Source organism: uncultured Christiangramia sp., assembly GCF_913046405.1.
GTDB classification, from domain to species: domain Bacteria; phylum Bacteroidota; class Bacteroidia; order Flavobacteriales; family Flavobacteriaceae; genus Christiangramia; species Christiangramia marina.
Genome location: NZ_CAJWRQ010000006.1, coordinates 1 through 54,274, shown reverse-complemented (window position 1 = coordinate 54,274; position 54,274 = coordinate 1). Strand labels below are relative to the sequence as shown.

Sequence of the window (54,274 nt, the reverse complement as noted above, 5' to 3'; positions counted from 1 at the left end):
GGAATTTTGATTATTTCAAAGAGAAAGCAGGAGAGATAATCGTTCCATTGTATGACGGCAAACCTGCCAGCGGTCATTCTAATTCTCATGGTCCTGCTCAAAAAATACCTTTCAAAGACTATATAGATATCCTAGAGAATGGTCCTACAGATCTGCGGATGTTCTTCTTTAATTTACTTCAGAACTGCCCGGAACTTATTGAAGACTTTGAGTATCCGGAACTGGGAATCAAGTTTTTTAAGAAACTCCCGGTATTATTCGTTGGAGGAGAAGGTTCTAAGGTCGTTATGCATTACGATATGGATCTTGCAAATAATTTCCATTTCAATTTTGCAGGCAAAAAGCGTATTATCCTGTATCCACCAGATCAAACAGGTTTTTTATACAAGGTGCCCTATTCTATAGTAAGTATGGAAATCATTGATATTGATGATCCAGATCTACATAAATATCCTGCTTTAGCAAAAGCCCGAGGTTTTGAATGCATTTTAGAACACGGAGATGCTTTGTATATTCCCAGTCACTGGTGGCACTGGGTGAAATATGAAACTCCAAGTTTGTCACTCACGCTTAGATCGCTGCCCACTAAACCATCAGATCTGGGAGAGGTTATATCTAATCTTCTATTTATGCGGAATTATGATAATTTGATGCGTAAATTGAAGGGTCAGAAATGGGTAGACTATAAAAACCGCAAGGCAATTGAGCGTACACATCGCTATGCCGGTATTAAATGAAGGATGAATTTATGAGACTTGAGAACATACCGAAGGTTAAGACCATTTCCAAAGCAGATTTTGTGCGAGATTATGTTCGACCGCAAAAGCCAGTGGTGATCGAACGTTTAATCGAGGATTGGCCTGCTTACGAAAAATGGAATCTGCAGTATATAAGTGATGTTGCCGGGGACAAGGAAGTGCCATTGTATGATGATCGCCCAATTAGTTCAGAATTCAAATTCAACGAGCCGCATACTAAAATGAAAATGCGGGATTATGTAGATCTTTTAAAGTCAGAACCTACGAATTACCGAATATTTCTATATCATTTAATGAAGGAAGTTCCCGCGCTTCAAAAAGATTTCAATTTTCCGGATATGGGTCTGCGTTTTTTAAAGCAGTTACCTATGCTTTTTTTTGGCGGAGAGAACAGTAAGGTGTTTATGCATTATGACATAGACTATGCGAATATTCTCCATTTTCATTTCCACGGAAAAAAGCGTTGTATCTTATTTCCACCTTCTGAAAGTAAATATTTATATAAGGTGCCACACGCTTTGATAAGCCGCGAGGATATAGATTTTACAAATCCGGATTATGACAAATTTCCTGCGCTTAAGGAAGCCACAGGCTTCGTTACAGAACTTAAACACGGAGAGACTTTGTATATGCCTGAAGGTTACTGGCATCATATGACCTATCTTACTGCCGGTTTTTCCATGAGTTTACGGGCAACTCCAAGAACGCTTACAAACTTTTCCAAGGCTATATATAACCTTGTTTTTATGAGGCATTTTGATAATTATATGCGAAAATTACGCGGACAAAAATGGATCGATTACAAGAATGAGCAGGCAATAAGGAATACGCATAGCAAAAATAAGATCGACTAAAGTATTTCCTGGATAGAGTCAAAAACAAGGGAAGACTCATAACCTTTACGCATTAGATGATCTGCCAGCTTACCTTTTCTTTTGTATTCATTTGGTTCGTTGATCTTCTCAAGTTTCTTTTCAGCAAGTTCAAAAAGCGTTGTACGATAATCAGATTCTTTGATTTCGGTAAGTCCCATTTTAATGATAGGCGACGAAATTCCCCTTTTCTTCAATTCCTGAGTGATCTTAATACGGCCCCATTTTTTAATTCTGAATTTTCCTCTTACAAAGCTTCTGGCAAAACGTTCTTCGTTTAGAAAGCCTTCTTGCATGAGTTCTATGATGATCTTTTCCTTTGCGGCGTCGATCATATGCATTTCATTCAATTTGTCTTCTACTTCCTTCTGAGAGCGATCTCTGTAAGCGCAGAAATGCATCAACTTCTGTAAAGCTTCTTCTACACTATAAGATTTGAATTTATGCTTCATTTCGGGACAGGTATCTTTTCAATTGAAACGCCCAGTAAATGATAGTAATTAAAAACCAGATTGAAAATAGCGCAACTTCCGCAGGGATTAGATAATACGTATCACCTAAATTGAAGGTAATAATCTCCCCATAGAAGGCAAACCCCAGGATTAGGGTGACACTGCTTACAATAAGAGGAAATTTTCTCATGTTCCAAATATAGAATTTTGAACTCTAATTGCTAAAAATTAAAAGTTCAAACATAAAAAACCTTCCTGAATGGAAGGTTTTTAAATGCTTATCTGATTGTACTATTTAGCTTTTTTGTTCAGTCGGCCTTCTGCTAGTTTGTCGAGCTTCTCGTCGGCCTTATATTCTTCGTCGAGAGTTTTTTGTAGTTTTTTGGCAATACTATCGTAACCCAGTTCTTTGGCGTAGCGAACTACAGTTCCATATCCTGAGATCTCGTAATGTTCTACTCTTTGAGCATCTGCAATTAAACCGGCATCACGCACTTCTTTTTCAGCATCTGCTTTTAGAAATGCTTCAGCTTCAGCAATTAGTCCTTTCATGGCTTTGCAGGTTTCACCGGTTGGTTTAATTTCCAGTTCCTTGCAAACTTCTTCCAAGCGTTGCTGGTGTTCCCTGGTTTCTTCCAGGTGCGCTTCAAATGCTTTCTTCAGCTTAGCATCGGTAGCATTTTCAGCCATCTTAGGAAGAGCTTTTAATAATTGGGTTTCTGCACTGTAGAGATCCTTCAGTTGGTGTTCGAATAAATCTTTTAAATTTTTCATGATTAATTTTAAATGGTTAATAAGATAAAATTAAGCTGAAGAATAAATGGCTGTAGTTAAACCAATGCCAAAGAATTGTTGCTCAAATGCCAATTGGCAATTTCAGAATAGGGCATAAAAAAACGCCTTCCAATTGCTTGAAAGGCGTTCTTGTTATTGGATCACTTTCCCGTCATTATCGTGAAAGTGGTACTCTAAATACGTGTAAGCATCGCGAGGTAAAATTTTCACCCACCTTTTGTGGTCAACAAACCACTTGGAGCGGGGAGATGGAAAGCCTTTAGTTAAAAAGGCTGCAATAAAGGGATGTGCGCTAAGGGTGATCTTTTTATGATCTTTCTTGATAAGCTTTTCAAGATCGACTTTGATCTTATTCACCAAGCTAATTGGTGCTTCGATCTCGCCGTTTCCGTTTGGATTATCCTCACGGGTCTTGATATTCATTTCAGGCCTTACGCGTTGTCTGGTAATTTGTATCAATCCGAATTTACTCGGAGGTAGAATCTTGTGCTTAGCACGGTCATCACTCATTTCGTTACGCAGGTGATCGTAGAGTTTCTTTCTGTTTTCGGCTTTGTTCATGTCTATAAAGTCCACGACTATGATACCACCCATGTCACGCAAGCGTAACTGCCGGGCAATTTCTGTGGCACTTATCATGTTAACCTCTAACGCAGTGTCTTCCTGGTTTTTGGATTTATTGGAACGGTTACCGGAGTTTACGTCAACGACGTGCATAGCTTCAGTATGTTCAATTACCAGATAGGCGCCTTTACTCATAGATACGGTGCGCCCAAAGGAAGTTTTTATTTGTCTCTCGATACCGTGTTTTTCGAAAATGGGTTGATTGGATTGATGCAACTTTACGATTGATTCTTTTTCTGGAGCGATTTCGCTCACATAATCTTTGATTTGCGTATAAAGTGTTTCATCATCCACGCAAATGGAAGTAAACGAATCATTGAATATATCTCTTAACAATGAAGAGGCTCTGTTCAATTCTCCCAGTACTTTCGACGGGTGATGAGGTTTATACAATTTTTTACACATTCCTGTCCAGCGACCAACTAAATTCTGTAGGTCTCTGTCCAGTTCTGCTACTTTCTTGCCTTCAGCTACGGTTCTAACAATTACACCAAAACCTTTAGGTTTGATGCTTTTTACCAGTCTCTTTAAACGTTCCTTTTCTTCTTTGCTTTCAATTTTTTGAGAAACTGAAACCCTGTTTGAAAAAGGTACGAGAACGATATAACGCCCTGGCAGGGATAGCTCTGAGCTAATCCTGGGGCCTTTCGTGGAGATTGGTTCTTTAACTATTTGAACCAGTAGAGATTGATTGGATTTTAGGACATCGGCAATAGAGCCGTTTTTGTCTATATCCTTTTCAATAGAAAAATTCTTTAAAGAATAATCTTTTAGTTTACCTGTGCTTACACGTTTGATGAACTTTACCAGAGAAGAGATCTGAGGTCCCAGATCATGATAGTGTAAAAAACCATCTTTCTCATAGCCAACATTTACAAATGCGGCATTTAACCCAGGAACAGCTTTTCGAATCTTGGCAATATAAATATCTCCAACATTGAATTTGGTGCTGTCCTCCTCTTTGTTAAGTTCAATAAGTTTTCCATCTTTTAATAAGGCAAAATCTACAGCAGAAGGTTCGGACCGGATAATTAATTCTTTGTCCACACTTCCAGATTTTATATCCATACCTGTAATAATTACAGACATAGATGGATTAAACATTATTTTTTCACAGGTTTTGAATCCTGAAGAAACCTTTTTAGCAAAACTCGTTTGCTGAAGGTTTCAATTTCAAAGAACGATTGTAATTAAATGAAAAAAGTAGTTGTCACACTACTTTTTCTTGTGGCGATTAGCTCTTCTTCTCTTCTTACGCTTGTGCGTAGCCACCTTATGTCTTTTTCTTTTTTTACCACTTGGCATAGTGCAATGTCATTTAAATTAATACTTATTTCTTGGAAAGACCGGGTCGTCCGGTATTTCAATTTACTTTACCTCAACATTTGATTTAACTCCTTCTACAAAAATCTTTGCAGGTTTAAATGCAGGAATGTTGTGAGCAGGAATTTTAATGGTTGTGTTCTTAGAAATGTTTCTTCCAGTTTTTTCAGCTCTGGTCTTTACGACAAAACTTCCAAAACCACGAAGATACACGTTATCTCCACTTTCTAGCGATGTTTTAACCTCATCCATAAAAGATTCTATAGTAGCTTGTACGTCTGCCTTTTCCATTCCCAGTTTTTCTGAAATGTTTGCTACAATATCTGCTTTCGTCATTTTCGTGCTATTTAAATTTAATTATTGGGGTTCAATTTTTCAAGGGGGCAAATATAAGAATTAAATCTGCAATATTTCAAACCTAATTCACTAATAATAACGGAATAAACCTCTATTATTGCGGAGATTCATAATTTACTATGGTTTTTTCCAAAAGACTGAAGCAATGGTATTTGCAAAACAAACGCGACTTACCATGGAGATCTACTCAGGATCCCTATAAAATCTGGCTTAGCGAAATAATAATGCAACAAACACGGGTTGAACAGGGTTTGCCCTATTACCTGCGTTTTACTGAAGCATATCCTAATGTCCATGCCCTGGCCGATGCCCCGGAGCAGGAGGTGTTAAAACTATGGCAGGGATTGGGTTATTATTCGAGAGCTAGAAACCTGCATACTACAGCGATTAGGGTCTCTAAAGAACTGGAGGGGAATTTTCCAGATCATTATAAAGAACTTAAGACATTAAAAGGTGTTGGTGATTATACAGCCAGTGCTATCGCATCCTTTTGTTTCAACGAACCGGTTGCTGTCGTAGATGGGAATGTATACCGGGTTTTATCCAGAATTTTTGGAGTGGAAACTCCTATTAATAGTACACCAGGAATCAAAGAATTTAAAGCATTAGCGCAGGAGCTTATAGATTATAAGGATCCGGCTACTTTTAACCAGGCGATCATGGAATTTGGCGCCATTCAATGCAAGCCTCAAAATCCTTTGTGTGAGACCTGTCCTTTTAATGATGTATGTCTGGCTTTGAAGAATAATCAAATCAAGGAGCTGCCTGTAAAGCTTAAGAAAACAAAGATCAGGCATCGATACTTTAATTATTTGGTTCCTCACTTCAGGGGTGAGCAGACCATTCTTGAAGAACGAAAAGGAAAGGGAATCTGGTCCGGACTTTATCAATTTCCGCTTGTAGAGACGAATAAACCGGTTGGTGAAGCAGAGCTTATAGATACAGAGAATTTTCAGGAACTCGTAGGGGATCAAAATTTTGAGCTAGATATATATAATGAGAAGGAGGTTGTCCATAAACTATCTCATCAACATCTGCACACAACCTTCTGGACTGTGAATATTGATGCTGAAAGCCTCGAATCCATCACTTTCAATGACCTGAAGGATTATCCAGTACCGGTACTTATAGAAAATTTTTTAAATGAGTTCCTTCCGGAGGATTATAAATAGATGCTTGTTTATATCTTTGCTCGTTTTTGCCTTTATGGCGAAAAAAAATTAGTATTTTAGAATAAATTTAGTCTTACTAAGCCTTTGTTGGCTTCAAAATTATACTGAAATGACAGGTACATTGAACAAGGTAATGTTGATTGGGCATACAGGAGATGACGTGAAAATGCATTATTTTGAAGGTGGAGGATCGCTGGGGCGTTTTCCAATTGCTACGAACGAAAGCTACACCAACAAGACAACTGGTGAACGAGTAACTAATACTGAGTGGCACAACGTAGTTGTTAGGAATAAAGCTGCAGAGATCTGTGAAAAATACCTGAAAAAAGGAGACAAGGTTTATATCGAAGGTCGTTTAAAGACCCGTAAATGGCAGGATGATTCTGGAAGCGAGCGATATTCTACAGAAATCCATTGTACAGAATTCACTTTTCTCACTCCTAAAAATGAAAGTTCTGCAGAGCCATCTACTGGAAATCAGCAAATGAGTCAGAATAGACCTGCGCAGCAGCAACAACCGGCGACTCAAAGTCCCGGAAGTAGAAACAAACCTTATAACCAGACAGAAGAAGAGGACGATTTACCCTTCTAAGTTTAACTAAAATTTCAGCCTTTGGATTCGGAACCTCCCAGTTTGCTTTTGTTTCTAGCCTCAATGGGAATTACCCAGCTTATCAGCCTGATAACGTTATTCGTGCTATTATTATGTTCTGCGATGATCTCTGGAGCAGAAGTAGCATTCTTTTCACTTACCCCCGCGAATTTCATTACTGAAGATGGGAAGAGGTCAAAGACACAGAATATAGTCATCAGTCTGCTTGAAAAACCTAAAAAATTACTGGCTACGATTCTTGTGGCTAATAATTTTATCAATATTGCCATTGTTCTGCTATTCGATAGTCTTACCGATGATATCTTCGGAAGGATGAATACCACATATTTTGGCATTGATCTGCGATTTATACTTGAAGTAGGTCTGGTAACATTCCTGATTTTGTTATTTGGAGAGATCCTTCCGAAGGTATATGCGAGTAGAAATAAGGTGCAGTTTTCCAATTTTATGGCTTATCCTATTAATGTTCTGGATACGCTATTTTCGCCTTTAAGCACCCCAATGAGAGCCATAACGCTCTATTTTCATGATAAATTTGGGAAACAACGTTCTTTTATAAGCATTGATCATCTTTCCCAGGCGCTGGAACTTACCAGCGAAGAAGATACAACCCGGGAAGAACAGAAAATCCTGCAAGGTATCGTTAGCTTCGGAAATACAGATACTAAGCAGGTGATGCGTCCAAGAATGGACATTTTCGCCCTGAATGAAGAAAGTCCTTACGACGAAATAATTCCTGAGATCATTGAAAACGGTTATTCCAGGATTCCGGTCTTCCGAGAAAATGTAGATAATGTTATTGGGATTCTGTATATTAAAGATCTGTTGCCTTATTTAAATGACAAGAAATTCGTCTGGACGAGTTTGCTTCGTGAACCTTATTTTGTTCCTGAGAATAAAAAACTCGACGATCTCTTGAATGATTTCAAAAACAAGAAGAATCATCTTGCTATTGTTGTGGATGAGTACGGCGGAACCAGCGGACTTATTTCCCTGGAAGATATAATAGAAGAGATTGTTGGTGATATTAGTGATGAATTTGATGACGAAGACCTTATCTATTCTAAACTCGACGAAAATAACTTCGTCTTTGAAGGGAAAACTCCGCTTAAAGATTTCTACAAAATCACCAAAATCGAAGATCCTACGGTTTTCGAAGATCAAAAAGGAGAGGCAGATACTTTGGCTGGATTCTTACTTGAGATCTCCGGAGGTTTTCCAAAGAAAAATGACGACATCATATTCCTGAATTATACGTTCTCAATTGAAGTGATCGACGATAAAAGGATCAAGCAAATCAAGTTGAACATTGCTCCTGTATGAGAAAATTATTCTTTATAATAAGTCTCTTGTTTTTAGTTGGTTCCTGTCAGGACGAGGTACAACCAAAACCAAAAGCCTTCCTTGCGCTGGAGTATCCCGATGCACACTATGAACAGGTTAATATTGGTTGCCCGTACACATTTGAGAAAAACATTGACGCTCGAATTTCGCCTTCAAGAAATAAAATTCCGTGTTGGATCAACATTAATTATGATGCTATGAATGGGGTGATTTTTCTTACATATCAGCCTGTTCGAAATAATCTGGATTCTTTACTTACCGATGCCCAGAAACTACCATTACAACATACTGTAAAAGCAGATGCTATAGAAGGGGATGTGTACATGAACGACCTGCATAAAACCTACGGCATGTTATATGAGGTAGAAGGTAACGCCGCCTCCCAGGCGCAGTTTTACCTGACAGATAGTACAGATCATTTTATTACTGGTTCTGTGTACTTCGATAGTTTGCCGAATTATGATTCCATTGTTCCTGCGGCTAATTACCTCAAACAGGATATTAGACATTTAATGGAAAGTCTTCAGTGGAATTGATGTTTTATTGATACTTCACCGGTATATTTCTTAATTATTTAGCAAAAAAGGTCTTATTGTTAATGTAACCATAAATTCATTAATTATGAGGCAAATTTATTTGGTATCTCTCAGGTTAATTCTCTTTCTGCTTACCTCAACAATTATGTGTGCACAGGAAGTGCTGGAGGGTAAGACCATTAACGAAGCCACTGGTGAGGTGGTACCTTTCGTTAACGTGATCGAGAAAGGAACCACGAACGGGACCACGAGTGATTTTGATGGTAATTATAGTCTTAGCGTAGAATCTCTGCCTACTACTTTAGTTTTTTCCTACCTTGGATTTGAGACTCAGGAAATCAGGGTAACCTCCAATTCCCCTATGACTATTCAATTTGTTGAATCTTCAGCTACCCTCGACGAAGTGGTCGTTACAGGTTTGGCAACTTCAGTAAAACGTGCGAATGCGGCGAATGCTGTGTCATCCCTCTCTGCAAGTGAAATATCAGGTAGAACGCCCCCTCCCACTCTTGATGGTGCACTATATGGTAAATTCGCAGGAGCAACGGTAAGTGCAAATTCCGGAGCGCCAGGTGGTGGTCTGTCGGTAAAACTTCGTGGAGCGACCTCTATTCAGGGTAATACACAACCACTTTATATTATTGATGGTGTTTATATTGACAATAGTTCTATCGCAGCCGGGCTAAACGTAGTATCTGCAGCAGCTGCAGGTGGTAGTGCATCTAACCAGGATAACCCGTCAAACAGGATCGCAGATATCAACCCTGAAGATATTGCTAATATCGAAATACTTAAAGGTGCATCTGCCGCAGCCATCTATGGTTCCAGAGCCGCCGCCGGGGTGGTCATCATTACTACTAAAAAAGGTAAGGCAGGAGAAACTATTTTCAATTTCTCTCAGGCAACCGGATGGACAGAAGTAAACAATCTTTTAGGTCTTCGTGACTATAACGAGCAGCGTGTGCGCGATAGCTTTGGCGATGAAGCCGCGGCAAGTTTCCTGGAAGCTCAGCAGGAAGGCACACTTGTAGATTATGAAAAAGAAATCTTTGGAGAAAAAGGACTTATTAGTATCACGAACTTCAGTATGAGCGGAGGTAGTGAAAAGACTCGATTTTATACCGGGATTACTCATAATGATGAGGAAGGTATCGTTAAAGGGACAGGTTACAAGAAAACATCCCTGAGATTGAATCTTGACCATAAACCAACCGACTTCATTAAGCTTGGACTAAGTTCCAGTTATGCACATTCATCTGCGAATAGAGGTTTTTTTAATAATGATAACTCAGGAACTACGATTGGGGTGACGCTTACCGGAACTACACCGTGGCTTGAGCTATTCCCTAATGAAGATGGTGTTTATCCAGATAATCCTGCCGGAGCTTCCAATCCTTTACAAACCAGAGATCAGGTTCGAAATAATGAGACCGTGAACAGGTTCATTGTAGGTGGAACCGCTAATGTTGATCTTTATACTGCTGAAAGTTCTAATCTCGAGTTGATCCTTCGTGGAGGTCTTGATTTCTACGGACTCAAAACCAGAGCGATATTTCCAAAATCCTTACAATTTCAGAAGCCATCTAATGGTGGATTGAATGGAGTTGCGGTTCAGGGTGATACTCAAAACAAGAACTACAACTTATCAGCATTCCTGGTCCATAATTATTTCACCGGAAACGATCTCAACTTCCGTACTCAGGCTGGGGTGACCAGAGAGAATTTTGACAGGAATACGCAATTGATCTCTGCTACCGGTCTCGTTGCTTCTGAAACTAACGTAGATCAGGCAGCGAATACTGGTGTGAACCAAACGAGATTGCTGCAGGAAGATTCTGGTTTCTTTGTTCAGGAAGAGGTGAATTTTCAGGATAAAGTAATCGCAACGGTAGGTCTTAGAGGTGATAAATCGTCTAATAATGGTGATGCGAACGAGTTATATTATTATCCAAAAGCATCTGTAGCGGTAAATCTTAACGAATTCGGATTCTGGAATTAAAGCAGTCCGTGGAGTCAGTTTAAATTAAGAGCAGCATACGGTGAGGCTGGAAATTTCCCGCCGTTTGGAGCACTTTTCACTTCATATAATACCTTTTCTACAGATGGATTGCTTGGAATAAGTTTAATTGGAGTGCGTGGAGATCGTAATCTTGAATCTGAAAGACAGAAAGAACTTGAATTTGGTACAGATGTAAGCTTCTTTAAAAACAGGCTTAATTTCTCTGCTACCTATTATATCAAAACCATTGAAGATCTAATTCTTCAGGCCGCATTGGAACCTTCTTCAGGATTTACCAGTGAATTCGTAAATGCCGGGGAGTTACGAAACCGTGGTATAGAATTAACGCTTGATGCAGTTTCTGTGGCTACAGAAGATTTTACTTGGAATCTTGGGGTAAATTTCTATAAGAACACTTCAGAAATTACCAGGCTTGATGTAGATCCTTTTAATATTGGAGCTTTTGGAGCAACCCTGGGAACCTTCAGAATTGAAGAAGGTTCGAGCGCTACCCAAATCGTTGGGATTGGACCTAATCCTGGTGAAAATGGATTTCAGAAGTTTGGAGATGCCGAACCAGATTTTCAAATGGGTTTCAACTCTCAGCTAATTTATAAGAACTTCGATCTATCCTTTGTTTGGCAATGGAAAAACGGTGGAGAAAACGTGAATCTTACAACTTTGTTAACCGACCTTAATGGAACCAGTCACGATTATGATACTGTAGATCTCGATCCAGACGGTCAGGTTGGAAACGGACCTTACAGGGTGAGTCAGTTAGGATCATCTGCAGAGGTTTTTGTAGAAGATGCTTCATATTTAAGAATGCGTGAGCTTGGTTTATACTATAATATTCCTGCGGAAGTTTATGATGATTTCCTGAACGGCACTATAGATAATATCAAACTTGGATTCTCGGGAACCAACCTAATCAACATTTTTGATTATAACAGTTATGATCCTGAAGTGTCCAACTTTGGAGCAAACGGAATTTTTACCGGGGTTGATGTAACTCCATTCCCTTCTTCAAAGAGATTTCTTTTACACTTAGCAGTTAATTTTTAATACGTAGATGATGAAAAATACATTAACTAAAATATTCATACTCTTCTTTTTAATTAGCGGTTTACAGGCTTGCGATGTTGAAGAGTTTTCAGACCTAAATAACCCGGAAGTAGATGCTTTCCGTGACAATCTAACCAGAGGTGATCTTCAGGATCTGGTTGGCGGTGTGCTTTACAGTATGCGCGTAAGCCTCGGGACTTATTATGATGATCTTGGCGTGATAGGCCGTGAATACTGGAGATTTTCCAGTTCAGATCCACGATTTACTGCAGATCTTTTAGGAAAAGAAAACGCGGTGCTGGATAATAATACCTTTTATATTACCAATCCATGGGCGGCCAGGTACAGAACTGTGAAAAATGTGAACTTGATCCTTGAATTTATAGAAGTTCAGGACGTTTCAGCTCAATTTTCAGACTCAGAAATTAGCGTAACTAAAGGTTTTTTAAAGACTGTGAAAGCGCACGAACTGCTGCTTAATTTGAATCTTACTTATCAAAACGGTGTTCGAGTAGAGGCGAGTGATGAAAATAATCTGGGACCATTCTTAGGTTATGATGCAGCGCTTACTGCTATAAGAGTTTTGCTTGATGAGGCGGCGGGAGATCTACAGAATGGAGGCGATTCCTATCCATTTACGCTTACTTCTGGTTTTTCAGGTTTCAATACTCCTGGATCATTCTTAGAGGCAAATAAAGCGATTGCAGCGAGGGTAGCGGCATACCAGGAAGATTTTCCTGCGGTATTGGATTACCTAGAAGATAGTTTTCTCACCTTGGATGCTTCCATGCTTGATGAGGGTATTTACTACAACTTTAGTGCAGATCAAACTGATATCCTGAATCCATTGTTCTTTCCAGTCGAAGCGACAACAGCCGGAGCAAGGATCGTGCAGCCAGATTTCGTGAGTGATGCTGAGGATGGAGACGAGCGACTTAGTAAAGTTGCCCAGCGAAGTGAACCTTTAACCTTCGATTTTCTAACAGGAGATTACGCTGTTTTCAGATATACTTCCAATATAGATGCGATCCCGATCATAAGAAATGAGGAGCTAATACTTCTTTATGCGGAAGCAAATATTTATCAGAATCCTTCTGAAGCTGTAGAAGCTTTGAATCTAATAAGGAATTCAGCAGGACTGGATGATTATGGTGGTGATAGTTCTGAAGCTTCTCTTATTGATGAGATGCTTATGCAAAGAAGATATTCGTTGTTTGCTGAAGGTCATCGCTGGCTGGATGTGCGCAGGTATGATCGTTTGGATGAATTACCTACCGATAGGGAAGGGGATGATGTATTTGAGCAATTTCCAATTCCGCTTACAGAAAACCAGTAATATTGCTGATTTTAGATATAGACCATCCCGTACTGCGGGATGGTTTTTTTATGCTTTCATAAGATTTAAAAATTATCTTCGCCTGACTAAAATTTTCAGGTTTGAAAAACATCAAGTGGATCTATCTTATCATCCTTTTTATTGTTTGGGGTAGTTCCTTTATCCTTATCAAAAAAGCACTTGTAGGATTGAGTCCTTTGCAGGTTGGGTCTTTCAGAATCATCTTTGCAGCACTGTTTCTAATATTTATAGGTTTCCGAAGTTTGATGAAACTGAATGGGAAACAATGGAAATGGATCGTAATTTCAGGATCTCTGGGATCATTCTTTCCGGTATATTTTTTCGCTTTTGCTGAAACCGAAATCGATAGTGCCATCGCTTCTATATTAAATGCGACCACTCCATTATTAACGCTGCTTGTGGGCGCTGCATTCTTTCGAGCGGTAGTCACACAGAATAAGATTACCGGCGTGATCATTGGCCTTCTAGGAACCTTCGGACTCATCCTTAGCGGGGCGAGTATTAATCCAGATCAGAATTACTTTTATAGTCTGCTGGTGATTATAGCAACGGCATGTTACGCTGTTAACGTGAATATTCTCAAGACTAAGATGAGTGATATAAGTCCGCTTGGAATTACCGCAGGGAACTTTTTTGTGCTCTTGTTTCCAGCACTTTTGATCCTGTATTTTTCAGGATTTTTTGAACTGGAGCCTATTACTACTAAAGTTGAATTATCGCTTGTATACGTGGGAATCCTGGGTGTCATTGGAACCGGTGTGGCAATGATCATTTTCAATAAATTGATACAGATCTCAGATCCTGTATTTACTACTTCAGTTACTTATACTATTCCAGTTGTTGCTCTTGGCTGGGGAATGTTGGATGGAGAGGTCTTTAGTTTCTGGCAGTTAATTTCGGCATTAGTGATACTGCTGGGTGTATTCATTGTGAATCGCTCAAGAAATATTATCGGAAGAAGAAATAGCACCAAATAAAAAAAGCCCCGGAGACGGGGCTTTCATATTTTTCAGAAGAAATAATTATTCTACAGAGAAATCTGCATCTTCTACTCCTTCGTTCACCATAATTTCTGAAACTTTAAATTCAAAAGATTGTGGTCCCATACTTTGTGAGATAGTGAAAGGAAATTTTACTCCTTTTACTTCCTGGTAATCACCGTAACCAGTTGGAATGCTCATTGTCTGGCCTCCCTGGCTAACTGTTTTTACAGACTGTACTTTTAGTCCGCTATCTACAGCATAGTAATTCTTTGTAGTCTCATCTGCACTTACTACGTAAGCATCTTTACCGTCTACCTGCTCGATACCTTCGATCTTAGCTTCACCAACAGTTAATTCTGGAAAAGAATCAGCATCAGTTTTTGCAGCTTTGATCTGGTCTTCGTTGTATGGCATTTTCTGTCCCATCTGCATAACGAAACCTGTCTCACCGTTAAACACCTGCTTGCTTACAACCTGACCACCCATAGTTACTTCCTGGCTTAATTTTCCAGCAGCAGTTCTAGTCATGTCAAGTCCAAGTTCTCTACCCTGAACATTTGCACTAGCGATCATTTTTACAGTTTCGATACCTTCAACAGCCTCACGACCGCCAATAGCTTCAATATACTTGTTGTATACCTTATCAACGCTCATATCAGCATCAACTTGTTTTTGCTCTGGCTTTTCAGTTTTCTCACCAAATCTGTTATAATAATTGATCGGGTAAGTTTTACCTTTATAGGTCATCTTTTCAAGATTCTCCAATACATCGGCACCTTTACCGGCGATCACGATTCTTGAATTGTCTGCTAGGAAATACTTCTTTGCAACACGTTGAACGTCTGCTTTAGTAACCTTGTCGATTCTTTCAAGATACTCCTCGTAGAAATCATCGTTAAGATCTTCAGTTTCGATCTCCATCGCAAAATTTGCAATAGTTGAAGGCTGTTCTAATGAAAGAACAAAATCTCCAGTGATCTTAGCTTTGGCATTTGCCAGTTCCTGATCTGTTACCATTTCGTTTCTCATTTTGTAAACCTCGTCCAAAAATGCTACTACAGAGCTATCTGTAACTTCATTTCTTACACTTGCACTGGCTACAAAAGTTGAAGCATATTTATCATTCCCGGTGCTTGAGTAAGCTCCATAAGTATAACCTTTGTCTTCACGAAGATTAAGGAATAATCTTGCTTCACCACCACCACCAAGGATCTTGTTAGCTACAAGAACCGGGAAGTAATCATCATCCTTTTTCTTAAGGTTGATAGTATTTACAAGAGCGATTTCAGACTGTACAGCGTTTGGCATATCAACAAAGTTGATCTCTGTTTGCTTAACATTAGATACTGCAGGCATTTTAGCTTCCGGAGTCGCTTTACCTGTCCAAGAAGAAAAGTTCTTTTTTACAAGATCTTTTACTTCATCTTCATCTACATCTCCAACAACTACCAGGTAAGCGTTCTTTGGAGAGAACCATGTGTTATAGTATGACTTTACATCTTCCAGTTTTACTGCGTTTACAGTTTCTTCCGTAGAGAATTCACCATAAGGGTGATCTTTACCATAAGCTAGTGCAGAGCGAACTCTACGAGCGTTGTAAGAAACATCCTTTTCGCTGCTCTTAAGACCGTCGATAGTTCTTGCTTTAGACTTATCGAACTCTTCCTGAGTAAATTCTGCATTGATCATCCCGTCTGCCATTAAAGCAAGCACGTCGGGGAAGTATTTAGATAGTGTATTTGCATTCGCACCACCAGCGTAGAAATTTAAGCGTGCACCAAGAAAGTCAACTTTTTCGTTGAACTCATCCTTAGACATGTTTTTAGTTCCGGTTCCAATCAGGTCACCGGCAATTCCGGAAACACCTGCTTTAGCACCTTCAGCGTGCGGAGCGTTGTCAAATCTTAGAGACATGGCAACTCGTGGCAATTTGTTGTTTTCCACGATCATTACCTGCATTCCATTATCAAGCTTGAAAGTTTCAGGTTCGTCCACATTTACTTTTGGAGCAGGACCCGGTTCGGGCATCTGGCTACGGTCGATCTGAGCTGAAACTCCAACTGTTAGCGTTGCAAACGCTGCCAGAGTTAGTATATTTTTTCTCATTGTTTTCAATTTTTTAATTATTATTCCGGCTGTTCGCTGGCTGGTAAATACTCAAGCACTACTCTTTGGTTAGGCTTTAAGTATTCTGAAGCAACTCTTTTGATGTCTTCTCTGGTGATATTTCTGTAAATATCGATTTGATCGTTGATAAGATCAGTATCTCCATAAAGAAGGTAGTTTCTTGCAAGAGAGTTTGCAATACCAGAGATACTGGAATTTGAGTTTACGTAGTTATTCTCTGCTTTGTTCTGCAGCTTCTGAAAATCTTTTTCAGTAATAAGCTCACTTCTTAATTTAGCGATCTCTTCCTCGATCTCAGTATTTAAAGTCTCCAGTTCTGTTTCTCCCTGAGGAATACTAAAGATAAGGTACATCCCGTAATCTTCCTGTTCCAGGTTGAAAGCTCCAACTTGAAGTGCCTGCTTCTGCTCATCTACCAATTTCTTGTATAATTTAGAGCTGTTACCATCACTTAAGTAATCAGATATCATATTTAAAACGTAAGAATCCTTTTCAGTAAAAGCCGGAGTTCTGTATCCAATTACTGAAGCCGGGATCTGGATGTTTGAGTCATAAGACTTCGCATTGATTTGCTCGGTAATTGGCTCTTCTTTCGGGAAATCTCTGGTAACTTCATCTCCTGAAGGGATAGGGCCGAAGTAATCTTTGATCATCTTCTTGGTTTCATCGATCTTAATATCACCTGCTACAACCAATACTGCGTTGTTAGGTACATAATATTTATCGAAGTAAGCTTTGAACTCATCTAAAGTAGCTGCATCAAGATCTTCCATATAGCCAATGTTCGGATCCTTGTAAGGATGATTTTCGAACATATTCTCCTGCATAGCTGGTAATAAGTTACCATAAGGAGAGTTATCCATACGTAGTCTTCTTTCTTCTTTTACCACTTCATTCTGAGTGTCCACACCTTTTTGTTTGATAATTGGGTGTAGCATTCTTTCAGATTCCATCCACAATCCTAATTCAAGGTTGTTTGAAGGGAATACTTCGTAGTAATAGGTTCTGTCCTGGCTGGTATTAGCATTGTTGCTACCACCATTTGAACTAACGATTTCGAACCACTTTCCATTTGGAATGTTCTCGGTTCCTTCAAATAACAGGTGCTCAAAAAAGTGAGCCATCCCGGTTCTTCCGTCTTCACGGTCTTTTCCACCAACGTGGTACATCACAGATGTGGTTACAACAGGAGCGGAGTTATCCTTGTGTAGGATCACATGCAGCCCATTGTCTAAATCATACTCAGTAAATTCTACTTCCTGAGCAAATCCTACGATTCCAATCAAGAAAAAGCAGAATAACAGTCCTAGTTTGTTAATCATTTTTTTAAGGTTTTTTCAATTGCCATTATTAGTTTGTATACCTCTGAAATTGTTACAGTAAAATCAGCTTATTATCGAGATTGTGCGAAATGTGTTAAAATTAACAAGCTATTAAGGCAATAAACGCCGTAATTTTAGGAAATTTACGTATAAAACCAACTTTGCTATGGGTAAATTCAGTATTCCTATTAAATACGGTGTGGCTGTTGCCGCCGGTCTTATTGCTTATTTTTTAATTCTTTCTCTATTTGATGCTCACAATCAGCCAATTTATAGTTTATTCAATGGGGTGATCATGGCCTACGGGATGTTCGAGGCTGTAAAGCATTACAGACTTCACAAAGGGAATAAATTTAAATATCAGAAAGGCTTTATGGCCAGTTTGCTAACGGGCTTCAATGCTACTATTATATTTACGATCTTCTTCGGAGTTTATTCTACGGAAATAAATCCAGGTTTTTTAGATGATTTAATTACGGTTTGGATTACAGATTACAATACCAGTATAGGTGTGGTCTTATTTGTAGTAGCTGTTATGGGATTTGCTACAAGTTTGGTTCTTACCCTGGCATACATGCAATTATTTAAAGATTCATGGAATACCAAAGAAGCGAAGAAGCACACATTATAAACAATTCTGAAAAGGACAAAAACCTTTGTCAATTAATTAATTAGAATTATATTTGCACCCGCTTGCGTGAAAACGTAAGTGATTTTATTAAGTATTTATATAACTAATTATACGCTATGTACGCAATTGTAGAGATAGCAGGGCAGCAATTTAAAGTTGCAAAAGACCAGAGAGTTTATGTGAATCGCCTAGCAGGTAAAGAAGGAGACAGTATCTCTTTTGATAAGGTACTTCTTACTGCAGATGGAGATAGCATTACTGTTGGCGCCCCGGCTATAGAAGGAGCTTTGGTTGGAGCAAAGATCAACCGTCACCTTAAAGGAGACAAAGTAATCGTTTTCAAGAAGAAAAGACGTAAGGGTTACAGAACCAAAAATGGTCACAGACAAGCACTTACTGAAATTCTTATCGAAGGTATCGATCTTAAAGGTGGATCAAAATCCACTTCAGCTAAGAAAGAAGAGCCTAAGAAGGAAACTAAAAAAGAAGAATCTTCAAACGACCTAAGTCAGAATACAGTTGCAGAACTGAGAGAAATGGCTAAAGATAAAGGTGTTGAAGGATATTCTTCAATGAAAAAAGCAGAATTAATTGCTGCATTAAGCTAGTTTAAACTACTAAAAACGAAATAAAATGGCACATAAAAAAGGAGTTGGTAGTTCCAAGAACGGTAGAGAATCAGAATCGAAACGTTTAGGCGTGAAGATCTTTGGTGGACAAGCTGCTGTTGCGGGAAATATTATCGTAAGACAAAGAGGTACTGCTCACCGTCCAGGTGATAACGTATACGCTGGAAAAGATCATACTTTACACGCTAAAGTTGACGGATTAGTGAAATTCACTAAGAAAAAAGATGATAAATCTTATGTTTCTATCGAGCCTTTTCAGGCATAGTTAGATTCAAAATTATATTGGAACCCTCTTCAGAAATGTAGAGGGTTTTTTATTTCCTCTAATTAAATTGTTTAACTTTGCAATGTAAATAATAAACAGAATTATGATCGCAGAAGAATATGAATTAGATGAGAGGCAGATAGATCGAATAATCGCCATGGCCTGGGAAGACAGAACTACCTTCGAAGCTATCGAATTTCAGTTCGGTTTAAAAGAGGAGGAAGTCATTAGGTTTATGCGTGAGCAAATGCATCCTAGGAACTGGAGAAAATGGAGAGCACGCGTTCAGGGTAGAAAGACAAAACACGAGAAGCTAAGAAGTGATGACGTTAGCAGATTCAAAAGTAAAGCTCAGCGTCAAATCACAGGTAATAGGATTAGCAAGAAGAAATATTAGGGCTAACTACTCGAAACAAAAAATCCCCGGGCAGCGGGGATTTTTCAAAAAACCAAACAAAAAAAGGGTCATCAATTCAAAGAGAATGTACTAATTAAATTAATCTCGTTACCCTTATAGGAATATTGGGATAGTGTATTATCCCCGATCATTAGCAGCTTGTCATCAAGAGGAATGACATCATAGGTGTTAATGTTCGTAAATTGATCTACAAGACTAAGATCGGGGGTGTTTTTAGTATCAAATATTTTTAGCCCTTCATCGCCATCGCAAACAAAAAGCCAGTCATCCTTTACGCCTAAGCCAAAGGGATTATTCATTTCGTAGGAACTTACGATTCTTGGGTTGTTCTTGTCTGAAACATCAACGACATCTAACTGATTAAAATTTTGTCCGCAATTGTTTCCGCCACGAATGGTCACGTATGCGTAATTGTCTTTTACTACGACAGGATCACATCCCAGTACGTGCTGAAGGAAAGAAACCTGCTGTGGAGACTCTGGGTTCTCAAGATCATAGATATACATTCCAGTCGCACTACCCAGATAAAGATGATCCTGATAATGGAAGATCGTTTCAATACTCCAGCCAGCATATTCGCTACTTAGCTCAACGGGGTTAGAAGGATTGCTAATGTCTACTACAGAGAGTTCGCTCTCTTCAGCTATATAGAGTAAGTCGTCATTTATTGTAAACCTGGCCATACTTCCGCCGGTACCAGATCCACCACCGTCTGCTTCTGAGAAGAAAGGCTCATTGACCAGATCACCTCTGGCATATTCTATTTTTCGGGATTCAGTGATATAGCCTATAATAACTTCAGTATTATGATCAAAGTTTTCGAAGTCTACGAAACTTACCTGTCCTGGTGGTGGGGTGCGATAGTAATTAGGGAAAATGTCTTTGACCCTGCCTGCTTCTTTAATAGCATTCATGTCACTAAGATCGAAAACTACCAGGTCCATTCCATTATTTGCGTAAAGCATATTATTCCTAATGGCCACATCGGTATTTCGCGGGATCTTCAGAAATTGAACTTTTACGGGATTGAATGGGTCGGTATTGTTGATGATGTGAACACCTTCGTTTTTGTCATTGATAAATATATAATTCTGCCAGGCGTAGATCTTTCCCGATTCTTTGATTTCCCGGGGAGCCTGAATTTCTACGGAAGCACGAAAATCAGCGATGGACTGAGTTACGGGTACTGCAACTGTAGTGAACTCATCATCACTTTCCTCTTCACAGGAAGTGAAGAGGAAAAGTGGTGATAGTAGTAACACAAAAAGTAAATTTTTCATGTGTAATTGTGGTTAGGTATCTGTTAGATGCTATACTTTCGAAAAGGTTGCGTAAGATTTAAGAAAATTTTTTCTGTCACTTTGTCAGAACTCTGTTTAGTTCTATCTTTGCGATTCTAAAAACCCGGAGGTTAGTATAGATTTATGGAGAAGACAATAGACGAGAAAAAACAGGGGAACTCTTTAGTTATGGAGCCTAAGCCTGAAAATACCCGGAAACTTTTTATTGAAAGTTATGGATGCGCAATGAACTTCAGTGATTCAGAAATTGTTGCTTCCATTCTTAGTAAAGAGGGTTTTAATACTACCCAAAAGTTAGAAGAGGCAGATCTTGTTCTGGTAAATACCTGCTCGATTCGTGATAAAGCTGAGCAAACTGTTAGAAAAAGACTGGAAAAATACAATGCGGTAAAAAGAATAAACCCGGGAATGAAAGTGGGAGTGCTGGGCTGTATGGCAGAGCGTCTAAAAAGTAAATTCCTGGAAGAAGAGAAGATCGTGGATATGGTCGTGGGACCAGATGCTTATAAGGATCTGCCAAATCTTGTGAGTGAAATTGAAGAAGGACGTAGTGCGATGAATGTTCTATTAAGTAAGGAGGAAACCTACGGAGATATTTCTCCAGTACGGTTGCAAAGTAATGGTGTTTCAGCATTTGTATCCATTACCCGCGGTTGTGATAATATGTGTACTTTTTGCGTGGTACCGTTTACCCGCGGTCGCGAACGTAGTCGTGATCCTCAAAGTATTCTTGAAGAGGTGAACGATCTGGCAACGAAAGGTTTTAAAGAGATCACCTTATTAGGCCAGAATGTAGATAGTTATCTTTGGTATGGTGGCGGACTCAAAAAAGACTTTAAAAATGCTACCGAAATTCAGAAGGCGACGGCGACAGATTTTTCACAGCTTCTGAAACTTGTTGCAGAAGCACATCCCAAAATGAGAATCAGGTTTTCTACTTCCAATCCGCAGGATATGACGCTGGACGTGATCAAAATGGTTGCAAAATATCCTAACATCTGTAACTATATACATTTACCCGTACAATCTGGAAGTAACCGAATTTTAAAGGCGATGAACAGGCTGCATACCCGTGAAGAATATTTCGAGCTTATTAGAAACATCAGGGAAATGATCCCGAATTGCGGGATTTCCCAGGATATGATCACCGGTTTTCCAACCGAAACTGAAGAAGATCATCAGGATACCTTATCTCTAATGGAGAAGATTACATATGATTTCGGTTTTATGTATGCTTATTCTGAAAGACCCGGAACCATGGCTGAAAGAAAGCTGGAAGATGATGTGCCTCATGAAGTAAAGAAAAGACGCCTTCAGGAGATCGTAGATCTTCAGCAGAAGCATAGCAAACAGAGAACCAGACGCTTCTTAGGTGAAATTACCGAAGTACTGATCGAAAGAGAATCCAAAAAATCTGATCAACACTGGAGTGGTAGAAATTCACAAAATACCGTGGTGGTATTTGACAAGCAAAATTATAAAATCGGTGATTTTGTAAATGTAAAAATAAAGGACTGTACCAGTGCTACTCTTATAGGGGAGCCAGTGGGATATAGTGATAATAATTAACGAGAATAATGACGTTCTTCTCACTTGTACTGAAGAATGTCTAATAATACTGAAGTTTTAAATGGAATCAGTTCAGGCAATTAAACAGCGATTTGGAATTATTGGAGACGATCCAAAACTTAATCGTGCAGTAGAAAAGGCAATTCAGGTTGCACCAACAGATATTTCAGTACTTGTTACCGGAGAAAGTGGTGTAGGTAAGGAAAGTATTCCGAAGATCATACATGCGCTTTCTCATCGTAAACACGGAAAGTATATCGCAGTGAACTGTGGAGCAATTCCTGAAGGAACTATCGATAGTGAACTCTTCGGACACGAAAAAGGTGCATTTACTGGTGCGACTCAAACCCGAAGTGGTTATTTCGAGGTAGCCGATGGTGGAACCATATTTCTTGATGAAGTGGGGGAGTTACCATTGCCAACGCAGGTAAGATTGCTTCGTGTGCTGGAAAATGGTGAATTTATAAAAGTGGGTTCCTCAAAAGTTCAGAAAACCGATGTTCGCATCGTAGCTGCTACGAATATCAATATGTTCGAAAACATCAAAAAGGACAAATTCCGCGAGGATCTCTATTACCGTTTAAGTACGGTTGAAATTGCATTGCCGCCGTTAAGGGAGAGAAAAGGTGATATTCATCTGCTTTTCAGGAAATTTGCTTCAGATTTTGGATTGAAATACAAGATGCCCACGATCAAACTTGATGATGAAGCCGTGGCTTTGTTATTAAAATATCGCTGGGGAGGAAATATTCGGCAGTTACGAAATATTGCAGAACAGGTTTCCGTTCTGGAACAGAAGAGAAATATCAGCGGCGATGAACTAAGGCAATATCTTCCGGATATTGGCAGCAATCTACCCGCAGTAATTTCAGATAAAAAGAAAGAAGGGGATTTCAGCAATGAAAGAGAGATCCTTTATAAGGTCTTGTTCGATATGAAAAGTGACCTGAACGACTTGAAAAAATTAACGCTGAAGTTGATGCAGGAGGGAGACAGCAAGCAGGTTCAGGATGAGAATGAAGGTCTTATCGAAAAGATCTACGGGAATAGCGGAGATGATATCGATGAAGCTGATATTGATGAAGATGAGCTGAATGTGCTGCAAATTCCGCAACAAAATTCTTCTTCACCAAGTCAGGAAGAAAAGGATAAGTATTATTTTGCTGAAGAGATCGAAGAGGAAGAAACACTTTCGCTTCAGGACAAAGAGTTGGAGCTTATCAAAAAGTCGCTGGAAAGACACAGTGGGAAGCGCAAGGCTGCAGCAGAAGAATTAGGAATAAGTGAACGAACTTTATATCGAAAGATCAAACAATACAATCTATAATTAATGACGAGATTTCTTAGCATTATCACGGTATTACTGATGAGTTTGAGCTTATCTTCCTGTATGTCATATTCTTTTACGGGAGCTGACACTGGAGACGCCGAAACATTTCAGGTAAATTTCTTCCAGAATAATGCAGATCTTGTGGAACCGGGAATAGACCGTGCCTTTACGATCTCTTTGCAGGACCTTATTCAGAATCAAACAAGTTTGAGTCTTACCAATACCAATGGGGATTTGATCTTTGAAGGTGAGATCACACAGTTCTATGTGTCGCCAATGTCTGCAACTGCTGAAAATACCGCTGCGCAAAGTAGACTGACCATTGCGGTAAACGTTCGTTATTACAATACACTGGAACCGGAAAAGGATTTTGAAAAGCGTTTTTCTTTCTATTATGATTATCCGGCACAGCAACAATTGATCGGGGCAAACCTGGAGACGGCACTGGACGAGATATATACGAGAATTACGCAGGATATTTTTAACGCAGCGCTTACCGACTGGTAATGGAAAAAAAAGCACTCATCGATTTATTAAATTCTCCTGCGGAAATTACTAAAGAACAAACGCGGGAACTGGAAATTTTGCTTGAGAAAGCACCTTATTTTCAGGCGGGTCGGGCTATAAGGCTGAAGGGGCTGAAAGAACATCAGGAATTCAGTTACAATTCAGCATTAAAGAAAACAGCGGCATATACCACAGACCGTGATATTCTTTTTGATTTTATTACTTCTGAAGAATTTAATCAAAACACGATCGCACGACAGATCAGGCAGCAGGAAGACCGACTGAAGGAAATGACGGTCTACGAACATGAAGAAGTTCATGGAAGGCGAAGCATAGATTTGGATGACGCAATCAAAATGAAGCAGTCTGAATCTGAACGCGTTATGGATCCTGCTTTGTTCGAGCGTGCTCAGATGAAAGATAGTTCTTCAGATGTTGAGGTTGCCAGTGGATCTTCCGAAGAAGAGAACCTGGAGATTGGAAAACCTCTGGAGTTTGATCAAAAGGAATCACATTCATTTTCAGAATGGTTAAAATTAACCAAGGCAGAACCTGTAAAAAGAGAAAACGAGGCAGAAGAACCTGAAAACGAAGATCGCCAGAGAAAATTTGATCTTATTGAAGAGTTTATTGCTAAAAATCCTAAGATCAAACCGGTAAAATCTGTATCCAAAAGCAATCTTGCCGAAGATTCTATGACCAGCCAGGAATCTCTGATGACAGAGACTTTAGCGCGTGTTTACCTCGAGCAAAAAAACTATAAAAAAGCCATTCAGGCATATAAAATATTAATTTTGAAAAATCCCGAAAAAAGTGGTTTCTTTGCAGACCAAATTCGGGCAATAGAAAAATTACAAGACACTAATAACGATTAAGAATGAGCACATTCACTATATTTTTAGCTTTAATAATTATCGTAGCATTTTTGCTGGTAGTTGTGATCATGGTTCAAAACCCTAAGGGTGGAGGATTATCTTCTTCTTTTGGTGGCGGAGGTCAGCAAATGGGAGGAGTTAAAAAGACGACAGACTTTTTAGATAAATCTACCTGGACTCTTGCAACTTTATTGCTTGTTTTGATCCTACTTTCTAACGTAGCTATTATGGATAAGCCGGCAGAAGCTGGAACAAGGGTTTTCGAAAGTGACGAACCTGTAAATACTGAAATACCTGCAGCTCAACCAGCGACACAAACTGACAGTGAGCAGTAGATAAGATACTCAACAACATTTGTAAATGCCAGCTTATGACAAGCTGGCATTTTTTTTTGCCTTATGGCAGAGAAATAGAGCTGGCATAATTTTAGAAATATGTCTCCCGTATTTGAAAATTAATTAACCTAATAATAAAATTTAATAAAATGGGACTAAACATTAAGCCTCTTTCAGACAGGGTTGTAATTGAGCCTGTTGCTGCAGAAAACAAGACTGCTTCTGGTATCATTATTCCTGAGACAGCTAAAGAAAAACCTCAAAAAGGTAAAGTTGTAGCTGTTGGTGGAGGTACCAAAGATCATGAGATGACAGTTAAAGAAGGTGATACAGTTCTTTACGGTAAATATGCCGGAACAGAGCTAAAGCTGGAAGGAACAGATTATCTGATCATGCGAGAAGATGATATACTAGCGATAGTATAAGTTTCACTTCAATTTTCCAGCAGCCGCTGGAGTTTATAATCTAGAAATTAATTAACCAATTATTCTGTAGTCTAACTATAGAAAATTAAAAATAATAAAAATGGCAAAAGATATAAAATTTGACATTCAGGCTCGTAATGGGATCAAACGTGGTGTTGATGCATTAGCGAACGCTGTAAAAGTAACTTTAGGACCTAAAGGTCGTAATGTAATTATTAGTAAATCTTTTGGGGCACCAACGGTTACTAAGGATGGTGTAACTGTAGCAAAGGAGATCGAACTTGAAGATCCTCTAGAAAATATGGGAGCTCAGATGGTGAAGGAAGTAGCTTCTAAAACCAACGATCTTGCTGGTGATGGTACAACTACTGCTACCGTTCTTGCTCAGGCTATTGTAAAAGAAGGTTTAAAGAACGTTGCTGCAGGTGCAAACCCAATGGATCTGAAACGTGGTATCGACAAAGCTGTTGAATCTCTTACTGCAGATCTTGCGAAGCAAACTAAAGAAGTAGGTGATTCTTCAGAAAAAATTAAGCAGGTGGCATCTATTTCTGCTAACAACGATGATGTTATTGGTGATTTGATCGCTCAGGCATTCGGAAAAGTTGGTAAAGAAGGTGTTATTACTGTAGAAGAAGCTAAAGGAACAGAGACTTATGTTGATGTTGTAGAAGGAATGCAGTTCGATAGAGGATACCTATCTCCTTACTTCGTAACAAATTCTGAGAAAATGACGGCAGATCTTGAAGATCCATATATCCTTCTTTTTGACAAGAAGATCTCTTCTATGAAAGATTTGCTTCCTGTATTAGAGCCAGTGGCTCAGTCTGGAAAGCCTTTATTGATCATTGCTGAAGATGTTGATGGTGAAGCTCTTGCTACACTGGTAGTTAACAAACTTCGTGGATCATTGAAAATCGCTGCAGTGAAAGCCCCAGGATTTGGTGACCGTAGAAAAGCAATGCTGGAAGATATCGCAATCCTTACCGGTGGTACTGTAATTTCTGAAGAAAGAGGATTTACTTTAGAGAATGCTACGATCGATATGTTGGGTACTGCTGAAAAAGTAGCGATCGACAAGGATAATACTACCATCGTAAACGGAGCTGGAAACAATGATGATATCCAGAGCAGAGTAAACCAGATCAAATCTCAGATCGAGTCTACTACTTCAGATTATGATAGAGAAAAGCTTCAGGAGCGTCTGGCTAAATTAGCTGGTGGTGTTGCCGTACTTTACGTTGGTGCAGCTTCAGAAGTTGAAATGAAAGAAAAGAAAGATAGAGTAGATGATGCTCTTCACGCAACCAGAGCGGCTGTAGAAGAAGGTATCGTTGCAGGTGGTGGTGTTGCATTGGTTAGAGCTCAGGCTGTACTTAGCAAAATCAAAACTGAAAATGCTGATGAAGCAACTGGAGTACAGATCGTTTCCAAAGCTATCGAATCTCCATTAAGAACTATCGTGCAAAACGCTGGTGGTGAAGGTTCAGTAGTGATCAACAAAGTATTGGAAGGTAAAAATGACTTCGGATATGATGCCAAGACAGATACTTATGTAGATATGCTGAAAGCTGGTATTATCGATCCTAAGAAAGTAACCAGAGTAGCATTGGAAAATGCAGCTTCAGTTGCTGGAATGATCCTTACAACCGAATGTGCGCTTATTGATATTCCGGAAGACAATGCCGGAGGTGGAATGCCACAAGGAATGGGCGGCGGTATGCCAGGAATGATGTAATCATTATTCATATAATCAGGAAACCCGGCAATTTGCCGGGTTTTTTTATTTGGGGTTTTTGATCATTTCGTAAGAATTTAAAACCACCTACCCTGAGATTTATCCCGTATTCAAAATAGGCTTCCAGACAGGCCAGGAAATTTGCCTGACCTTCTGAGTTTCTACCGAGCCAGGCAATCCCTTGAGCGTCATTTTGCATTCCTTCTTCTGCAACTGAAACCAATGTTTGGTTTTTTTAGTTTCAGTAAGTTCGAAAGTTACCGTGGTAATGTCTTTTTTCGCACCTTCCCAGGTTAGTATTATAATTCGGGATACTCCACTTTAAGCACTTCAACAGAGAAATCACCAAACTTGAATTCCGGGAATTTTCAGGAGATTTGCTTACCTGCTTCGAGATCTGAACTTGCTTCAGAAATAAAAAAATTTGCTCAATTCCTTCCGTTTTGTTTTCGTATAGATTACATTTTTTTTTGCGACCTGTATCATTAAACTGATTCTAAGCTTCTCTGGATTCTTCATAAACTGATTTATCGCTTTCTTATTTGACTTTTGCTAAGAGGAAATAATCTATATCTTCAGCTTTTTGAAATATATGAATTCCAGATTCAAAATAATAGCGCTAGTAGCGGGGCCACTTCTTTATGTTATTTTACAATTGTTAGGTACACCTAGTTCTATGCCTGAAGCAGCATTTGATGTTCTCTGTATAACTTTGTGGATGGCGATCTGGTGGGTTTCGGAAGCAATTCCCATTGCGGTAACTGCTCTACTGCCCATTATACTTTTTCCACTCACGGGAGCAGGGAGTATAGAAGATACCACTGCAGCATTCGGTCACAAATATGTCTTCCTATACTTAGGTGGATTCATACTCGCAGTGGCTATCGAAAGGTGGGGTTTACATAGAAGGATCGCCTTAAATATCATTCAGTTCATAGGTGCTGATATTAAAAAGATCATTTTGGGATTTATGGTGGCAACAGCATTTCTATCCATGTGGATTAGCAATACTGCTACTTCGGTAATGATGCTTCCTATCGGGACTGCAATTATCAGTCAGTTAAAGGACAACCCGGCAAGTGAGGAAAATGAAAACATGATTTTTGGAAAAGCCCTTATGTTAGCTATTGCTTACAGTGCATCTATAGGTGGAGTGGCAACACTCATTGGAACTCCTCCAAACCTGGTTTTTGCTGGAATCGTTGAAGAAATATATGGGGTTGAGATTAGCTTTACGAAATGGATCATTCTGGGCTTGCCTGTTTCTATCATTCTACTTTTTATATGCTGGAAGTATCTTACCAGCAAAGCTTTTAGTTTTACACAAACTGAATTTCCGGGAGGGAAGGCAGAGATCGACCGACTTAAAACTGAACTGGGTCACATGAGCATACAGGAGAAAAGAGTTTTAGCAGTTTTTGCTATTACTGCATTTTGCTGGATTAGCAGAAGCTATCTCTTACAGCCAGTATTGCCGTTCATAGACGATACCATTATCGCGATGATCGCGGCTGTAGCTCTGTTTCTAATTCCTGCAGGTAAGAGCAACAGAAAACTGGTTACCTGGGAAGAAGCGGTTAAAATTCCCTGGGGAATTATTTTATTATTTGGAGGAGGAATGGCACTCGCAAAAGGTTTTGGTGAAAGCGGTCTGGCAATCTGGATAGGAGAGCAACTAAAGAATCTTGAAAATTTACCATTATTGTTACTTGTGGTTGTATTGATTGCTGCAGTAAATTTTCTTACCGAAGTCACCTCAAACCTGGCCACCACAGCTATGTTGCTACCAATTCTTGCATCAATGGCTATCGCATTGAATCTACATCCCTATTTCTTGATGGTTGGCGCGACACTGGCAGCATCATGTGCATTTATGCTTCCTGTGGCAACTCCGCCGAACGCGGTGGTATTTGGTTCAGGTTATCTTAGGATTCCAGATATGATTAAAACAGGTATATGGATGAATATAGTCAGCATAGTATTGCTAAGTCTGATAGTCTATTTCCTACTGCCGTATTTATGGAGTTTTGATCCGGAGGTAATTCCGCAGAAATTTTTAAGAGATAGATCTTAGTTTTCTTCGAATTCTTCTTCTTTGATACTTGCCTTGGTTTGCAGGAAATACTTAGGACTCACACCATATTTCTCTTTGAAAATTTTAGAGAAGTAACTACGATTGTTGAGTCCGATAGATGTTACAATTTCTGAGATGTTCTTTTCTGAAAGTTTCAGCATTTCTTTGGCAGCTTCTAATTTAATATGCTGCATATATTTATTTACAGTAAGATCGTAAACATACTTAAAGCCTTCCTGAAGTTTATTTACATTAGTTCCAGCCTCTTTCGCCAGGGTTTCTACGGAAAGATTTGTGCTAAGATCACCCTGAATTCTTTTGACAACATAGTTTACCTTTTCAATATCAGACTTTCTTAGGATCTTTGGCAGGTTCTCGCCATTCTCATCATCCTGATACTGGTCTATCTGAATAGTAAGCATTTCAAACGCTTTACCTTCCAGAAACAGGTTACGAAGAAATCCTGTAAAATCTTTGGTATTGATCTCGTCCATTAAGTCTGCCGACTTAATACTATAATTCCCCTGATAGAAAAATTGCTTTTTCGAAACTGAATCTTTAAATAGCTGCTTTAGGGTTGGATCAAGATCTTTAAAATCATAATTGGACCGATGTGCAAAGACAGATCTAATGATCTCCAGGCTTGAAACATGCGTTTGGACATCTTTTTTGAAATATAATATATGTCCGTCATAACCACTGCTGCTCACAACGATGTTCTGGTAGGTGTCAATACTATGCTCATCATCACTATGCTGAAAGCAATGACTAATACTCCCTTCAGAGCAAAAAATAAATTTTAAGGGGTGTACGGTATTTAGAGAGAAATGAATTTCAACATCCTGCGAAAATTTACAATTGTAGGTAATATAGCCCATGCCGGAGTCAAAACTGATGCCTCGAATAGTACCTTCACCATACTCTGAAGGAATTTCAACTAGAAGTTCGCCGCTACGATTTTGTATATCTGCATCCAGCGATTGCGCTATATTTTGCACAATTTCATTAACCGGTAGCGTTTGAACATCAATTCTCATATAAATACAACTTATTTTTTCGCCTAATAAGATAGGCTTTTTACAGATAAAAATCTTAAAATCTTCGTTCGTAAAATTAATATATGTGTGAAAAAATTAAGAATTTGGAATAGAGAATCTGTCAATAGAGATAATGGTTATGCGAAAAACGTTAGTGTTATGGATAGTTTTAGAAGCAAAGAGTAATTCTTGAACTAATTTTGGGAAATTGGTTAAATTGAAAAAATTTGTTAAAAACAAAAGCCTGATTCCATAGGCTAGGAATTTGGTTTATTTTTCAGTAAAACTATAATTATGAATAAAGATAAAGACAGATCATCGCCTGTACCTAAGGAAGATCGTGACAGCGAACAAAAAGTCAATCAATCTACAGAAACCAGAACTCAGAATTCCAGTTCTAAGTTATGGATAGTAATCGCGATAGTAGCCTTATTCTTACTCATTATTCTTTCTATAACCGGAGTCTTATAGTTTAAAACTGTAGCTTCGGTTTTTTCGTAATTATTAGTATTAACACATATAAGAAAATAGTAAATGGCTAAAAACTATTATGATCCTGCAGACCTTAGAAAATTTGGAGAGATTACTGAATGGAGCGAAGAGCTTGGAAATAAGTTTTTTGACTACTACGGTAAAGTGTTCGAAGAAGGAGCGCTTTCTGCCCGTGAAAAGTCATTGATCGCCCTTGCGGTAGCGCATGTTGTAAAATGTCCTTATTGTATCGATGCATATACCAAGGATGGATTACAACGTGGTATTACCAAGGAAGAGATGATGGAAGCTGTTCATGCTGGTGCTGCTATTGAAAGTGGAGCTACACTTGTACATGGTGTCCAAATGATGAATAAATACAAAAAGCTAAGTATGTAAGTTTTTTCTGAAATGAAGAACTAAACATACGTAGAAACAACCATATGATCACAAAATCCCTGAAGGCGCGTAAGGATGATCTTTCAAGCCCTAAGAACCAGTTAAAATTTTTAAGCAAAGGCATATTTGAAGAAGGCGAACTCCCGTATTTCCGGGATAAGATCGCAGAAACTTACAATCTGCCATTTAAACCCAAAAAACTCGAAATCTTACAGCTTAATCTTGGTTATATGTGTAATCAGGTTTGTTCTCATTGCCATGTAGATGCTGGTCCCGATCGTAAGGAGATCATGACGGTAGAAACCATGAAACAATGTCTGGAAGTTATCAAGAATACCGGAGCGCATACGTTGGACCTTACTGGTGGTGCCCCTGAAATGAATCCGAATTTTAGATGGTTTGTGGAAGAAGCTGCGAAAGCAGGGATTCAGGATTTCATTGTTAGATCAAACCTAACGATCATTCTCGCCAACAAGAAGTATCACGACCTACCGGAATTCTTTAAGAAACATAATGTCCACGTGGTTTCTTCATTGCCATTCTATAAAAGAGAAAAAACCGATAAGCAAAGAGGTAGTGGTGTTTTTGATAAATCTATCAAGGCGCTGCAAATGCTGAACGCTGTAGGTTATGCGCAGGAAGGCACAGGTCTAAAACTGGATCTGGTCTATAATCCCTCAGGTGCATTTTTACCAACAGATCAACAGGCGATGGAGCAGGACTTCAAAAAAGCTTTAAAAGAAGATTTTAATATCGATTTTGGCAGTCTGTTCGCAATTACAAATTTACCCATTAGCCGATTCCTTGAATACCTTATAGCTTCTGAAAATTATGAAGATTATATGTATGCCCTGGTAGAGGCTTATAATCCTGCAGCCGTTGAAAACGTGATGTGCACCAATACTATCTCTATTAGTTGGGATGGCTGGTTATACGATTGTGATTTTAATCAGATGCTCGAATTAAAAGTAAATTCGAAAGTTCAGCATATCAGTGAATATAATGAGGATATATTGAATGATCGGAATATTATCATTTCACAACATTGCTACGGTTGTACTGCTGGTGCAGGAAGTAGTTGCCAGGGAACAGTAGCTTAATATGAAATTACAGGGAATCATTTTCAGCTTAATTTTTTTCATTGGAACTTCCGGGTTTAGTCAGAATGCGCTGGAAGATCTATTGAAAAAGTATAATTCTGGTGATGTTGCATACACTTCCGTAGAGCAACTGCGCATGGATCAGTTAAATGACGAGGTGATCATTCTGGATGCGCGTGAAAGCAACGAATATAAAACCAGCCATCTTAAGGATTCAAAATTTATAGGATATGATAATCTTAATCTGACTGTTCTGGACTCAATTTCCAGGGATAAACAGATCGTAGTATACTGTTCCGTAGGGATTAGATCAGAGAAAATTGCTCGCAAGGTTCAGAATTTGGGTTTTGGAAATGTAAAAAATCTGTACGGAGGAATTTTTGAATGGAAAAATACCGGCTATCCTGTTTATGACAATAAAGGCAAGGAAACCGAAAAGGTTCATACTTTTTCAAAACACTGGTCGAAATATCTTAAGAACGGAGAAAAAATTTATTAGGTGTCAAAAGAAAATCTGCTAATCATATTTACAAAAAATCCTGTTCTTGGAAAGGTAAAAACCAGGCTAGCCAAAGGAGTAGGAGATAAGAAAGCTCTTGAAATTTATAAATTTCTGCTGAAGCATACGAAAGATATAACCGGTAAACTCAACGTAAACAAACAGGTTTATTACGCCTGGAATATCGCTGAAGACGATATCTGGAAAGATGGAGGTTTTCAGAAGAGATTGCAGGTAGAAGGAGATCTGGGAGAGAAAATGGAAGCTGCTTTCAAAGCTGGATTCGACGAAGGCTACAAGAAAATTTTGATTATTGGAAGTGATCTTTACGATCTTAATACAACAGATCTTGAAAATGCTTTTGAAGAACTTGAAGCTCACGATTATGTTATCGGACCTGCTGAAGATGGTGGATATTACCTTTTAGGTATGAAATCATTAAATTCAGCTTTATTCATCAATAAAGCATGGAGTACTTCGAGCGTATTTGAGCAAAGTCTTCAGGACATGCAGGATGGAACTTATAAAGCGCTGCCACTAAAAAACGATATAGATACGCTGGAGGATATCAAAGGTCATCCGGCTTTTCAAAAAATGATAAATAATGACAGATAGAATAAACGAATCGGTAGATTATTTGAAATCCAAAGGATTCGGCGAGCCCGAGGTTGGGATCATATTAGGTACAGGTTTAGGTAAACTACTGGACGATGTAGAAATTGAAGTAACCGCCAGTTATAATCATATCCCATATTTTCCAACTGCCACGGTGGAATTTCACAAGGGGAAACTAATTTTTGGAACCCTGGCAGGAAAGAAAGTAGTCATCATGCAGGGGAGATTCCACCTGTATGAAGGTTACAGCCTTTTTGATGTTACATTCCCGGTAAGAGTAATGAAGCGTTTAGGGATGAAGCGTTTGCTGGTTTCCAATGCTTCCGGAGCAATTAATCTGGATTACGGTAAAGGCGAGTTGATGCTTATCGATGACCATATTAATCTTCAGGGTGGTTCGCCACTGGCTTTTCACGGCGTTGAACATTTGGGAGAACGTTTTGTGGACATGAGCGAACCTTATGATAAATCCATGAATGAGCACTTTGAACATACCGCAAAAGAGCTTAATATTACTTTGCATAAGGGAGTTTATGCTTCGGTATTGGGGCCTCAACTGGAAACCAGAGCTGAATATAGATATTTAAAGATGATCGGTGCAGATGCTGTTGGAATGAGTACAGTGCCTGAAGTGATCGTTGCCAACCACTTGGGGATTCCGGTTTCAGCAATTTCTGTGATTACAGACAAAGGGGATCCGGATAATCTTGAAAAAGTAGATATTCAGGAAATTCTGGCAATGGCTGCTAAAGCCGAACCTGATATGGTTAAACTATTTAAAGAATTACTTAAGAGATTATAAATGAGTTATTTAGAGATTACTAAAGACGTTTACCGTGAAGCAGCACTTACACCAGATGTGGGACTTTGCTGCACTACGAACCCGATCTGGGAACTTCCGGGATTAAAGATTCCGAAGATCATGCAGGAGATGAATTATGGTTGTGGTTCTACCGTGCATGCCCGGGATCTGACTAATAATCCGCGTACACTTTATGTGGGTGTAGGTGGCGGAATGGAACTTTTACAGTTCGCTTATTTTTCCCGAATGAAATCGGGTGTGGTTGGAGTAGATGTGGTAGATGAAATGCTGGAAGCGTCCCGCAAGAACTTTGTGGAGGCAGAAGCCCAGAACCCATGGTTTAAATCTGAATTTGTAGATCTTAGAAAAGGAGATGCTACGGCATTACCGGTTGAAGATAACTCTATAGATGTAGCCGCACAGAACTGTCTTTTCAATATTTTTAAAACTGAAGAGCTTACTCAGGCTTTAAAGGAAATGTACAGGGTGCTAAAGCCGCATGGAAGACTTGTAATGAGTGATCCTACGTGTGAGCAGGAGATGAATGATGAACTTAGAAATGATGAACGCTTAAGAGCGCTTTGTCTTTCCGGAAGTTTAAGCATCAAGGATTATGTGAAAGCATTGACCGATGCCGGCTTCGGAACTATCGAGATCAGGGCCAGAAAGCCTTATAGAATTCTGGATCCCAAAAACTATCCTACAGATGAATTGATTTATATCGAATCTATTGAAGTAGCGGCGATCAAAGATCCTATGCCAGAAGATGGGCCGTGTATCTTTACTGGAAAAGCTGCGATCTATTATGGAGATGAAGATCATTTTGATGATAAAAAAGGACATATTTTATTGAAGAATCAGCCAATTGCAATTTGTGATAAAACTGCAGGTGCATTGGCAGATCTTGGAAGAGATGATATTTACATTAGTGAGTCCACCTGGCATTACGATGGTGGTGGATGTTGCTAATTAAAAAAATAAGATTATGAAGAAGGTATTTTTAAGTTTTCTAATCCTGGTCTCAGGGGCATTTATTTGTCAGTCCTGTAACCTTATTTCGAGCGCAGGCTTCAACAGTAAAGGATTGCCTACACCAGATTCTGCAAATACTTCTGCAGCTGCAGAGGACAAAGTAGATCATTCTGGCTGGGATCAACTATTGAAAAAGCATGTGGATGACGACGGAATGGTAGATTATAAAGGTTTTCAGAAAGACCGGCCAGCACTTGATAAATATTTAAAGATGCTTTCTTCCATGCAGCCAGATGATACCTGGAATCGTGATCAACTTCTGGCATATTATATCAACCTCTATAATGCGTACACGGTGGATCTTATTCTTCGGAATTATCCAACGAAGAGTATTAAGGATATTTCCGGAGCATGGACCAAAGAGTTCGTCAAAATCGGAAAGAAGGAAATTTCACTTGGTGCCATTGAAAATAGTCTGTTACGAAAAATGGATGAGCCAAGGATTCACTTTGCGATCAATTGCGCGTCCATAAGCTGTCCAAAACTTATTAATGAAGCTTATACCAGCGAGAATATCGAAAAACAACTGGAAAAGGCTACAAATGAATTTATCAATTCAGATAAGAATGAAATTTCAGCTTCGCAACTAAAGCTTTCATCGATTTTTGATTGGTACAAGAATGATTTTACTGAAAATGGATCTTTGATCGAATACATCAATCAATATTCAGAAGTAAAGATCAATTCGAATGCCCAGGTAGACTACAAGAACTACGACTGGAACCTGAACGAAGCAAAATAAGTTCTGTGATAAGTATCATTATCCCGGTCCATAATGAAGAGAAGCAGCTTCCGGCTTTGCTAAAATACCTGGAAACTGCTTCTTCTACTTATATACGGGAAATTCTTGTTGTGGATGGTGGAAGTACAGATGAAACTTCCCGTCTTGCCATCGAACACCCAAAGGTTACCTATTATCTATCTGGAAAAGGCCGGGCAGTTCAAATGAATTATGGCGCAAAAAAAGCAAAAGGTGAACTGCTGTATTTCCTGCATGCCGATAGTTATCCACCGGAAAATTTTGATATTTTAATCAAGGAGGTGGTCAGAAAAGGCAATGATTGCGGGTGTTTTCAAATGCGCTTTGACAAGGATCACTGGTGGTTGAATTTAATGGGACAATTCACAAAATTTAATCATCTATCCTGTAGAGGAGGAGATCAATCTTTGTTCGTAACCAAAGATCTATTTCATTTCCTTAGCGGTTTTGATGAAAGTTATACGGTTTACGAAGACAACGAATTTATAAAACGGCTATATGAGCATGGATCATTCACAGTGATCAGGAAATGGCTTACAACTTCTGCGCGTTTATACGAGCGTATGGGTGTCTGGAAAACGCAAAAGTTATTTCTTGAGATCTACTGGAAAAGAAGATTTGGTGCTAGTGCTGAAGATCTGCGTTCTCATTATTGCAAACGGATTAATTCCTGAAGCTGCCGTAAAAGCTTTTCAGCTCTATTTCTGCTGGTTTATTCTGCGGAGTAAATCTGGAGTTTTCGAGTCCGCCGCTATTGGTTCGTTGATGCCATTTCCAAAGAAAACCACCCGCAAACCACTCTTTAGACCAAACCTGTTCAAAAAGAACTTTATAAGCATTTGCCTGTAAATTAAAATTGAGACCGGGATGTTCCCGTTCAGAATTCCATGGCGTTTTCAAGGCATGGTCAATACTTCTATATCCAAATTCTGTAAAAATTATCTTCTTCTCAAATTTATCAGAGACAGATTCCAGTGAATTAAGATGAGGTTCCCAGCCTTCTTTTATTTGATCAATATCGGGAGAAGCTTCGTCACTTAGAGGAAAGTAAGCGTCCACGCCAATATAATCCAGTTCATCCCATATCGTAGTTTGATCAAATTTATCCCAGTTTTCAGCATAAGTTATTTCACCGCTGTATATTTTTCTCACTTCGGAAATCAGGTTTTTCCAGAAGTCGAGTCTGTTGCTTACAAAATTGAAAAGTTCGGTTCCAATACAGAATAACTCCACATCTAGTTCTTCTGAAATTTCAGCATATAAAAGAATAAATTCAGCATAAGAATCTTCGAATTGCTTCCAGTCTTCTTCAGTTTCAAATTTAAGATCCCCCGTGAATGTTCCATTCCGAAGCCATATCTGCGGCTTTACCATGATCTTTAGATTTCGCTCTCTTAATTTTGAAACAGTATGCTCAATACCTTCCTTGCGTTCACCAAACCACTGCCGATTAATGTTAAATTTTAGCTGAGGTTCCTGGCTGCCTGGTAGAAAACCAAAGGGCATCAGGGCAATGTAATTGGCTTCAGTTTCAGCAACATAGTTTATTTCAGTATCGAGAATAGAATCCCGGGAAGCAACCAGGCTAACCCCATTCATTTTAGGTGATCGTTGATTTGTTTGACAGGACGCTGTTAGTAAACCGACCATTAGAAAGATCTGAATAATGAGGAGTGCCGATTTCCACTGCATGATTGAGCGATTATTGAGTAGTATAATTGGGTTTGTAGTTATTTTCGGCTTACTTTACTAAGTGTATTCTGGCCTGTAGCAAATTATAAAAATAAATGGAGCATATCGTTATCATTGGAAATGGAATTGCTGGTATCACTGCTGCCCGGCATATTAGAAAAGCTTCAGACTGCAAGATCACCGTAATTTCCGGGGAATCTGACTATTTTTTCTCACGTACCGCTTTAATGTATGTCTATATGGGACATATGAAATGGGGCCATCTAAAGCCTTATGAAGACTGGTTCTGGGAAAAGAATCGAATAGAACTTAAGAATGCCTGGGTTGATCACATAGATTTTCAACACAAAGAACTTAGTTTTTCTTCCGAAGAAACATTGCACTACGACAAGCTTATTCTGGCTACCGGTTCCTTACCAAATCGCTTTGGCTGGCCCGGAGAAAATCTCAATGGCGTGCAGGGAATGGTCACCAAACAAGACCTGGAAAAACTGGAAGAAAGAACCTCCAATATCAAGCAGGCGGTTGTCATTGGTGGCGGACTCATTGGCGTGGAACTGGCAGAAATGCTGCATACACGCAAGATTCCGGTGACTTTACTGGTGAGAGAAAAAGGCTTTTGGAGCGGCGTATTGCCACCACAGGATGCAAAGATGATATCAGAGCATATCCTGGCGCATGGAATAGACCTTCGTCACGAAACAGAACTTGAGGAGATTCTTGGAGATGAACAGGGTAACGTTCGTGGTATTAGAACCAAATCTGGAGAAGAGATCACTTGCGAATTTGTTGGTCTCTGCGCGGGTGTAAAACCTAATATCAACTTTCTTGAGAACCTTGAAATTGAAACCGAAAAAGGCATCCTCGTGAACGAATTTCTCGAAACCAGTATTCCAGATGTTTACGCGATTGGTGATTGTGCACAACAAAGAAAAGCCATAGGAGAACGAAAACCGGTGGAAGCAGTATGGTACACTGGCAGAATCATGGGTGAAACTGTAGCCAGAACGATTAATGGAAACCGAACTCCTTACCAACCAGGTAACTGGTTTAATTCTGCTAAATTCTTCGATATAGAATATCAAACATATGGCTGGGTGTTTAATAAGCCTGGTGTAAATGAGCAGCATTTTCACTGGCAGCACGAAAGTGGAGAAAAGGCGATTACGATCGCTTTTGATACTGAAACAGGAAAATTCAAGGGCATCAATACCTTCGGAATACGAATGCGACAGGAGGTATTCGATAAATGGCTGAATGAAGGAAAGACGATAAACCACGTTTTATCAAACCTCAAAGCAGCCAATTTTGATCCCGAATTTTATGAGCATCACGAGGCTGAGATCTTTAAAAGTTTTACAAACAATTTACAAAGCACCTAATGAGTAGAATTGAACAAAATATGTCTGTAACCGGCGAAGCTGCAGCATCTCTCAATACAGGACAGAAATTATCGACTTTGCTGGGGATGTCTGGACTCATCATTCTTTGTCTCGCTGCTTTAAATCTAAATTTCCCTAACAAGGTTCTTTGGCTAAGTATTGCTCTAGGATCGATCACTGCAGGAATTGTGTGGTTCGCTCAGGCTACCTATTCGGGAACGCATGCAGGCATTAAGAACGATGGAGTATGGTTTAAGAGTATGACCAGCCGCGGGTACGTTGCTTATCTTACCGGTGTTGGATTGACCGGATTCTATATATTGCTTTATTTTTATCCCCAATATCTTGGTTTACGGGCAGAAGGGGGTAACGTTGGATTGATCGCTCTTTTCGATCCTCTAAGTTATTTGCTAAGTGGCAATCCGGCGAGCCAGTGGTTCGTGTATGGAACTCTATATACCATCGCCATTCTGGCTTTTGGAGTGAAATTTCTTTGGAAGTACCGGCATAACCGCTATGAGAAACTAAGAACTTTTAGTGTGATGTTCTTTCAGCTGGCATTCGCATTTCTTATTCCTGAATTTATGTCCAGGCTTAATGACGATGGGATGAACCTGCCGTATTATGATCTTAAGAATATCTGGCCGCTTAATTATTATAATTTCGAACAATACAGGGTAGATGGTTTTCTTTCTTCAGGTAATATAGGGCTGGCTTTGCTAATTTTCGGTGTGGTTTCAATTTTTGTGATCACCCCGATTCTGACTTACAAATACGGAAAAAGATGGTACTGCAGCTGGGTATGTGGTTGTGGAGGTCTCGCTGAAACTGCAGGTGATCCATACCGCCAACTTTCAGATAAGAGTCTTTTCGCCTGGAAAGTTGAGCGATGGGTGGTGCATAGCGTGCTTGTTTTTGTGGTTTTGATGACTACCGCTGTCATCTACAGTTACCTTGGTTATGATTCTTCAAAATACTGGCTTACACGCGATGTTTTCCTGATTGGTGTTGGGACATTTCTAACCTTGCTGTTTGCAGCGATCTGGTATTATAAGAGAGAAGAATTACAGAAAGACGCACGATACGGTGCAATTGGATACCTCGTGATCATCCTGGGATTAATAGCTTTTCACTATTTCAGCGGACAGAATTTATTCTTATTTAATGCAGAAAGCCTACGCCAGGCTTATGGTTTTCTGATAGGGTCGATATTTAGCGGAGTCATTGGTACCGGTTTTTATCCAATTTTCGGAAATCGCGTATGGTGTAGATTTGGTTGCCCAATGGCGGCAATTTTAGGAATGCAACAACGTCTATTCTCAAAATTCAGAATTACGACCAATGGTGGCCAGTGTATTTCCTGTGGAAACTGTTCTACCTATTGCGAAATGGGGATCGATGTACGGGCATACGCGCAAAAAGGTGAGAACATCGTTCGATCCAGTTGTGTTGGCTGCGGAATCTGCTCAGCGGTTTGTCCCAGAGGTGTACTTAAACTGGAGAATGGATCTACCAGTAACCGGATCACGGTAGAAGATGGAGTTGTGGGAGATAATGTAGATCTTTTGGATCTTCTGAAGCAGAAAAGCTTATAAATTGTAAGGAGTTCGCTTATTTTCGCACTTCTTAAGCTGAACTGAATAACTACGCATGCATTCTTCCATTAAAGTGATCATTCCAGCCTTTAACGAAGCCGATTCAATAGGTTTAGTGATCAAGGACATTCCTGATATCGTGGAAGAAGTGATCGTGGTTAGCAACAATTCTACAGATGCTACTGAAGCAAATGCTGCCGCCGCAGGTGCTACTGTGCTGCGGGAGAATAGAAAAGGCTATGGCTATGCCTGCTTAAGAGGAATGCAATACATCTCTGAACAGTCGGCTAAACCAGATATTATTGTATTTCTGGATGGAGATTATTCAGATTATCCTTCAGAATTAGTAAGGATCATTCAGCCGATCATTGATGATAACAAAGATTTCGTTGTAGGAGCGAGGGTAAAAGAATGGCGGGAAACTGGTTCGATGACCTTTCCGCAGATCTTTGGAAACTGGCTGGCTACAAGTTTGATGAAATTGTTCTTCAATTCTACGTTTACAGATCTTGGACCTTTTCGAGCGATCAAATATGAGAAATTACTTCAGCTGGAGATGCAGGATAAAACCTATGGCTGGACGGTAGAAATGCAATTAAAAGCACTTCGGAAAAATTTAGATTATTCCGAGATCCCAGTGCATTATCGAAATCGGATCGGGGTTTCCAAAGTTTCAGGAACACTTAAAGGTGCTATCTTTGCAGGTGTAAAAATATTAGGATGGATCTTCAAATACAGTTTTAAATGATAGACCTTCTGGTGATCATACTATACACGTTTGCGTTGCTGGTTATTTTCATCTACAGCCTCTCGCAGCTACACCTTTTGCTAAATTACTTCAAAGCTATAAAGTCTAGTGACACTTCAGAAAAATTCAACTTCGAAGCGAATGATGACTACCCCATTGTTACCATACAATTGCCGCTCTATAACGAAGAATACGTAGTTGAACGGTTACTGAAAAATATTGCCAGAATAGAATATCCAAGGGAAAAACTCGAAATCCAGGTCCTGGATGATTCTACAGATGATTCTGTAAACATCACTTCTAAACTTATTAAAAGTCTTAGCCAGCAAGGATTGGATATACAGCATATCTGCAGGCAAACACGCACTGGATTTAAGGCCGGAGCTTTGAAAGAAGGTCTGAAAATCGCTCGTGGAGAGTATATCGCGGTATTTGATTCAGATTTCGTACCTGGCAGAAATTGGCTAAAACAAACATTGCCCTATTTTAAAAATTCCAGGATTGGTGTGGTGCAAACCCGTTGGGGACATCTAAATCGTGATTATTCGCTACTAACCAGGATACAGGCTTTCGCGCTTGATTTTCATTTTATACTGGAACAAACCGGGAGAAATTTTGGTCGCAATTTTATTAATTTCAACGGGACAGCGGGAATCTGGCGAAAGGATTGTATTCTCGATGCAGGGAACTGGAGTGGCGATACACTTACAGAAGATCTTGATCTCAGTTATAGGGCCCAGATGAAAAAATGGGAATTCAAATACCTTGAAAATGTAGAAACTCCAGCCGAATTACCCGTGGTGATTAGTGCAGCAAGGAGTCAGCAGTTTCGATGGAACAAAGGTGCTGCCGAAAATTTCAGGAAGAACTATGGAAAATTACTAAGAGATAAATCGGCATCATTCAGTACCAAGTTTCATGGGTTCTTTCATCTTTTGAACTCCAGTATGTTTTTGATCGTTTTGTTTCTTGCGGTGCTAAGTTTGCCGGTACTTTACATCAAGAATTCCAATCCGGCTTTCGACTGGTATTTTAATCTGGTCGCAGTATTTGCTCTAAGTACGCTTATCTTTTTTCTTTGTTACTATGTTGCCTGGTCAAGAATACATGGAAAAGGACTCAGATCCTTTCTTAAGTTTGTAGGGATGTTTCTCACCTTTTTTTCAATAGCGATGGGATTTTCAGTTCATAACTCACTCGCTGTTCTGGAAGGCCATCTCGGGAAACGCTCAGAATTTATAAGAACTCCAAAATTCAATATTGGAGAAAGTGGTGGTAAATGGAAGGGTAATAAATATCTATCGGGCAAGTTTTCAAGAAATATCATTATTGAAGGCGTACTGTTTCTTTATTTTGGCTTTGCAATTTATAGCGCATTCCGACTTCAGGAATTCGGACTCATTATTTTCCACCTTATGCTTTTCGCCGGATTTGGTTTCGTTTTCATTCAAAGTTTAAAGTCTGAAGTTTAACTAACTTAGTCGGAAATCTTCGTACCGGAATGGATCTAAAACTGCTCAGGCTTTACAAATTCCCAATGCTTATAGCGCTCTCCTGTGTAGCCTTTTACTGGACTTTTGCATATGGAGTAGACCGCGAAGATTTTGGGCGGCTGGTGATGCTTTATACAGCCTTATGCATACTTAGTTACAAGCTTTATAACTTACTTCGTCACAATTTCAAATTCCTGGTCATACTCGCGATCATATTTAGATTAGTCTTCTTATTCGCACTTCCAGAACTTTCACAGGATTATTTCAGATTTATTTGGGATGGCCAGCTTATTAATGCAGGGATTAATCCATATCTATTTATTCCTTCGGAAATTTCTAATGAGCTTAATTTTTCGAATACCGAAGTTTTATTACAGGGAATGGGAAGCCTTAGCGCAGGACATTATTCAAACTATCCACCGGTTAATCAGCTGCTATTTGCAGTTTCCTCGTTTCTAGCAAATTCCAGCCAATTGCTGAATGTGATGTTTCTAAGATCGCTAATTATTCTGGCCGATCTCGGCACAGTGTTTTTTGGTGCTCGTTTGCTTTCAAATCTCGGAATGTCCAGGGATAGGATCTTTCTCTATATTCTCAATCCTTTCATAATCATTGAAATGACGGGAAACCTGCATTTTGAATCGGTCATGGTGTTTTTCCTGGCCTGGTCACTCTATTTATTACATAATAATCGCTGGATAGCTTCTGCTATAGTGCTTGGTTTGTCCATTTCTGTCAAACTATTACCACTGCTTTTTCTGCCACTATTTTTTGGTTTTTTTCTGAAGAATTCGAAGCTGTCTTTCGTAAAGTTGCTTGGATTTTATAGTCTGATAATCCTAACACTAGTGATCTCTTTTGCACCATTTTATTCCGAAGAGGTAATGGCGAATTTTATGGCGAGTGTTGGATTATGGTTTGGCAAGTTTGAATTTAATGCCTCATTATATTACCTGGTAAGGTGGATAGGTTTCCAGGTGAAAGGCTATAACATCATTGAGACCGCTGGCAAGATCTTACCCGTAATCACATTTGTTGCGGTTCTACTTCTGACTTTTCTGAGGAAGAATGGGACGATGCAGAGCTTGATAAGAAGTATGCTATTTGGTATTTCTGTTTATCTACTTCTGTCCACAACTGTGCATCCCTGGTATCTGGCAATTCCACTCTTTCTAAGTGTGTTCACAAGATTTAGACTTATGCTCATCTGGTCCTTGCTGGTCATCCTGAGTTATTCGGCTTATTCCAATGCTCAATATGATGAAAATCTATGGCTGGTAGCCTCAGAATATATTATAGTAATTGGATATTTCCTGTATGAACTATTCCTTCAGAAAAGTTCTAAGCCTGTGGATCGGGTTTATTAGATTTCTTCAGAAGATAGATATCACGCATATAGATGAGTGCACCAAAGAAATGTGCAGCCATAAGTACCGGGTCTTCTCGAAATATTCCGTAGGTAAAAAGCAAGCTGGAACCTATTAAACTAAGGACCCAGAAACCCAGCGGTAATGAAGATTCCTGATTTACTTCAGAATAATACCACTGGTAAAAAAATCTTGAGGTATATACAATTTGAGCTACCAGACCTAAAGCGATGATCCAGCCGGCAATATTTTCAGACCTAAGGACATCATCCCAGGTTTGTGTTCCGAAAAAAGTGATATAGGCGGCAATCGCAAATGGGAAAATAATGACCAGGCCTTTAAAGAAGATATTTCGGTTTTTCCATTCGTTCATTAAAGAAAGATTTCTCCAGTATACTCCGTAGATGAGGAACTGTCCTAACATGATGGCGAAATCATCCCGCAAATATCCATAGGTAAACAGCAAGATAGAGGCCAGTAAACTGAGTTTCCAGAACAATACGGGAGTTTCAACTTCCTTGGATTTTTCCGAAAGAAACCATTGACTTATCAGTCTAGCACTAAATAATAGCTGCGCTAGAAAACCTATTGCAAATATTGGCCAGTTCTCCATCTAGTTCTTCATTCTTTTGAGGATCTTCTTTAAACTATTCTTCATCATAGATTGAGCACTTACAGAGAATGCAAAATCCTTACTATCATCAGGAACTTTCAACTCAGACCGTACGTGGCTGTTATAAACCCTAACTTTTTCATTTAAATTAATGATTTCCAGCGACACCTTGGTCACATTGGCCTCACCAGGATCGATATTCCCTATCTGTAGAGATCCAAGATCGTCTGCAGGCTTTTCAGCTTTAATATTGATAAAATAGTCATAGCCTTTTGCTCTTGAGGACAATTGTTCAAGATATTCAGCGGAGTTATTGAAACCAGGCTGTGAGTTGATCAAAGTCACCGGCGTGTCCTGTATGCTCACTAGTTTCCCATCGGGGATACGATCTTCTAATTTGTCAAAAATCAGCTCTCGCAATTCAAGCCGAACGCTTTCTGGGGCATCAATGATATTTAGTAAATAGGTGCCTTCAGGAAAACTGTAAGTTTTTTGCGAATTATTGGAGAACACATAACGTGGTGTATTACAGGATTGTATTGAGATGGTGACGAGGATAAAAAAAACCAGTTTCTTCATGGAATATAAAACAGAAAAGCTGCTCAATATTAGGCAATTTCGCCTGTTGAGCAGCTTCAATGTAAGGTAATTATTTGTTAATTACATATCCAGGAGATAGGCAAATATGAGCGGTGCAACGATGGTCGCATCACTTTCAATAATATGTTTAGGAGTGTTGATGTCAAGTTTCCCCCAGGTGATTTTCTCATTTGGAACAGCTCCGGAGTACGAACCGTAACTGGTTGTAGAGTCCGATACCTGGCAGAAATAACTCCAGAAAGGAGTTTCCGTACGCTCCATATCCTGATAAAGCATTGGAACCACGCAAATTGGGAAATCCCCGGCAATACCACCACCAATCTGGAAGAATCCAATTCCATCTTTGGAATTTTCAGTATACCAGTCGGCAAGGAAGGTCATATATTCAATTCCAGATTTCATAGTGCTGGCCTTCAGTTCACCTTTAAGCACATATGAAGCGAAGATATTTCCCAAAGTAGAATCTTCCCATCCAGGAACCACCATGGGCAGGTTCTTTTCCGCAGCAGCATACATCCAGGAATCTTTTAAGTCGATCTCGTAATGCTCCTCCATAACTCCGCTTAACAATAATTTATGCAGAAATTCATGCGGGAAATAACGTTCTCCTTTTTCTTCAGCATCTTTCCAGATCTTAAAAATATGATCCTGAATTCTACGAAAAGCCTCTTCCTCAGGAATACAGGTATCTGTAACCCGGTTTAGACCTTTCTCCAATAGATCCCACTCATCCTGAGCGGTAAGGTCTCGATAATTTGGAACTCGTTTATAATGTGAATGTGCTACAAGATTCATGACGTCCTCTTCCAGGTTTGCCCCGGTACAGGAAACGATATGCACCTTGTCCTGGCGAATCATCTCGGCAAAGATCTTTCCTATCTCTGCAGTACTCATTGCCCCGGCAAGAGAAACAAGCATTTTTGAACCGCCTTGCAGCTGTTTTTCGTAATCTTTTGCAGCATCTACTAACGCCGCCGCATTAAAATGCAGGTAATATTTTTCTATAAATTGGGAAATATGTCCTTTACTCATCTTCGTCTTCTTCTGTGAAATTTTGGTATTTAAATTTGTAGCTCAGCATTTTGTAATAAAGTTTTGCAGCCAGGAAGTCAGAAGATTTCTCTTTCTTATCCGGGCAAAGTTCTACGATATCAAAGCCAACTACATTCTTTTTTTTGAACATCATTTTCAAAAATTCCAGGGTTTCATACCAGAATAATCCGCCTGGCTCCGGAGTACCGGTTGAAGGCATGATACTCGGGTCAAAAGCGTCAAGATCTATGGTGATAAACACGTTTGGAGTCATTTGTCCAATCGCATCTTCCTGCCAGTCTTCATAAAGATCATGCGCGAAATATACCTGATTCTCGTCCATATGATCTTTTTCTGAAATGTCCATGGAGCGTATTCCTACCTGAATAAGATTCGTGGTCTTACTGGCTTCATGAAGCGCACAGGCGTGGTTGCAGGTCGAACCTTCGTATTCAGGTCTTAGATCTGCATGAGCATCCAGTTGTACTACCGTAAGGTCTGAGAAAGATTCATTAAAAGCTTTGATGCTACCAATAGAAACTGAATGTTCACCTCCGAATAGAGTTACGAATTTCTCCTGTTTAATATAGTTTTTGGTGGTTTTGTAAACCGCTTCGACCATCTTTTCGGGAGAAGAATCCTCGGTCACCGGTGGTGCCAGGTAGATTCCCTTTTTGTAAACCTCGGTATTTGTCTCGATATCATACAGCTCCATATTTTCTGAAGCGTCTAAAAATGCGTCCGGACCTTTATCGGCTCCTTTTTGCCAGGTACTGGTTCCATCATACGGCACAGGAATCAATACCACTTTTGCTTCGTCTATACGAGCATATTTATCGGGTATCCCGGCGTAATTCTTTTTGCTCATGGCTAATTGAATTGTTTAGTTAGTTGTTTATTAGTTGGTTAAGGTATCGTTTTAATTATTTCTATCATAGCCAAGAATACTTAGCATGTCTTCAGAGTTCTGTTGTTCGCTGAAAAGTTTCGTTGTGATCGTGTCATCTTCATCCCGGTCGATTAAAATATGTTTTGGCTGCGGAATAAGACAATGCTGTAATCCGCCGAAACCTCCAATCGTATCCTGATATGCACCGGTATTGAAGAACCCAATATATAAAGGTTTCTCTTTTTTAAACTTCGGAAGATAGATCGCGTTGGTATGTTGTTCAGAATTATAATAATCGTCACTGTCGCAGGTTAGTCCTCCCAGCAAAACTCTTTCATACTCATCATTCCACCTGTTTACTGCCAGCATGACGAATTTCTTGCTGATCGCCCAGGTATCTGGCAATGTAGTGATGAACGAAGAGTTGATCATATTCCATTTTTCACGGTCATTCTGCTGTTTCTGATATAAAACCTCGTAGATCGCACCGCCACTTTCACCAACAGTAAAACTTCCAAACTCAGTAAAGATATTTGGAACATCTACGCCAGCTTCTTCACAGGTTAGTTTGATCTGGTTAATGATTTCATCAACCATATAAGCATAATCATAATCAAATGCCAGTGAGTTCTTGATAGGAAATCCACCACCAATGTTCAGGCTATCCAGGCTAGGGCATAGTTTCTTTAAATTGGTGTATACTTTCAAACATTTATTCAATTCGTTCCAGTAGTAGGCCGTATCGCGAATCCCGGTGTTAATGAAAAAATGTAGCATTTTAAGGTCAACCTGATCGTTATCCTTCAGTTGTTTATGAAAAAAAGGAACGATGTTCTGGTATCCAATTCCCAATCTTGAGGTATAAAATTCGAATTTTGGCTCTTCTTCAGAAGCGATTCTTATTCCTACCTGGAATTTCCCGTCCACTTTTTCTGAAAGTAAATCCAGTTCTTCGTAATTATCGATCACAGGAATACACTTTTTGTGTCCGCTATTGATCAGTCTACTTATGTTTTCAACGTATTGATCTCTTTTGAAGCCATTACAAATTACCCAATGATCATTGGATATCTTTCCTGCAGCTTTAAGCTTTTCAACAATGTTAATATCAAAAGCTGAAGAAGTTTCAATGTGTATGTCATTTCTTAAAGCTTCCTTGAGAACATGTTCAAAATGGGAGCTTTTAGTGCAATAACAGTAATTATAGGAACCTTTATAATCATGTTTTTCCAGAGCGGCCTGAAACCAGCCTTTTGCCCTATTGATATTCTGTGATATTTTAGGCAAGTATGTAAACTTGAGGGGAGCGCCATACTGCTCCACAAGCTTCATAAGATCAATATCATGAAATTTTAATTGTGTTCCTTCCAGTGAAAATTCTTCCTGTGGAAAGTAATAAGTCTGGTCTATGAGATCGCTGTACTTTGTATTCAATTTGCGTAAATGATTTTAGAGCTAAAAATTAGATAATAATTGATAGGGTCAAAAAGATCGACTAATAAATTAATGTTAAGATAAGAGATAGGCTCGCTCCATTGCGTAACGATAGTAATCTGATCGTCATGGAGTTGCAATGCTGAAGGCTTTTCAGCTAATAAAAAGATATCTTTATTCAATTACCTATAGATCGACAGGAAGCCAGGGAAATTGATCCGACTTTTGACGTGGTAAATGTATTTAAAAAATGAAAATAGAAAAGCTAAAAAATGAATTAGTGCATTCCAAGATTGATAACCTCCTGTTCAGTAAGGTTTCTGGTGCGCCCGCGAGATAGATCTTTCTTGGTTAGACCTCCAAAAACAACGCGATCCAGGCTTTCTACATCGTACCCCATGCTCTTAAAGATCCTGGTTACAATATGTTCCTTAATGCTGTAAAGTTCGATCCCAACTTCAGTATGAGGTTTGTCGTCAATGAAGCTAATGCTGGTCACGATCACTTTAGAACCTTCAAGGAAAACACCTTTTTCGATAGATTCAAGATCTTCCCTGGAAAGAGCTTTACTAAGCGTCACGTGGTAGATCTGGCGTATTCCGTTCTTAGGTTTGGCCAGTTTTTTAGCAAGAGTTCCATCATTGGTGAATAGCAAGAGACCCTTGGCCTGATTGTCTAATTTACCTACCGGACTAACTCTGGCATCGGTCACTTTTGAAACAAGCTCCATCACAGTTTTACCACCTTTTTCAGGGTTTCCAGTTACAAAAAATCCAGCAGGTTTATTCAGAAGTATATATTGTGGTTTCTCCGGGTTGATTCGGCGACCATCAAAACGAACATCGTCTTCAAGTTTTACCCTATAACCCATTTCTGTAACAGACTTCCCGTTCACAGTAACATTTCCTGCAGCAATGTACATATCTGCATCTCTACGGGAACAAATTCCAGAGTTTGCGATATATTTATTAAGACGAATACCTTCGGTATTGGAAAGCGGACTCTTCTCCATTTTCGGCTTTACCGGAGCATTCCCGCGTGCGTGAGATTTTTTCCTGGTACCACCACCTTGTCTACCACTATTCTTACCACCTGTAGATCTATCGTTTCTGCTCATTGCCAAAATTTTTGCAAAGATACGTTATCCCGCATGAGGATGCTAAGTATTTGAGAAAACTTTTAAGATGAGGGTATTACCCTAAAAAACCCGGTTGAGCACTTCCTGTAGATCAATAAGCAGAATACTGAATACGCCTACAACAATGATCAATTTCAAAATATTGTGTAATAGGAGGTATTGCCACTTGGCTTTACTGAAGTATAAGAGTAGAAGAAAAACACCGAGCAGTAGCAGTGAAGTGTAAAAATAATAATTCATGTAACCTGTCTGAAATTGAGTGATCAACAGGTAAATAGGTATGATGGCAAGCACAGCACATACAGCAAGACAGAATTTGCTCCATCGCTCTCCGAATACAAGAGGTATGGTTCTGTAATTCTGGGCGAGGTCACCCTGCATGTTTTCAAGATCTTTTACAAGTTCCCGCATAAGGATCATCAAATAGAGAAATACGGCATGAATAAATATGACCGTCTCAAAATTTCTATAATAAACGAAGATCACAAAGAATGGAGTGATCGCAAGAATGGAAGCGACTAAATTCCCCAGAAACAGGATCTTTTTCAGGCGATGTGAGTAGAACCAGATCACGAAGATGTATATACTGAAAAATACCACCGCTTTGAATGATACATAACTGGCAAAAAAGATTGCAGCAAAATTCAGAATAAAATAAACTGATAATTTTGTACGCTGACTAACCACCCGGTCGAGCATCGTTTTTTTGGGACGATTAATAAGATCTTTTTCGCTATCGTAGAAGTTGTTGATAATATATCCTGAAGCGATCACAGTAGAGGAAGCCAGGATCAAGAAAAACAGGTTAGCATCTAAAAATACTTCCCGCAATGGTTTATCTGGGGCAAGTATAAATGCTGAAGTTAAATACTGCGCAAGGACGACCACCAATATATTATATCCCCTAACTACAGAAAATAAACTGAGTATTTTCAGTAGCAGGCGCTTTTTCGCGATCCCTGGCATAAAATTGAGTTTAGAAGTTGTAAACTACTTCCAGGTTGTATCCTTTAAGCGATTTTCTTGCTTTTTCGATATCTTCAGTAAAACCAAGGATGTAACCTCCACCACCAGACCCACAAAGTTTCAGGTAGTAATCATTGGTTTCGATCCCTTTTTGCCACAGTTTATGGAACTGCGCAGGAATCATTGGTTTGAAGTTATCCAGGACGGTATGAGAAAGCTTCTTTACGTTCTTGAAAAGCGATTTTACATCTCCTTTCAAAAAGTCATCCACACAGGCATCTGTTTGAGTAACGAACTGGTCCTTCAGCATTTTTCTAAAAGGCTCCTGCTTCATATTCTCCATGAAAATACTCACCATTGGTGCAGTATCTCCAGTAATTCCACTGTCAAGTAAGAATACAGCTCCAGTTCCATTTTCGGTTTGAGAAGGAATTCCTGCAGGTTCAATATTTTCTTTGGAATTAATAAGAATAGGTATGCTCAAATATGAATTTAGCGGATCCAGTCCTGAAGATTTTCCGTGGAAAAACGATTCCATTTCTCCAAAGATCTTTTTTAGCTTTAATAATTTGTCCCGGGTAAGATTCTCAAGAACGGTGATCTTATCATGGGCATATTTATCATAAATAGCGGCAACTAATGCGCCACTACTACCAACACCATAACCTTGAGGAATACTTGAATCAAAATACATTCCGCTGGAAATATCAGCCTTAAGAGCTTCAATATCAAATTTCACAAGTTCCGGATTGTTTTCCTGAAGTGCTTCAAGGTAAGCAGCAAACTTACGCAGATTGGTATTCGATTTTTTAGCCTGTTCGGTGTCATTATCAGACAACTTCAGGGCACCATTATAGAAGTTATATGGAATCGATAAACCTTTGGAATCTTTAATGATCCCGTATTCTCCGAAGAGAAGAATTTTTGAGTAAAATAAAGGTCCTTTCATAAGCATTCAGGTTCAACAGGCAGAAATGTAGCCGTAAACTTGTTAAAATTACAATTTTTTTGCTCCATTCCCAACCTGGTCGCAAATATAGTGTCCATTCTCACAATACGCAACTAACTCATTCTTAATGAACTCTAAAACTTTAGAAGCGTGATCTTCAGGATATAGTAAATGAACGTTGGCGCCAGCATCCAGGGTGAAACAAGCGGGGATACTGGTATCTTCTCTAAACTTCCAGATTTTGTTGATGATTTCCAGTGTGTTTGGTTTCATAAGAATAAAATACGGCTGACTACTCATCATCATGGCGTGAAGTGTCAATGCTTCACTTTCCACGATTTTTATGAATTCTGAATAATCACCAGATTTCAATGCGAGAATCAGTTTGCTTAGATTTTCGTGAGCTTGTTTGAAGCGCTCTTCAGCAAAGGGATGTCCATGCATTAGATCATGACCCACCGTACTGCTCACCTGTTTTTCACCTTTGTCTACAAGTAAAATCGTGTCCTGGAAATTCTGAAAGTTTTTATGTAATTCATCTTCATATCTAATGGCAAAAAGATCTGATGAACTGTCAAATTTATTATGTTTTCCCCAGATCATAAGATCCCCCTGGATACTTCTGGAGGCACTCCCGGAACCAAGTCTTGCCAGGAAAGATGCTTTTCTTTGGAAGTGATCTTCGCTCATTTCAGGATCTAGCTGGCTTTCAAGATCCATAATGCAAAGAGCAAGCGCGCTCATCCCGGAAGCAGAAGAGGCGATGCCGCTACTGTGAGGAAAGCTGTTTTCACTTCTTATAACAAAATTATAATCATTTAAATATGGGCAGTATTCCTGAATGCGCTCAAAAAACTTCTGAATCTTAGGTTTGAAATCTTCTTTAGGTTTATCCTCAAAATAGAAATCGAACTCAAAACTGTCAGATTTATCCTCTTTTTTCTGAAATTCCAGACTAGTGGTAGACCTGCAATGATTTAGCGTAAAACTAATGGAAGGATTTGCAGGGATTTGATGTTCCTTTTTACCCCAGTATTTGACCAGTGCTATATTACTTGGGGATTGCCAGCTCACCTTGCCCGACTTTATTTCCTTTGAATACATAGAGGGCACAAATTCCTGATGCGTCATTCTGAAAAATTTTTGTCAAAGATAACTTTATGTAAAGATATGGAGATGTTTCCTTTTAAATAAATTGCTATTTTAGTAAGAGTAACCAACCAGATATGACCACAAATCTTCTCATAAGAAGCACTTTTGCGGTAGGCATTTGTCTTGTCTTCGGTCTGCTTGGTGCGGTCGCTATTCAAACTGGAATGGCAGATTGGTATACAGGCCTGCAAAAACCCTGGTTCTACGTCAAAGACGATATTTTAAGCTCGATCTGGCTTTTTATGTATGTGTTGCTTGGAGTCGCTGCTGGAATCGTTTGGAGTAAAGGTTTCTATCACAAATGGGTGAAAACAGCACTTTACCATTTTGGTTTCCAGTTATTGCTGAATGGTTTCTGGTTCCTGCTGTTCTTTGCACTTGAAAAACCAGTCCTGGCGATGTTGGATCTGGCACTGCTGTTTGTGGTTACACTTTTCACCATAAAATGGTTTAAGATCGTAAGTAATACAGCTGCATATACGCTTATTCCATATGCGGTATGGATTCTTCTGGCCTTTGCTTTTAATTTCGAGATCTGGCGGCTTAACTCATAGCCTTTGCAGCAAGAAATCCACCTGTCCACGCATTCTGAAAATTAAAACCTCCAGTGATTGCGTCTATATTCAAAATCTCTCCAGCAAAATATAGATTAGGGTGTAGTTTGCTTTCAAATGTTTGAAAATCTACCTCTTTTAGATCGATTCCTCCAGCGG

General features: G+C 39.3%; 58 protein-coding genes and 1 pseudogene. 37 read left to right on the top strand and 22 right to left on the bottom strand.

Going from position 1 to position 54,274, the window contains the following annotated elements:
* Both QZ620_RS01650 and QZ620_RS01645 read left to right on the top strand, forming a co-directional pair.
* Positions 1-737 (top strand): cupin-like domain-containing protein (locus QZ620_RS01650; RefSeq protein WP_295178393.1); only part of this gene is annotated, 737 nt, incomplete at its 5' end.
* Entirely contained in the window at positions 734-1,612 is an 879-nt protein-coding gene (locus tag QZ620_RS01645; RefSeq protein ID WP_295178391.1) for a cupin-like domain-containing protein, read from the top strand. The genes QZ620_RS01650 and QZ620_RS01645, both read left to right, overlap by 4 nt.
* On the opposite strand, the gene QZ620_RS01640 is transcribed toward QZ620_RS01645, so the two are convergent.
* The 5 genes from QZ620_RS01640 to QZ620_RS01620 form a co-directional block, all read right to left on the bottom strand.
* Positions 1,609-2,082 (bottom strand): regulatory protein RecX, encoded by a 474-nt coding sequence (locus tag QZ620_RS01640; RefSeq protein ID WP_295178388.1) that lies wholly within the window; start codon positions 2,080-2,082, stop codon positions 1,609-1,611. The two genes, QZ620_RS01645 and QZ620_RS01640, sit on opposite strands and share 4 nt — an antisense overlap.
* The gene (locus QZ620_RS01635; RefSeq protein ID WP_295178386.1) at positions 2,072-2,272 is read right to left on the bottom strand and encodes a hypothetical protein; all 201 of its coding nucleotides are present in this window, start codon (positions 2,270-2,272) and stop codon (positions 2,072-2,074) included. Before QZ620_RS01635 ends, QZ620_RS01640 begins: the two co-directional genes overlap by 11 nt.
* Before the next feature lie 101 nt (positions 2,273-2,373).
* Positions 2,374-2,856 carry a ferritin-like domain-containing protein gene (locus QZ620_RS01630; protein ID WP_295178384.1) on the bottom strand — a complete coding sequence of 161 codons (483 nt, stop codon included), beginning with the start codon at positions 2,854-2,856 and terminating at the stop codon, positions 2,374-2,376.
* 153 nt (positions 2,857-3,009) lie between these two features.
* Positions 3,010-4,548, bottom strand: coding sequence for an Rne/Rng family ribonuclease (locus QZ620_RS01625; protein ID WP_141879263.1), 1,539 nt, complete (start codon positions 4,546-4,548; stop codon positions 3,010-3,012).
* Between the two features lie 321 nt (positions 4,549-4,869).
* Positions 4,870-5,160: an HU family DNA-binding protein gene (locus QZ620_RS01620; protein WP_026913962.1), complete on the bottom strand. Its 291-nt coding sequence runs from the start codon at positions 5,158-5,160 to the stop codon at positions 4,870-4,872.
* Positions 5,161-5,300: 140 nt separating this feature from the next.
* Between QZ620_RS01620 and mutY the strand changes: the two genes are divergently transcribed.
* The 6 genes and pseudogenes from mutY to QZ620_RS01590 all read left to right on the top strand — a co-directional run.
* A complete protein-coding gene (gene mutY, locus QZ620_RS01615) occupies positions 5,301-6,353 on the top strand; it encodes an A/G-specific adenine glycosylase (RefSeq protein WP_295178379.1) in 1,053 nt (350 codons plus the stop codon).
* Between the two features lie 109 nt (positions 6,354-6,462).
* The gene (gene ssb, locus QZ620_RS01610; RefSeq protein ID WP_295178376.1) at positions 6,463-6,945 is read left to right on the top strand and encodes a single-stranded DNA-binding protein; all 483 of its coding nucleotides are present in this window, start codon (positions 6,463-6,465) and stop codon (positions 6,943-6,945) included.
* A 21-nt stretch (positions 6,946-6,966) separates the two neighbouring features.
* Positions 6,967-8,289 carry a gliding motility-associated protein GldE gene (locus tag QZ620_RS01605; RefSeq protein ID WP_295178375.1) on the top strand — a complete coding sequence of 441 codons (1,323 nt, stop codon included), beginning with the start codon at positions 6,967-6,969 and terminating at the stop codon, positions 8,287-8,289.
* Positions 8,286-8,846 carry a gliding motility lipoprotein GldD gene (gene gldD / locus QZ620_RS01600; RefSeq protein ID WP_295178372.1) on the top strand — a complete coding sequence of 187 codons (561 nt, stop codon included), beginning with the start codon at positions 8,286-8,288 and terminating at the stop codon, positions 8,844-8,846. Before QZ620_RS01605 ends, gldD begins: the two co-directional genes overlap by 4 nt.
* An 85-nt stretch (positions 8,847-8,931) precedes the next feature.
* Positions 8,932-10,845 carry a carboxypeptidase-like regulatory domain-containing protein gene (locus QZ620_RS01595; protein WP_295178369.1) on the top strand — a complete coding sequence of 638 codons (1,914 nt, stop codon included), beginning with the start codon at positions 8,932-8,934 and terminating at the stop codon, positions 10,843-10,845.
* A 27-nt stretch (positions 10,846-10,872) separates the two neighbouring features.
* A pseudogene (locus tag QZ620_RS01590) lies at positions 10,873-11,910 on the top strand (TonB-dependent receptor); the annotation flags it as partial.
* A gap of 754 nt (positions 11,911-12,664) precedes the next feature.
* Here the strand turns inward: QZ620_RS01590 and QZ620_RS13825 are convergent.
* Positions 12,665-12,805, bottom strand: coding sequence for a hypothetical protein (locus QZ620_RS13825; protein ID WP_366935411.1), 141 nt, complete (start codon positions 12,803-12,805; stop codon positions 12,665-12,667).
* On the opposite strand from QZ620_RS13825, the gene QZ620_RS13820 reads away from it, so the two are divergent.
* Together QZ620_RS13820 and QZ620_RS01580 are read left to right on the top strand one after the other, a co-directional pair.
* Positions 12,800-13,246 carry a RagB/SusD family nutrient uptake outer membrane protein gene (locus QZ620_RS13820; RefSeq protein WP_366935410.1) on the top strand — a complete coding sequence of 149 codons (447 nt, stop codon included), beginning with the start codon at positions 12,800-12,802 and terminating at the stop codon, positions 13,244-13,246. The genes QZ620_RS13825 and QZ620_RS13820 overlap by 6 nt on opposite strands.
* A gap of 101 nt (positions 13,247-13,347) precedes the next feature.
* Positions 13,348-14,244, top strand: a complete 897-nt coding sequence (locus tag QZ620_RS01580) for a DMT family transporter (protein ID WP_295178364.1) — start codon at positions 13,348-13,350, stop codon at positions 14,242-14,244.
* 45 nt (positions 14,245-14,289) lie between these two features.
* Here the strand turns inward: QZ620_RS01580 and QZ620_RS01575 are convergent, their stop codons facing one another.
* Positions 14,290-16,356, bottom strand: coding sequence for a pitrilysin family protein (locus tag QZ620_RS01575; RefSeq protein WP_295178362.1), 2,067 nt, complete (start codon positions 16,354-16,356; stop codon positions 14,290-14,292).
* A 20-nt stretch (positions 16,357-16,376) separates the two neighbouring features.
* Positions 16,377-17,699 (bottom strand): pitrilysin family protein, encoded by a 1,323-nt coding sequence (locus tag QZ620_RS01570; protein ID WP_295178360.1) that lies wholly within the window; start codon positions 17,697-17,699, stop codon positions 16,377-16,379.
* Between the two features lie 166 nt (positions 17,700-17,865).
* Here QZ620_RS01570 and QZ620_RS01565 point away from each other — a divergent pair, with 166 nt between their 5' ends.
* The 4 genes from QZ620_RS01565 (at position 17,866) to QZ620_RS01550 (ending at position 19,621) form a co-directional block, all read left to right on the top strand.
* The gene (locus QZ620_RS01565; RefSeq protein WP_141878997.1) at positions 17,866-18,330 is read left to right on the top strand and encodes a DUF4199 domain-containing protein; all 465 of its coding nucleotides are present in this window, start codon (positions 17,866-17,868) and stop codon (positions 18,328-18,330) included.
* Positions 18,331-18,446: 116 nt separating this feature from the next.
* Positions 18,447-18,938 (top strand): 50S ribosomal protein L21, encoded by a 492-nt coding sequence (gene rplU, locus QZ620_RS01560; protein ID WP_141878996.1) that lies wholly within the window; start codon positions 18,447-18,449, stop codon positions 18,936-18,938.
* Positions 18,939-18,963: 25 nt separating this feature from the next.
* Positions 18,964-19,224 carry a 50S ribosomal protein L27 gene (gene rpmA, locus QZ620_RS01555; RefSeq protein WP_141878995.1) on the top strand — a complete coding sequence of 87 codons (261 nt, stop codon included), beginning with the start codon at positions 18,964-18,966 and terminating at the stop codon, positions 19,222-19,224.
* A gap of 103 nt (positions 19,225-19,327) precedes the next feature.
* Positions 19,328-19,621: a TIGR03643 family protein gene (locus tag QZ620_RS01550; protein ID WP_185739515.1), complete on the top strand. Its 294-nt coding sequence runs from the start codon at positions 19,328-19,330 to the stop codon at positions 19,619-19,621.
* Positions 19,622-19,692: 71 nt separating this feature from the next.
* Here the strand turns inward: QZ620_RS01550 and QZ620_RS01545 are convergent, their stop codons facing one another.
* Positions 19,693-20,922, bottom strand: coding sequence for a hypothetical protein (locus QZ620_RS01545; RefSeq protein WP_295178352.1), 1,230 nt, complete (start codon positions 20,920-20,922; stop codon positions 19,693-19,695).
* A 144-nt stretch (positions 20,923-21,066) separates the two neighbouring features.
* Between QZ620_RS01545 and miaB the strand changes: the two genes are divergently transcribed.
* The 7 genes from miaB (at position 21,067) to groL (ending at position 27,722) form a co-directional block, all read left to right on the top strand.
* On the top strand, positions 21,067-22,512 hold the full coding sequence (gene miaB, locus QZ620_RS01540; protein WP_295178350.1) for a tRNA (N6-isopentenyl adenosine(37)-C2)-methylthiotransferase MiaB: 1,446 nt from the start codon (positions 21,067-21,069) through the stop codon (positions 22,510-22,512).
* Positions 22,513-22,573: 61 nt separating this feature from the next.
* A complete protein-coding gene (locus tag QZ620_RS01535) occupies positions 22,574-23,839 on the top strand; it encodes a sigma-54 dependent transcriptional regulator (protein WP_295178348.1) in 1,266 nt (421 codons plus the stop codon).
* Between the two features lie 3 nt (positions 23,840-23,842).
* The gene (locus QZ620_RS01530) at positions 23,843-24,349 is read left to right on the top strand and encodes an LptE family protein (RefSeq protein ID WP_295178347.1); all 507 of its coding nucleotides are present in this window, start codon (positions 23,843-23,845) and stop codon (positions 24,347-24,349) included.
* Positions 24,349-25,224, top strand: coding sequence for a hypothetical protein (locus tag QZ620_RS01525; protein WP_295178345.1), 876 nt, complete (start codon positions 24,349-24,351; stop codon positions 25,222-25,224). Before QZ620_RS01530 ends, QZ620_RS01525 begins: the two co-directional genes overlap by 1 nt.
* Positions 25,225-25,226: 2 nt before the next feature.
* Positions 25,227-25,559 carry a preprotein translocase subunit SecG gene (gene secG, locus QZ620_RS01520; RefSeq protein ID WP_295178343.1) on the top strand — a complete coding sequence of 111 codons (333 nt, stop codon included), beginning with the start codon at positions 25,227-25,229 and terminating at the stop codon, positions 25,557-25,559.
* A gap of 149 nt (positions 25,560-25,708) precedes the next feature.
* Positions 25,709-25,984 carry a co-chaperone GroES gene (locus tag QZ620_RS01515; RefSeq protein WP_026913982.1) on the top strand — a complete coding sequence of 92 codons (276 nt, stop codon included), beginning with the start codon at positions 25,709-25,711 and terminating at the stop codon, positions 25,982-25,984.
* Positions 25,985-26,084: 100 nt separating this feature from the next.
* Positions 26,085-27,722: a chaperonin GroEL gene (groL, locus tag QZ620_RS01510; protein ID WP_295178339.1), complete on the top strand. Its 1,638-nt coding sequence runs from the start codon at positions 26,085-26,087 to the stop codon at positions 27,720-27,722.
* Positions 27,723-27,729: 7 nt separating this feature from the next.
* Here the strand turns inward: groL and QZ620_RS01505 are convergent, their stop codons facing one another.
* The gene (locus QZ620_RS01505; protein ID WP_295178337.1) at positions 27,730-27,945 is read right to left on the bottom strand and encodes a hypothetical protein; all 216 of its coding nucleotides are present in this window, start codon (positions 27,943-27,945) and stop codon (positions 27,730-27,732) included.
* A gap of 369 nt (positions 27,946-28,314) precedes the next feature.
* Here QZ620_RS01505 and QZ620_RS01500 point away from each other — a divergent pair, with 369 nt between their 5' ends.
* Positions 28,315-29,796, top strand: coding sequence for an SLC13 family permease (locus QZ620_RS01500; protein WP_295178335.1), 1,482 nt, complete (start codon positions 28,315-28,317; stop codon positions 29,794-29,796).
* Here QZ620_RS01500 and QZ620_RS01495 read toward each other — a convergent pair.
* Positions 29,793-30,833, bottom strand: a complete 1,041-nt coding sequence (locus QZ620_RS01495; RefSeq protein ID WP_295178333.1) for an AraC family transcriptional regulator — start codon at positions 30,831-30,833, stop codon at positions 29,793-29,795. The genes QZ620_RS01500 and QZ620_RS01495 overlap by 4 nt on opposite strands.
* 294 nt (positions 30,834-31,127) lie before the next feature.
* Between QZ620_RS01495 and QZ620_RS01490 the strand changes: the two genes are divergently transcribed.
* The 9 genes from QZ620_RS01490 (at position 31,128) to QZ620_RS01450 (ending at position 37,185) form a co-directional block, all read left to right on the top strand.
* Positions 31,128-31,304 (top strand): hypothetical protein, encoded by a 177-nt coding sequence (locus QZ620_RS01490; RefSeq protein WP_295178331.1) that lies wholly within the window; start codon positions 31,128-31,130, stop codon positions 31,302-31,304.
* 63 nt (positions 31,305-31,367) lie between these two features.
* Complete coding sequence (locus tag QZ620_RS01485; RefSeq protein ID WP_141878980.1) at positions 31,368-31,703, top strand: arsenosugar biosynthesis-associated peroxidase-like protein; 336 nt, start codon at positions 31,368-31,370, stop codon at positions 31,701-31,703.
* Between the two features lie 44 nt (positions 31,704-31,747).
* Positions 31,748-32,803 (top strand): arsenosugar biosynthesis radical SAM (seleno)protein ArsS, encoded by a 1,056-nt coding sequence (gene arsS, locus QZ620_RS01480; protein WP_295178328.1) that lies wholly within the window; start codon positions 31,748-31,750, stop codon positions 32,801-32,803.
* Position 32,804: 1 nt separating this feature from the next.
* The gene (locus tag QZ620_RS01475; protein WP_295178326.1) at positions 32,805-33,302 is read left to right on the top strand and encodes a rhodanese-like domain-containing protein; all 498 of its coding nucleotides are present in this window, start codon (positions 32,805-32,807) and stop codon (positions 33,300-33,302) included.
* Positions 33,303-33,917, top strand: coding sequence for a TIGR04282 family arsenosugar biosynthesis glycosyltransferase (locus tag QZ620_RS01470; protein WP_295178324.1), 615 nt, complete (start codon positions 33,303-33,305; stop codon positions 33,915-33,917).
* Positions 33,907-34,719: a purine-nucleoside phosphorylase gene (locus QZ620_RS01465; RefSeq protein WP_295178321.1), complete on the top strand. Its 813-nt coding sequence runs from the start codon at positions 33,907-33,909 to the stop codon at positions 34,717-34,719. Before QZ620_RS01470 ends, QZ620_RS01465 begins: the two co-directional genes overlap by 11 nt.
* Positions 34,720-35,688 carry an arsenosugar biosynthesis arsenite methyltransferase ArsM gene (gene arsM / locus QZ620_RS01460; RefSeq protein WP_141878975.1) on the top strand — a complete coding sequence of 323 codons (969 nt, stop codon included), beginning with the start codon at positions 34,720-34,722 and terminating at the stop codon, positions 35,686-35,688.
* 16 nt (positions 35,689-35,704) lie between these two features.
* On the top strand, positions 35,705-36,493 hold the full coding sequence (locus QZ620_RS01455; protein ID WP_295178316.1) for a DUF547 domain-containing protein: 789 nt from the start codon (positions 35,705-35,707) through the stop codon (positions 36,491-36,493).
* Between the two features lie 5 nt (positions 36,494-36,498).
* Positions 36,499-37,185, top strand: coding sequence for a TIGR04283 family arsenosugar biosynthesis glycosyltransferase (locus QZ620_RS01450; RefSeq protein WP_295178313.1), 687 nt, complete (start codon positions 36,499-36,501; stop codon positions 37,183-37,185).
* Here the strand turns inward: QZ620_RS01450 and QZ620_RS01445 are convergent.
* Complete coding sequence (locus tag QZ620_RS01445) at positions 37,175-38,203, bottom strand: glycoside hydrolase (protein ID WP_295178310.1); 1,029 nt, start codon at positions 38,201-38,203, stop codon at positions 37,175-37,177. The genes QZ620_RS01450 and QZ620_RS01445 overlap by 11 nt on opposite strands.
* Positions 38,204-38,298: 95 nt before the next feature.
* On the opposite strand from QZ620_RS01445, the gene QZ620_RS01440 reads away from it, so the two are divergent.
* Genes QZ620_RS01440 through QZ620_RS01420 form a run of 5 tightly spaced genes read left to right on the top strand, consistent with a single transcriptional unit; the run spans position 38,299 to position 44,788 of the window.
* Positions 38,299-39,585: an FAD/NAD(P)-binding oxidoreductase gene (locus tag QZ620_RS01440; protein WP_295178307.1), complete on the top strand. Its 1,287-nt coding sequence runs from the start codon at positions 38,299-38,301 to the stop codon at positions 39,583-39,585.
* Positions 39,585-41,180, top strand: a complete 1,596-nt coding sequence (locus QZ620_RS01435) for a 4Fe-4S dicluster domain-containing protein (RefSeq protein WP_295178304.1) — start codon at positions 39,585-39,587, stop codon at positions 41,178-41,180. Before QZ620_RS01440 ends, QZ620_RS01435 begins: the two co-directional genes overlap by 1 nt.
* A 55-nt stretch (positions 41,181-41,235) precedes the next feature.
* The gene (locus tag QZ620_RS01430; protein WP_295178302.1) at positions 41,236-41,928 is read left to right on the top strand and encodes a glycosyltransferase family 2 protein; all 693 of its coding nucleotides are present in this window, start codon (positions 41,236-41,238) and stop codon (positions 41,926-41,928) included.
* A complete protein-coding gene (locus tag QZ620_RS01425; RefSeq protein WP_295178300.1) occupies positions 41,925-43,400 on the top strand; it encodes a cellulose synthase family protein in 1,476 nt (491 codons plus the stop codon). The genes QZ620_RS01430 and QZ620_RS01425 overlap by 4 nt, the downstream gene beginning before the upstream one ends.
* Positions 43,401-43,429: 29 nt before the next feature.
* Positions 43,430-44,788: a mannosyltransferase gene (locus tag QZ620_RS01420; protein ID WP_295178298.1), complete on the top strand. Its 1,359-nt coding sequence runs from the start codon at positions 43,430-43,432 to the stop codon at positions 44,786-44,788.
* Here QZ620_RS01420 and QZ620_RS01415 read toward each other — a convergent pair.
* From QZ620_RS01415 to QZ620_RS01375, 9 genes are all read right to left on the bottom strand, one after another.
* Entirely contained in the window at positions 44,763-45,401 is a 639-nt protein-coding gene (locus tag QZ620_RS01415) for a lipid-A-disaccharide synthase N-terminal domain-containing protein (RefSeq protein ID WP_295178296.1), read from the bottom strand. The two genes, QZ620_RS01420 and QZ620_RS01415, sit on opposite strands and share 26 nt — an antisense overlap.
* Positions 45,402-46,007, bottom strand: coding sequence for a hypothetical protein (locus QZ620_RS01410; protein WP_295178294.1), 606 nt, complete (start codon positions 46,005-46,007; stop codon positions 45,402-45,404). It lies immediately after the preceding gene.
* Between the two features lie 54 nt (positions 46,008-46,061).
* On the bottom strand, positions 46,062-47,033 hold the full coding sequence (locus QZ620_RS01405) for a deoxyhypusine synthase family protein (RefSeq protein ID WP_295178291.1): 972 nt from the start codon (positions 47,031-47,033) through the stop codon (positions 46,062-46,064).
* The gene (speB, locus tag QZ620_RS01400; protein ID WP_295178289.1) at positions 47,026-47,901 is read right to left on the bottom strand and encodes an agmatinase; all 876 of its coding nucleotides are present in this window, start codon (positions 47,899-47,901) and stop codon (positions 47,026-47,028) included. Before speB ends, QZ620_RS01405 begins: the two co-directional genes overlap by 8 nt.
* A gap of 51 nt (positions 47,902-47,952) precedes the next feature.
* Positions 47,953-49,356 (bottom strand): arginine decarboxylase, encoded by a 1,404-nt coding sequence (locus QZ620_RS01395; RefSeq protein ID WP_295178287.1) that lies wholly within the window; start codon positions 49,354-49,356, stop codon positions 47,953-47,955.
* 277 nt (positions 49,357-49,633) lie between these two features.
* Positions 49,634-50,473: a pseudouridine synthase gene (locus QZ620_RS01390; RefSeq protein WP_295178285.1), complete on the bottom strand. Its 840-nt coding sequence runs from the start codon at positions 50,471-50,473 to the stop codon at positions 49,634-49,636.
* Positions 50,474-50,554: 81 nt separating this feature from the next.
* Positions 50,555-51,460, bottom strand: coding sequence for a geranylgeranylglycerol-phosphate geranylgeranyltransferase (locus tag QZ620_RS01385; protein WP_295178283.1), 906 nt, complete (start codon positions 51,458-51,460; stop codon positions 50,555-50,557).
* Positions 51,461-51,470: 10 nt separating this feature from the next.
* Entirely contained in the window at positions 51,471-52,409 is a 939-nt protein-coding gene (locus QZ620_RS01380) for a mevalonate kinase (RefSeq protein ID WP_295178282.1), read from the bottom strand.
* A gap of 48 nt (positions 52,410-52,457) precedes the next feature.
* Positions 52,458-53,540: a diphosphomevalonate decarboxylase gene (locus QZ620_RS01375; protein WP_295178280.1), complete on the bottom strand. Its 1,083-nt coding sequence runs from the start codon at positions 53,538-53,540 to the stop codon at positions 52,458-52,460.
* A 95-nt stretch (positions 53,541-53,635) separates the two neighbouring features.
* Between QZ620_RS01375 and QZ620_RS01370 the strand changes: the two genes are divergently transcribed.
* Entirely contained in the window at positions 53,636-54,115 is a 480-nt protein-coding gene (locus QZ620_RS01370) for a TspO/MBR family protein (protein ID WP_295178278.1), read from the top strand.
* Here the strand turns inward: QZ620_RS01370 and QZ620_RS01365 are convergent.
* Positions 54,105-54,274 (bottom strand): NAD(P)/FAD-dependent oxidoreductase (locus QZ620_RS01365; protein WP_295178395.1); only part of this gene is annotated, 170 nt, incomplete at its 5' end. The two genes, QZ620_RS01370 and QZ620_RS01365, sit on opposite strands and share 11 nt — an antisense overlap.

Coding starts and splice junctions, on each gene's coding strand:
- QZ620_RS01645 (WP_295178391.1), top strand. CDS start 734: ATGAAGGATGAATTTATGAGACTTGAGAACATACCGAAGGTTAAGACC.
- QZ620_RS01640 (WP_295178388.1), bottom strand. CDS start 2,082: ATGAAGCATAAATTCAAATCTTATAGTGTAGAAGAAGCTTTACAGAAG.
- QZ620_RS01635 (WP_295178386.1), bottom strand. CDS start 2,272: ATGAGAAAATTTCCTCTTATTGTAAGCAGTGTCACCCTAATCCTGGGG.
- QZ620_RS01630 (WP_295178384.1), bottom strand. CDS start 2,856: ATGAAAAATTTAAAAGATTTATTCGAACACCAACTGAAGGATCTCTAC.
- QZ620_RS01620 (WP_026913962.1), bottom strand. CDS start 5,160: ATGACGAAAGCAGATATTGTAGCAAACATTTCAGAAAAACTGGGAATG.
- mutY (WP_295178379.1), top strand. CDS start 5,301: ATGGTTTTTTCCAAAAGACTGAAGCAATGGTATTTGCAAAACAAACGC.
- ssb (WP_295178376.1), top strand. CDS start 6,463: ATGACAGGTACATTGAACAAGGTAATGTTGATTGGGCATACAGGAGAT.
- gldD (WP_295178372.1), top strand. CDS start 8,286: ATGAGAAAATTATTCTTTATAATAAGTCTCTTGTTTTTAGTTGGTTCC.
- QZ620_RS01595 (WP_295178369.1), top strand. CDS start 8,932: ATGAGGCAAATTTATTTGGTATCTCTCAGGTTAATTCTCTTTCTGCTT.
- QZ620_RS01575 (WP_295178362.1), bottom strand. CDS start 16,356: ATGAGAAAAAATATACTAACTCTGGCAGCGTTTGCAACGCTAACAGTT.
- QZ620_RS01570 (WP_295178360.1), bottom strand. CDS start 17,699: ATGATTAACAAACTAGGACTGTTATTCTGCTTTTTCTTGATTGGAATC.
- QZ620_RS01565 (WP_141878997.1), top strand. CDS start 17,866: ATGGGTAAATTCAGTATTCCTATTAAATACGGTGTGGCTGTTGCCGCC.
- rplU (WP_141878996.1), top strand. CDS start 18,447: ATGTACGCAATTGTAGAGATAGCAGGGCAGCAATTTAAAGTTGCAAAA.
- rpmA (WP_141878995.1), top strand. CDS start 18,964: ATGGCACATAAAAAAGGAGTTGGTAGTTCCAAGAACGGTAGAGAATCA.
- QZ620_RS01550 (WP_185739515.1), top strand. CDS start 19,328: ATGATCGCAGAAGAATATGAATTAGATGAGAGGCAGATAGATCGAATA.
- QZ620_RS01545 (WP_295178352.1), bottom strand. CDS start 20,922: ATGAAAAATTTACTTTTTGTGTTACTACTATCACCACTTTTCCTCTTC.
- miaB (WP_295178350.1), top strand. CDS start 21,067: ATGGAGAAGACAATAGACGAGAAAAAACAGGGGAACTCTTTAGTTATG.
- QZ620_RS01535 (WP_295178348.1), top strand. CDS start 22,574: ATGGAATCAGTTCAGGCAATTAAACAGCGATTTGGAATTATTGGAGAC.
- QZ620_RS01530 (WP_295178347.1), top strand. CDS start 23,843: ATGACGAGATTTCTTAGCATTATCACGGTATTACTGATGAGTTTGAGC.
- QZ620_RS01525 (WP_295178345.1), top strand. CDS start 24,349: ATGGAAAAAAAAGCACTCATCGATTTATTAAATTCTCCTGCGGAAATT.
- secG (WP_295178343.1), top strand. CDS start 25,227: ATGAGCACATTCACTATATTTTTAGCTTTAATAATTATCGTAGCATTT.
- QZ620_RS01515 (WP_026913982.1), top strand. CDS start 25,709: ATGGGACTAAACATTAAGCCTCTTTCAGACAGGGTTGTAATTGAGCCT.
- groL (WP_295178339.1), top strand. CDS start 26,085: ATGGCAAAAGATATAAAATTTGACATTCAGGCTCGTAATGGGATCAAA.
- QZ620_RS01500 (WP_295178335.1), top strand. CDS start 28,315: ATGAATTCCAGATTCAAAATAATAGCGCTAGTAGCGGGGCCACTTCTT.
- QZ620_RS01495 (WP_295178333.1), bottom strand. CDS start 30,833: ATGAGAATTGATGTTCAAACGCTACCGGTTAATGAAATTGTGCAAAAT.
- QZ620_RS01490 (WP_295178331.1), top strand. CDS start 31,128: ATGAATAAAGATAAAGACAGATCATCGCCTGTACCTAAGGAAGATCGT.
- QZ620_RS01485 (WP_141878980.1), top strand. CDS start 31,368: ATGGCTAAAAACTATTATGATCCTGCAGACCTTAGAAAATTTGGAGAG.
- arsS (WP_295178328.1), top strand. CDS start 31,748: ATGATCACAAAATCCCTGAAGGCGCGTAAGGATGATCTTTCAAGCCCT.
- QZ620_RS01475 (WP_295178326.1), top strand. CDS start 32,805: ATGAAATTACAGGGAATCATTTTCAGCTTAATTTTTTTCATTGGAACT.
- QZ620_RS01465 (WP_295178321.1), top strand. CDS start 33,907: ATGACAGATAGAATAAACGAATCGGTAGATTATTTGAAATCCAAAGGA.
- arsM (WP_141878975.1), top strand. CDS start 34,720: ATGAGTTATTTAGAGATTACTAAAGACGTTTACCGTGAAGCAGCACTT.
- QZ620_RS01455 (WP_295178316.1), top strand. CDS start 35,705: ATGAAGAAGGTATTTTTAAGTTTTCTAATCCTGGTCTCAGGGGCATTT.
- QZ620_RS01445 (WP_295178310.1), bottom strand. CDS start 38,203: ATGCAGTGGAAATCGGCACTCCTCATTATTCAGATCTTTCTAATGGTC.
- QZ620_RS01440 (WP_295178307.1), top strand. CDS start 38,299: ATGGAGCATATCGTTATCATTGGAAATGGAATTGCTGGTATCACTGCT.
- QZ620_RS01435 (WP_295178304.1), top strand. CDS start 39,585: ATGAGTAGAATTGAACAAAATATGTCTGTAACCGGCGAAGCTGCAGCA.
- QZ620_RS01430 (WP_295178302.1), top strand. CDS start 41,236: ATGCATTCTTCCATTAAAGTGATCATTCCAGCCTTTAACGAAGCCGAT.
- QZ620_RS01425 (WP_295178300.1), top strand. CDS start 41,925: ATGATAGACCTTCTGGTGATCATACTATACACGTTTGCGTTGCTGGTT.
- QZ620_RS01420 (WP_295178298.1), top strand. CDS start 43,430: ATGGATCTAAAACTGCTCAGGCTTTACAAATTCCCAATGCTTATAGCG.
- QZ620_RS01415 (WP_295178296.1), bottom strand. CDS start 45,401: ATGGAGAACTGGCCAATATTTGCAATAGGTTTTCTAGCGCAGCTATTA.
- QZ620_RS01405 (WP_295178291.1), bottom strand. CDS start 47,033: ATGAGTAAAGGACATATTTCCCAATTTATAGAAAAATATTACCTGCAT.
- speB (WP_295178289.1), bottom strand. CDS start 47,901: ATGAGCAAAAAGAATTACGCCGGGATACCCGATAAATATGCTCGTATA.
- QZ620_RS01390 (WP_295178285.1), bottom strand. CDS start 50,473: ATGAGCAGAAACGATAGATCTACAGGTGGTAAGAATAGTGGTAGACAA.
- QZ620_RS01385 (WP_295178283.1), bottom strand. CDS start 51,460: ATGCCAGGGATCGCGAAAAAGCGCCTGCTACTGAAAATACTCAGTTTA.
- QZ620_RS01380 (WP_295178282.1), bottom strand. CDS start 52,409: ATGAAAGGACCTTTATTTTACTCAAAAATTCTTCTCTTCGGAGAATAC.
- QZ620_RS01375 (WP_295178280.1), bottom strand. CDS start 53,540: ATGACGCATCAGGAATTTGTGCCCTCTATGTATTCAAAGGAAATAAAG.
- QZ620_RS01370 (WP_295178278.1), top strand. CDS start 53,636: ATGACCACAAATCTTCTCATAAGAAGCACTTTTGCGGTAGGCATTTGT.